The following is a 57,671-nucleotide window of genomic DNA, read 5'->3' as shown; positions in this document are numbered from 1 at the left end:
GCGCTGGGCGAGAACCCCCGGTTTGTGGTGAGCTCACTGAACGAGCCCACAGCCGAGTTGCTCTATCGCGAGCTGTACTGCGCTCGCGGCCAGGACGAGAACTACATCAAGGCCATCAAGAACGATCTGGCCAGCGATCGCACCTCTGACCACACCTTCCTTGCCAACCACATGCGGATGTTCTATGCCTGTGCAGCGTATGTGCTGATCCACAGCCTGCGTGAGAATACGCTGGCACACACGGAGCTGGCCAGAGCGCAGCCCGGGACCATCATCCTCAAGCTGTTCAAGCTCGCCGTGCAGGTCGTGCAGTACAAAGACCGGATTCGTCTGTCCTTGCCCACAGGGTGTCCGGTGAAAGGGATTCTGGAGCGGGTGACCGAACTGCTCTACCAGACACAGCGGCCACCCGCACCGGCCTGAGCGCAGACACGCGATCAGACAACCCTTTAAAAATTCAAAACCGAGACATCGGAGGTTGATGCACGCTTGTTGCTGACCCGTTCAGGCCGAAATCGGCGAAAGCAGGTACGAAGTTGGCAAAATCCACTCTCCAATCTGCATGGCACGCGCAACGGAAACGTCAAAGGGTGCAGAAATCAGGAAGAACCAGGGAAGTCGCAGCACTCAGGCCCGGTTTATGAAACGTTCGGGTTAAGAAAAAGAAATTAAATGACCGGACATGTATTGTGACGCAGGGGGCACCGGAAACTTCATAGAGCCTTGGTGTTTTGTGAGTCCTTGGTTTTTTTCAGAATATTCCTTAAAAAATTAATACACGCCTAAAAAATGAAACCTGCAATCATTATACCAGCATATCGCAGACATGTGGCACTCAGACGTTTATTGAAAAGCATTGACAATGCAATTTTCGATAGTTCTATTAATTTAATAATTTCACTAGACGGTGGATATAGCAAAGAATCGTTGGTTGTTGCAAAAAAATTTGCTTCACAATTTGCGAAAGGCTCAGTAGAAATTATTGCTCGAGAAGTGAATTTAGGCTTACGACAGCACATTTTATGGTGTGGGGATCAAACAGAAAGATTTGGTTCCGTTATTGTCTTAGAGGAGGATTTGTTGGTTGATCCTCAGTTCTATATTTACGCGAAACAAGCGGCACTGTTTTACCAAAATGACAGCAGAATAGGTGGAATTTCTCTATATGCGCAAGAATTTAATGAGTATTCTGGACTTCCTTTTATTCCATTAAAGAACGGAACTTCATGTTACTTCATGCAAGTTGCATCTTCGTGGGGGCAGCTTTGGACTCTTATGCAGTGGAATGACTTCAAGATATGGTATAAAAATAATGACGAAAATGAATTATTGAAAATAAAAAATCTGCCTAAAAACGTTAAATCTTGGCCAGAAAGCTCTTGGAAGAAGTATTACAGCGGATATTTATCAAAAAGAGATAAATTTATTGTATATCCTTATCAATCTTATTCTACAAACGTTAGCGATATAGGCGGAACACACATAAGTAATGGGACTTCTTTTTTGCAGACAAATTTTTTATATTCAGAAAGATCTTTAGATAAATTTAATTTTCCAGAACTCGAATCAATAAACTCAGTCTATTACGATTCATTTATGGAGCCCGCTTCAAAATTTATATATTCATTTTTCAATCTTAATGATGAAGAATTAACGATTGACGTGTATGGTACAAAGCCTTTGGATCTACTTAGATCATACAAGTACGCAGTTACATCGAAATCAACCAAATCATTTATCAAGAAAATTCCATTATCATTTAGACCTATTGAAAATTCAATTTTAAAATCAACCGAATCAGGAACTGGATTTTTATATTTTACAAAAACAATAAATATAATCGATCTTAAAATACACAATAAAATTGGTATTATAGAATATTTTTGCGGAATAAGTTTGCAAAGAAAATATTTATTGAAAATAATAATTATTTCACTAATTAGAAGAGTAGTAAAAAAAATAAAAAATAAATTTTCAAAATCAAACATCACAAACACTGAAACATAGTCAAGAAGTGGTAATCGTCCCCTTTTTAAGGGGATTTTGACGTAGAGCTATGCGGCCATGGTCAACCGCTGTTTCAGTGTCAATCCGTCTAATGCCATGTTTGGAGGTTCATGATTGTAAAATCAGGCCCACTGGGTGGCGAAGTCTCTGACCTCATCTAAATTAGATCAGTAGTACTGGCTGAGCCATTCGTACCGAACTGTTCGATTGAATCTTTGGTCGCGGTAGGGACACCGGTTACCCGGTGCCCCCGCACAGATCCGTACGTGCAGAATTACCGCATGGATGACCGAAAAGCACTGATTGCGAGTCGATGCGGTGTTGTTGCGGATAGTCTCAAACCAATTCAGAAACCCGACCACAGCCTGCGTATCGATTTGGTCAAAGATTAGCTTTTCCGACCAGATGCTTTTGCGGTCGCGCATGGTGGGAGGCGTTCATTCCTTTTCATAGAGATTATGAAATAAAAAATATCAGTGAAACTGAATTAGAATGAAAAAATCAAAAATATACATATCCGGACATCGCGGTATGGTTGGATCGGCTATTTTTCGGCACTTGGTAGAAGAAGATTGTTTTAATATCGTCACTCGAACACATGAAGAGCTCGATTTAAGCGATCAGGCATCTGTTCGAGATTTTTTTGTGTCAGAAAAGCCGGATCAAGTCTATCTCGCTGCCGCGAAAGTAGGTGGGATTCATGCTAATAACACCTACCCTGCTGCCTTCATTTATCAGAATCTGATGATTCAGGCAAACGTGATAGATGCGGCTTTTTGTTCTGGCGTTAAGAAGCTGCTCTTCTTGGGTTCAAGTTGCATCTATCCGAAGTTTGCATCCCAGCCAATGGGAGAAGATGCGCTGTTGACAGGCCCCCTTGAGTCGACCAACGAGCCTTATGCAGTTGCGAAGATTGCCGGCATCAAGCTATGCGAGAGCTACAACAGGCAGTATGGAGAGAGTCATGGGATTGACTATCGTAGCGTCATGCCTACGAATTTGTATGGTCCTGGAGACAACTACCATCCAGAGAACTCTCATGTCATTCCTGCGTTGATCAGACGATTCCATGAAGCAAAAGTTGCAAACGCGTCATCCGTTACGATCTGGGGTACAGGAACCCCAATGAGAGAGTTCTTGTATGTTGATGACATGGCCGCAGCATGTATTCATGTCATGAATCTGGACAACGAGACTTACAGGCGGCACACACAGCCAATGCTTAGTCACATCAATGTAGGATACGGTGAAGACATTAGTATCAGAGATCTTGCGAAGATCGTGTCCCGCACTGTTGGGTACAAGGGTGACATTGTGTTCGACTCGTCCAAGCCTGATGGCACCCCGAGAAAGCTGATGGATAGTTCCAGATTGAGTCGTTTGGGGTGGCAAGCGATGATTAGCCTCGAGGATGGACTAGCAATCGCCTACGATGACTTTAAGCGTAACCACGCCACAAAAACTTATTGATTTACTCCGAACAATCATAGGAAGCGACTCTTCACGCTTTTCTATCAATCTATACGTTTAACAAGGATCTGAGATATGACCCAGCCCGCCAAGATTGCCCTGATTACCGGAGTAACGGGGCAAGATGGGGCCTATTTGGCTGAATTTCTACTCAACAAAGGCTATGTAGTGCACGGTATCAAGCGACGCACCAGCCTGTTCAACACTGATCGGATAGATCATCTTTACAAAGATCGACACGAGAAGGATGTGCGATTCTTTCTGCATCATGGTGACCTGACGGATAGCTCCAGCCTGATCCGTATCATTCAGGAGACGCAGCCAGACGAGATCTACAACCTGGCTGCTCAAAGTCACGTCGCAGTCAGTTTTGAAGAGCCTGAGTACACGGCCAACTCTGATGCGCTTGGCCCCTTACGCATTCTTGAAGCAATCCGCATTCTTGGCCTCGAACAGAAAACTCGCTTCTATCAGGCATCAACTTCTGAACTTTACGGCCTGGTTCAAGAGACTCCCCAGAAAGAAACCACACCCTTCTACCCTCGTAGTCCCTATGCTGTAGCCAAACTCTACGCATACTGGATCACTGTGAACTACAGAGAGTCTTATGGTATCTACGCCTGCAACGGGATTCTCTTTAATCACGAGTCGCCCAACCGAGGTGAAACGTTCGTAACCAGAAAGATCACACGTGCATTAGCGCGTATCAAGCTTGGCTTGCAGGATTGTTTATACCTGGGTAATCTGGATGCAAAACGTGATTGGGGCCATGCTCGGGATTACGTTGAAATGCAATGGCTGATGCTACAGCAAGATCAGCCTGAGGATTTTGTGATTGCGACTGGTGTTCAGTACAGTGTCAGAGACTTTGTCAATGCAGCTGCAAAAGAGCTCAGCATGGACATCCGATGGGAAGGTTCCGGTCTTGAGGAGAATGGCTACTGGACAGCTTCTGAAGGACGTAAGCGTATTGTGACTGTTGATCCGCGCTATTTCAGGCCTGCTGAAGTTGAAACGCTACTAGGTGATGCATCGAAGGCTAAGGAGAAGCTAGGTTGGACGCCATCGATTACTTTTGAGGATCTTGTGGCCGAGATGGTGAGAGAAGACTACAAGGCGGCCGAGCGTGATGAGCTGGTGAAGCATCACGGGTTCAAGACTATGAGTTATCATGAGTAATTTATTATTTACGATAAAATGAAAATAGAAAATCAAATTAATAATTCTCTCATAAATAAACCATTGGTATCAATCGTAATGCCGTCTTTCAATCAAGTTGAATTTATCGAAAGAAGCATATTGTCGATTATAAATCAAAATTATTCAAACATAGAATTGATTATAATCGACGGAGGATCAAACGATGGAACAATTGATGTGATAAATAAGTACATGGATCACGTATCGTATTTTATTTCTGAGCCTGACGAAGGGCAAAGTGACGCTCTAAACAAAGGATTTTCAAGAGCTAAAGGCGAAATATATGGATGGTTAAACTCTGATGATCTTTATTTACCGGGCGCAATTCACCAAGTAGTTGAAGAGTTTATTAAGTGTAGTGAATTTAAAATTATTTTCGGGGACTGGCTGAGCATTGATGAATATGACGATATTATCGATTACAATCATGCATTTGATTTTAATTTGAATCATTTTAAGTACGAAGGTTTTCATTTGAACTCGCAAGCCATGTTCTGGAAAAGTGATGTTCACAAAGAATTTGGAGGCTTTAATAAAAATCTAAATAACACCATGGACTATCAAATGATAGTTGAGTTCGGTGTAAAAAATGGTCAAGAAAAATTTCATAGAATCCCTAAATCACTTGCCGCATTTAGGAGACATCCGAAACAGAAAACTACGGGAATGTCACCAAGAGTAATTGCTGAACATAGAGCCATAGCAAAAACCTACGGATTTGAAGATAAATTTCACCTATCGGGAAAACTAAAGCGATTTTACTTTCGTTTTCGTAGAGGCTACTGGTATGCAAAGCGAGGAGGGATGTCCAACTTGTTAAGGCGATTAAAGCGATTGCCATCTGTATCAGAATAAATACTTGAGTCCAGAGTAACCACTCGACCGGCAACTCACCGTTGCACCTGGACCGACCATTCTGATTCGCTGATTCAAAAGCGAATTTCCGGCATTACAAACTGAAAAGTCAATAATCTTGAACACCTTGAAAAATAGGGAAATCATAGTTTAAATTTTCAATGACCGATAAAAAAAAATCATTTTTAGCCATCTTTCTCTTGCTGGCGATCTCAATGCGAGTGGTCTCTGGTCCGACGGCAAATCTCAGCTATCTTTTGCTTGCTGCTTTCGCCCTACTTGGCCGCCCTCACGCCATCGTTGCTTTGGCACTGTCCTGGTTTTTCTCCATGCTAAGCCCTGGTATTGCTGCGCCAGCAACATTGGCATCGGTTGGTCGCTATGCAGTAATTTTCGGTGCTGCATTATCCGTTCTGGCAAGAAGCGGGATGCTCTCTGGACGGTTTTATGTGAGTACGCCGGTTGCTGCTATTCTAGGCATGGGGATATTGCTTATATTTCATTCCACTGTTGTCAGTCCAATGCCTGATGTATCCATCCTTAAGATCGTCTCCTGGACATTGGTTTTTGCAACGCTCGTGTCGGCATGGCAGCAATTATCGTGGGAGGAACGCGACAATCTTTCCAGGCAGATATTTAGTGGATTGATCGTCATCATGGTGGTTAGCTTGCCATTGTTGGTTCTACCACTAGGTTACCTTCGAAATGGAAGTGGTTTCCAAGGAATACTCAACCATCCTCAGGCGCTTGGTCCGACAATGGCTTTGCTTGGTACCTGGGCAGGAAGTCAGTTATTCGCCCAGAGAAAACCTTCGTGGTTCTCCATTGCTTTAGTGGCCATCTCACTGCTGCTTGTGCTGTTGTCCGAGGCTCGGACTGCAGGTCTGGCGATGGTGCTGGGTGTTTCAGTTGCCGTCCTCAGTGCACCTGTTCTCGCCGGCAAACCTTTGCGAGTATTGATGCCAGGATTGCGCAGCAAGCGGATCTGGACTGTCTTGACGGCGACTTTTATTGTTGCTGTTGCCTTCGCTCCACGCATCATCAATGCAGTCGAACACTACATCACCAAGTCAGGGCGTGCAGGTGAAGTGCAAAGTCTGTTAGAAGCCTACGACCGATCGCGCGGTGGTCTGATTGATGAAATGTGGGTAAACATCACCCAACACCCACTCACCGGGATCGGCTTTGGGATCGCATCCAACCCACAGGAGATGTTTGTTGAAAGAGATCCCGTCCTGGGGTTACCAGTCAGTGCTTCGATTGAGAAGGGTGTCCTTCCAGTCGCCATTCTGGAGGAACTTGGGGTTCCGCTAGCCATTCTGGTCGCTCTACTCTTTTGGGCTTTATTGCGCCGTGGTGCACGCAATGGCGTAACGCCTTTGGCGGTGACGACGACTGTCTTACTTTTGAATATGGGCGAAAGTACCTTTTTCTCCCCCGGTGGATTGGGACTATTGCCCCTTGTTTTGATTGGCTGGGCAGCGACACAGTCTCGTGTCACTGAGCCTAGGTCAGATACTTCTACGATACAAGTGACGTCGTTTCAAAGGGTAAGTTACTGATCATGGCTGATAATGAAATATGGTTCTGGCAACTGATTATCAGTCCACACATGGCAGGACTTGCTCGGGAACTCGCCAATAATGGCAAGAAAGTTGTGTACGTCGCTAAACAGCATATGTCTGCTCAAAGAGCCACTCAAGGATGGCAGCCACCTTCTCTGGGAGAGGCCACATTGCGTCTGGCACCAACGCTATCAGATGCGTTCTCACTTGCAGAACGTGCGCCTCCAGACGCGATTCATATTTTCCAGGGGATTCGTGGGAACGAGCATATCAGTCAGGTTCAGCAACACCTGGTCAAGCTTCGTCGGCGGCAGTGGGTGGTGATGGAAACTGTCGATGATGAGGGCTGGTTGGGCACTCTCAAACGTCTGACCTATCGGTACCTGTTTGCTCGACTTGGGACACAGATCGAAGGAGTACTTGCAACGGGTTATCGAACTAGGCAGTGGGTCATTGATCGTGGCATGCCTGCGAAAAAGGTATATCCATTTGCATACTTTCTGGATGCACCTGACAGTTCCTTCCAGAACCACGATCACGATTCAGTCGCGACTGATAACACGTTCAAGTTACTGTTTGTAGGGCAATTCATTGAACGCAAACGCCTTGACTTACTGATCACCGCAATGGCTTCAGTGAGTACTCAGAACGTTGAATTGCTTGTCGTAGGGTCTGGACCACTTGAGACTGTATTTAGATCCCAGGCAGAAGAAAAACTTGGAGGTCGTTTGCGCTGGGTCGGACGGCTCCCGATGTCTGATGTACACAAGATGATGGGTGAAGCAGACTGCCTAGTCTTACCTAGTCGATATGATGGTTGGGGTGCAGTCGTTGTAGAAGCACTGATGGCCGGTACTCCAGCAATATGCAGTGATAGATGCGGGTCCGCAGAAGCTGTCATAGCGAGCAAAGTGGGCGGTGTCTTCAGGTCTGGAGATGTACTGGAACTTACAACGCTCCTTGATAAGACGATTCAGATGGGTAAACAGACCGCATCCAAACGTAGATATCTAGCGGACTGGGCAAGATGTTTCAGTGCTAGCGCAGGGGCTGTTTATCTGTTGGAAATTTTGAATCGTACAGAAAATGCTTCAGCAGTTCCAACCTCTCCATGGGAGAAGATGCAACCTTCTCTACCTATCCAAGATTATTAACGAGAGTTAGATTGCTCTCTTTTACGAGATTGTGACGTAAAAAACCCTATTTCATGCAGCTAATTCATGTCGTTCCGCACATTGCAGCAGAGGCGTCAGGCCCTTCCTACTCGGTACCACGCCTATGTCGCGCGCTTGCGCTCAGAGACCATAAGATAACCTTATCCTGTCTTGCTGCTGGCCAACAGATTCCAGAGGTTGAACTATCCTTACATTCTTCCTGGCCAATCCTCAAGACTTTTGGTATTTCAACTGATCATACGAACTGGTTACGCCACCGGAGTAATCACGTAGACATCGTTCACAATCATAGCCTCTGGTCAATGGTCAACATCACCGCCGGTTGGGTGGTACCCGGCAGAAAAGCGAAGTTTGTAACATCTCCGCGGGGGACGCTCTCGGAGTGGGCGCTTTCCCATAGTCGTTATAAGAAGAGAGTCATATGGCCATTTCAGAAGCGGACGCTTGAGATGGCGGATTTACTGCATGCAACATGCGAAGAGGAATATGACGACATCCGTAGAATCGGACTCAAAGCACCGGTACTGATCGTTCCTAATGGTATTGACTTACCCGTACCACACAGTCGAGCACCCTCCAGATCGAATGATCGGACGTTACTGTTTGTTTCGCGTATTCATCCAGTTAAAGGGTTAGAGTCTTTATTGGAATCGTGGTCAAGACTGGAATCGCATTTCACGAATTGGCGACTTCGTATCGTAGGCCCTGGCGATCCGGACTACGTCGATTCACTGGTTTCACGGGCGGCGAGTTATAGCTTATCCAGAGTCGAGTTTGTTGGTCCGCTATATGGGAAAGAGAAAGATGCGGCTTACCGCGAAGCGGATCTCTTTGTGCTTCCAACACACTCAGAGAATTTCGGCATGGTTGTTGCCGAAGCATTGGCTCACGAATGCCCCGCCATTGTGAGTCACGGTGCACCTTGGTCTGGACTAGATCGCGAACGCTGCGGATGGTGGATTCCCAATTCGGTGGAATCTCTCACACAAACCCTTGAAACGGCAATGTCACAATCAGAAGATGAGCTTCAAGCGATGGGTGTGCGTGGGCGAAACTGGATGGAGCGAGAGTTTTCATGGGATGGCATCGGGCAATCAATGGAAGATGGATATCGCTGGTTGCTTGAAGGTGGGAGCCCACCTGATTGCGTGAGACTTGATTGAGTCGCGTACATTGAATCGCGTACTTTACGCAAGATAAGAAACTGGACTTTCCGTGATAAAAAGCACTAACACCACAGGCTCTAGCCTTGCAGTTGTACTAATCACTTTAAATGAGGGACATAATCTCAGGAGATGCCTCGACCAGATCATTGGTTGGGCATCCGAGATTTATGTTCTCGATAGCTACAGCAGTGATGATACTGTTGACATTGCCTTGGAATATGGTGCCACTGTGTATCAAAGACGCTTTAGAGGGTTTGGTGATCAATGGAATTTTGCACTGAGGACTTTTCCGATTACATCAGCTTGGATAATGAAGTTAGATCCTGATGAAATTGTTACAGACGAACTGAAAGCATCAATCTCTACCATAACAGACTCCAGTGATAGTCCTGATGCAATCAAGCTTAGATTGCAATTATATTTTATGGGAAAGTCACTCCCTGTTTTTCTAGAAATGACAAGGGTTTGGAGAACAGGCTCGTGCAACTTTTCAGGGGTTGATGTAAATGAGCACCTACTTGTGCAAGGAAAAATAGCCATTGCTGGTGGAATTATTGAACATCGTGACAGTCCGAACCTGGATCACTGGATTCGGAAGCAGAACAAGTACACAACAGCCGAAGCAAAGAGCCAGTACGAACAAAAGTCGCTGTCAGTTGAGCCTAAACTGTTCGGAAGCGCTCTGGAAAGAAGAATGTGGATCAAACGCAATTTCTGGAAAGTTCCAGGAAGATACAAGCTACTTTTTCTATATCATTATCTCTATCTTGGAACATGGCGCGCAGGACGAGTTGGCTGGATCTGGTCTCATTTAAGAACAGAAGTATATCGAACCTGGGAATATAAGAAATATGAAATGGATCTGCTTGGTGGCCCAGGCGTTGACATTCCTTCCGCGATCGGACAACCCGACCCTCGCGCTCAGCAATTCGACTAGTCTGGATATTTGATGACCTTCAAGAATAGAACACTTTTACTATCTGGTGGAACCGGTTCCTTCGGCAACGCGGTGCTTCGCCGTTTTCTCGATTCGGATATCGTAGAGATTCGCATCTTGAGTCGCGACGAAAAGAAGCAGGACGACATGCGCAAGAAGTATGACAGTCCGAAGCTGAAGTTCTACATCGGTGACGTGCGTGACTACCAGTCTGTCGTGAATGCCATGCGTGGTGTTGACTACGTATTCCACGCAGCAGCGCTTAAGCAAGTACCCTCTTGCGAGTTTCACCCGATGGAGGCAGTCAAAACCAATGTTCTAGGAACGGAGAATGTTCTAGAGGCAGCTATCAATTGCGGCGTCAAGCGAGTCGTCTGTCTGAGTACTGACAAGGCTGTCTACCCCATCAATGCAATGGGGATCAGCAAGGCCATGATGGAGAAAGTTGCCGTAGCAAAGTCCCGTGCTTCGTCATCCACCGTGATCTGTGCAACACGTTACGGCAATGTCATGGCATCGCGTGGTTCTGTCATTCCGCTCTTCACGAATCAGATTCGAGCCAAGCAAGCCCTGACGATCACTGATCCGAACATGACACGATTCATGATGACACTAGACGATGCAGTCGACCTGGTCATCTTCGCATTCACCCACGGAAATCCGGGTGAAATCTTTGTCCAGAAAGCACCAGCAGCGACGATCGAGGTCCTATCCCGTGCGCTCACGGGACTTTTAGGTGTACCTGAGCACCCCATCAATGTTATCGGCACACGTCATGGTGAGAAGCTATACGAAGTGCTCCTGAGCCGCGAAGAGATGGCATGTGCCGAAGATTTGGGAGACTACTTCCGGGTTCCACCAGACCTTCGCGATCTGAACTACGGCAAGTACGTCGAACAAGGTGAAGTCAAAATCTCTGAAGCGATCGACTACAACTCACATAACACCACGCGCCTTGATGTCGAAGGCATGAAACAATTGCTTTTGAAGCTAAGATTCATGCAAGCCATTGTTCGTGGCGAGAACGTCGAGCCAGAGGAATAATATACATATGACTTCCCCTCCCAGTTTCGGGATATCGTCTGAAAGTGAATACCCGCCGCCCTCTTCCCAGAAGACCATACTGGTCACAGGCGCAGATGGATTCATTGGCAAGAATCTTTGTCTGCGACTGCAGGAGATGGGATTTGATGTTCTCAAGTTCGTCCGCCAAAGTGATGTAGCGACCTTACCCGCTCTTGCTAACAGAGTCGGAGCTGTTGTCCATCTCGCAGGTGAAAATAGACCGAAGGATGATAGTGCATTTGACCTAGTGAATCGAGGACTGACAGAGGCTATTTGTGATGCGGTTGCAAAGAGCTCGACCAAGCCAACTGTCATACTGACCTCCTCCACACAAGCGGAACGCGATAATCCATACGGCAGAAGCAAGCTTGCCGCCGAGAAAGCAGTCACCAGACTGTCAGAAGCATTTCAGGTACCCGTCGTTATCTTCAGGCTACCAGGTGTATTTGGTAAATGGTGCAAACCACACTACAACTCGGTGGTGGCGACGTTCTGTCACAACATAGCGAGAGGACTACCCGTACAGATACACGATCCGAATGCTTTATTGCGTCTGGTGTACGTCGATGATGTCGTCACCTCTATCATCGCTTACCTCGGAAAGTATGGTGACTCGGATGAAGGCCACCCTGCTCCCGGTCAGCGTGACGCTTCGGTACAGGACTCATCTGGATCAATTCCTGAGGAACATTTCTTTCAGACAAGTCATAGAGAAGGTCTGAATCGGTCGCCAAGCCGTTCATCAACTGGAGCTGAGCATGTCGGCAAGTCACAGCATCCTGAGGTCGTCACACCACGGTCAGTTGGGAACGCTTCTTCAGAGGAGGTAACGACCACAAGCTGCTCTGAAAATGACCTTTTGAAACAGGAACAAGTAAGGGGGTCTGGCAACGCTTGGCTCGTGCAAGGATCTGTCTCTCCTGAATACAGCATCACTCTAGGTGACTTGGCTGATCAGATCAGAGCCTTCGAAAACTGTCGATCGTCTCTGGTCTCAGAGCGCGTAGGCTCCGGGCTCGTGCGAGCGTTGTACTCAACTTACATCAGTTACTTACCGAAAGAGCGTTTTGCTTACGAGGTCGTTCAGCACAGTGACCCGCGAGGGACGTTTGTCGAAATGCTGAAGACCCAGGATAGTGGGCAGTTCAGTTTCTTCACAGCACACCCCGGGGTGACCAGGGGAGGACACTACCACCACTCAAAGACGGAGAAGTTTCTGGTGATTAAAGGTCAGGCATTATTCCGGTTTCGTCACTTGCTGACAGATGAGCGATTTGAACTGCGCACATCTGGTGAGAAGCCTACTATCGTGGACACCATTCCCGGCTGGGTGCACGACATCACCAACACCGGTGACGACGAAATGGTCGTGATGCTGTGGGCAAATGAGAACTTTGATCGCGAACGTCCCGACACGATAAGCAGTCACCTTTGAATCATGAAGAAACTTAAAGTTCTGTCGGTCGTGGGTACACGCCCTGAAATCATTCGCTTGTCTCGGGTTCTGGCCGCACTTGATCAGTACTGCGATCATGTTCTTGTGCACACCGGTCAAAACTATGACTACGAATTGAACCAGGTGTTTTTTGATGATCTGGGTGTCAGAAAGCCAAACTACTTTCTGGATAGTGCTGTGGGTAGTACTAGTGCTGCACACACTATTGGTAATTTGATTACCGCAGTCGACGGCGTATTGGCGAATGAATGCCCTGAAGCAATGCTTGTTTTAGGTGATACAAATAGTTGTCTTTCCGTGATTCCGGCCAAGCGACGCAAGATACCTATCTTTCACATGGAGGCTGGTAACCGCTGTTTTGATCAACGTGTTCCGGAAGAAACCAACAGGCGGATTGTCGATCACACTGCCGACATCAACCTGACTTATAGCACGATTGCGAGGGAGTACCTTCTCAGAGAAGGATTGCCTCCAGACCAGGTGATCAAGACAGGCAGTCCGATGTACGAGGTATTACATCACTATCTTCCACAGATCGAGGCATCTGATGTGCTTTCCCGCCTCGGCTTGGAATCAGGACAGTTCTTTATTGTGAGCGCTCACAGGGAAGAGAACATCGAGTCTGACCAGAACTTCCATAAGTTGGTGGCGGTTTTGAATACGGTTGCGCAAACTTACAATCTTCCAGTCATCGTGTCTACTCACCCAAGAACACAGAGAAGGGTTGATGCGACCAGCACATCGTTTCATCCAAACATTCGTCTTCTTAAGCCACTGGGGTTTCATGACTACGTCAAACTCCAGAAAAGCGCGAAAGCAGTGTTGTCTGACAGTGGAACCATCAATGAAGAATCATCGATTCTCAACTTCCCTGCTCTGAACATTCGGGAAGCACATGAGCGACCAGAAGGGATGGAAGAAGCAGCAGTGATGATGATGGGGCTTGAGGCCGATAGAGTTATGCAGGGATTGCGTATTCTGGAAAGTCAGGCACGTGACGAAATGAGAGACCTGAGGCTTGTCAGCGACTACAGCATGCCGAATGTCAGTGAGAAAGTCGTTCGAATCATTCACAGCTACACTGACTATGTCAATCGCGTGGTCTGGAAGAAGTATTGACTAGGGTCTTCTGCTAGATTCCAGCTTGAGGTCATTCGAGTAGAGGTTCCGATAGCGCCTGTTGTGTCTGAGCAAAAGGCTTATTTGCAATCAGAATCCCTTCGTTACCGGTTTCAACGTTTGTTCGCCTTCGTTTCCTTTTCAATCCCACAGTTCACTGATTGCTCCTCGTATGCGTTTTGTTCTGATTGCTGACACGTTCCCTCCACTTCGCACATCAGGTGCGGTTCAGTTGAGAGATCTGTCGCGAGAGTTTGTCAGGCGAGGACACGAACTGACCGTTCTTCTACCGTCAGCATCGATCAAACAGCCTTGGGTAGAAGAAGACTTTGAGGGCGTACAGGTCGTAAGATTGAAGGCACCCAGGACTAAAGACATCAACTACGTTCAGCGAACATTGAACGAGTTCATGATGCCGTACTCCATGCTGCGCAACCTACGAAAGAGTCCTGTATACGCGACCAGGTGGGACGGCGTCATCTGGTATTCGCCATCGATCTTTCACGGACCTTTAGTCAAGGCGCTTAAACGTCAAAGCCGATGCAAAGCCTACCTCATCATTCGGGATATTTTTCCGGAGTGGGCTGTTGATATGGGTCTGATGAGTCGAGGCCTTCCGTATCACTTCTTCAATGCAGTTGCACAGTATCAATACTCAATTGCTGACGTGATTGGCGTTCAGACCCGAGGAAACCTAACGTACTTCGATGAATGGAGCAAGAAACCGGGGAGAAAACTCGAAGTCCTGCAAAACTGGTTAGGTCCTGCCGCGTCGAAACGTTGCTCAATCCGGATTGACCAGACAACACTTGCTGGCAGAAAGATCTTTGTTTATGCCGGAAACATGGGTGTTGCACAGGGAATGGACATCATCATTGATCTGGCGGAAAAGCTTCAAGATCGAACAGATATTGGTTTTTTGTTTGTCGGGCGTGGGAGTGCCGTTGAATTGCTGAAAAGCAGGTCAGCCCATCTGTCCAACGTCCTGTTCCACGATGAGATCGATCCGGATGAGATTCCTGACTTGTACGCACAATGTCATGTCGGGATTGTTGCACTAGATTCCAGACACAAATCTCACAACATTCCTGGCAAGTTTTTGACTTACATGCAAAGTGGTTTGCCGGTAATCGCCAACGTTAATCGAGGTAATGACCTGGCCGGCATCATCAGAAGTCACTCTGTCGGAGTAGTCTGCGAATCAAACTCGATACAGGAGTTGGTATCGCTAGCCATCGAACTCGACAAGAATGTGTCGAATAGTCAGACGATCCATTCAAACTGTGAAAGAGTATTCGCCGACTCGTTCGCCGCCAAATTGGCAGTTGAAAAAATCACTCAAGCAATTAAGTGAAAGGAATGGGCCGAGATGCGGCATTCGAAGATCCCCTATCCCCTTCCATGCTGAACCGTACGATTTTGTGAGTCGGCCTCTGCTTGTCTGGTGGCGGTAGTTGCTGATAGTCACCATACAGGTTTGTCAGCACCTCATCGAAATTGTTCGGAATCGGAAATGAATGTCCGCAGAAGTTCGACCGGGTTGTGGTGCCGCCCTGTCCTGGCGTGAATGCACCTAAGGTCAGAGTAGTACTGATGAAATCCTTATAACGCCGCATTCTACGAAAACGTCCTTGTTTATTGTCCAATGGCCCCGACACAAGACAGGTGACGTAGCGAGTTTCTGGTGTGGAACGTTCAGACCCCCGGCTAAAGAACATAACGATCGAGTTGGTGACTCGATCAATGCGTTGCTCACCCACCATGTTTAAGAATCGATGTATGCGCTCCATTATGACGGGGCTGTTCGTTATTTTCCGAGCATGCGATTCTCTCGTTGTCTTGCAACTGGAGATTCCAACATGTCAGAGACTGAACAATTCTGGCGAAAGCACCTGGATGCCATCGACGCTTCAGGATTGACCACCAAAGTCTATGCCGAGCAGAACCAGCTCAAAGCGATCGAGCTTTACAAGTGGCGCAATCATTTCCGGCGACAGGCTGAGCGTTCGCGCAAGCAGCAGTCAGGCTTCATGCGCGTGAATCTGGAGTCTGTCCAGTCGCGACCAGCACCGCTAGCTACCTCACGACCCGGCACCGCCTGCACGATCACCCTGGACGATATGCGCATTGAGCTGGCGACGTTGCCACCCGCCAATTGGCTCCGTAGTCTGTGTCTGACCGCTCGGGGAGATCAGTGATGCATCCTGGATACGCGATTGATCAGGTCTATCTGAGTTGCCACCCCGTGGACTTTCGCAAGTCCATTGCGGGCTTGAGCGCTCTGGTCGAGCAAGAGCTCGGGTTGAGTCCGTTTGGCACCGCGTTGTTTGTGTTCATTAACCGTCACCGTAACCGGATAAAAATTTTGTATTGGGATCGAAACGGATTTTGTCTTTGGTATAAACGTCTTGAGACCGATCGTTTCGCTTGGCCCAAGGGTGAGGCAGGGTCAACAGTTAATCTCTCGCCACAGGCCCTGCAGTGGCTTCTGGAGGGGTTTGATATCTGGGCGCACGGTCCACATAAAGCGCTTAATTATCAATGTGTTACATAGATTTTTGGGGCAGACTATGCTACAATGACGCATGTCTGCACCATCAAGTAAACCTCCCATCGAGATGCCTGAGATCGATCCCGAACAGTTCGGGATCAGCGCCTCGGCGCTCGAGCAATTAACGCAGACCTTGCACGAACAGCTCAGTGCGCAGTACGCCGCCCACTATGAAGCGCATTACTCGGCACACTACGCTGCGCACTACGATGCTCATTATGATGCCCACTACTCGGCACACTACGAGCGTGAGTTTCAGCAGCGCATGCAAAAGCTCTACGAAGACCTCATCCTGGCCCGACGCCGAATGTTTGGCCGCAGCAGCGAAGCGCATCCGGCCCAGGGTCGTCTGTTTGATGAAGCTGATGCCATTGCGCCCGAGACCACCGAGGCCGATGACCAGGCGGTGATTGCGCCGGCCAGCTCCGAGTCTTCCAAAACGCCCAGAACACCCAAAGCGCGCGGTAAACGTGGGCCACTGCCCAGTGATCTGCCTCGCGTGGATATCGTGCACGACGTGCCCGAGAGCGAGCGGCTCTGTGCTTGCGGCACACCGATGGTGGAGATCGGCGAGGAAGTCTCCGAGCAACTTGACATCGTGCCCATGCAGATCCGGGTGCTGCGCCATATCCGCAAGCGCTACGGCTGCCCGGACAAGAGCCAGAATCCGGTGATTGCCCCTGTGCCCAAGCAGGTGCTGCCACGCAGCAACGCCAGCCCCGATTTGCTGGCGATGTTGCTCACGGTCAAGTATGTCGATGGTCTGCCGCTGGCTCGTTTCAGTCACGTGCTCGAACGCTCGGGTGCGCGTGTCACCCGCCAGACGCTGGCCCGATGGGTGATCGGCACCTCGCAGGCGCTGCAACCCCTGCACAACCTGTTGCGAGATTCGCTGCTCGACAGCCCAGTGCTTGTGATGGACGAGACGATTGTGCAGGTGCTCAAGGAGCCTGACCGAGATCCGACGGCCCAAAGCTACATGTGGGTGCAGGTAGCAGGCCCGCCTGGCAAGAAGATGGTGCTCTATGACTACGATCCAAGTCGCTCCGGCACGGTCCCCGTGCGACTGCTCGAGGGGTGGACGGGATACCTCATGACCGATGGATACAGCGGCTACTCGGCCGTGGCCCGAACACCTGGTGTGGAACATCTCTCGTGCTGGGCGCATGCGCGTCGCCCCTTTGTCGAAGCCCAGGCCGTGCACAAAGGCAAAGTCGGCAAGGCCGACCAGGCGCTGGCCATGATCGCTCGACTCTACAAAATAGAGAAAGACGTGCGTCAGGCCAGCGATGCAGACCGATACCTGGCTCGCCAGCGGCGCAGCCTGCCCATTCTGAACGAGATTCGACAGTGGGTCGATCAAAATCTGCCACTGGTGCCGCCGAGCACCAAACTGGGTGCAGCGCTGGCTTATCTGGACAAGTTCTGGGGCCGGTTGGTGCGATACACCGAACGCGGCGATCTGCCCATTGACGGCAACCCAGTCGAGAATGCCATTCGCCCGTTCGTGGTGGGCCGCAAGGGCTGGTTGTTCAGTGACACACCGGCTGGCGCACATGCCAGTGCAGTCATCTACTCCCTGGTCGAGACGGCCAAGGGCTTCGGGTTCGAACCCTACCTGTGGTTGCGCCACGTCCTGCGTCGTCTGCCATTGGCGCAGACTGTCGAGGACTATGAGGCCTTGATGCCGTGGAATCTTCATCCACAGGATTTAATCACTCAGCGCGAAATCTGAACATCCTGTTATTGCTGGATCGCGTACGAATCGATACGCGAGATTCACTATCAGGCGCACTGGATAAGCTCTGCGTGTGGCGAGCTTTCTTTGTCGGCCTGTCTGATAGATCGCTCGTGCGATACGAACCCAGCGGGTGAGCTCAAGATGGGCCTTCCCTGTCGCACTGTGAGGCCTGACATCATCGAACGGAAAGATGTCGAGGTAGATACCTTGGTGAATATCCCTCGCTTGTGTTTCAGGGCAGACAAACTCGGTACCGTCGAGCCTTAACTTGGCGAAGAGCCACGGATGAGCAGGTTCCGATCCCGCGTGCTGCAAGAAGAACCCAGGTGACAGCTCAGATGAACCCAGGGCCAGCAAACGTTCGTAGTCCGATCGAAGCAGACAGACATCCGCGTCGTCGTCCCACGGCACAAACCCTTGATGTCTTACTGCACCCAGAAGCGTGCCCGCACCGAGTTGATACGGAATACCCAGTTTCTGGCAAACACGATCAAACTCAACAAGCAGACGCAAGAGTCCATCCTGCAAAGAAGTCAGATCCGCCTGTGTCAGCGTATAGGAGTCGTCTGGATTGAGCGGCAGAGTCATCGCACCTCTGGTTCAGACGTGACAACAAGCACCTTGTCCAGATGGGGAAACAGGCGGGCCGCGCTCAATGCACGAACAGACAGATCAAGGCAACTGGCCATTTCGCCCTCCTTCAGGTCGACACTTCTCACTTCAACGCCAGATTGTCCAGATCCTCTGGACAATCTGGTGAGTTGTGATAAGCCGTTGCTACCCAGAATTCTGGGTACCCATTCATACGCTATAACTCCAGGTGCGGGCGCAGGGGCAGCATCAAGTACGACAGAGCGGGTCAGACCATGAATCGTCGGTGTGTTCTTGCTCTTTTGCTCAAACACCGCCTGGCCGACCCAGGGTTGCACCACTGAACTGCGGCAGGATCCGATATGCACTGCCTGCGAGGCCCCGCGAACGTGGGTCAGTTGGATGTGTTCACCATACTTGTTGAACTGCCGACGTGCAGGAAGCATCTCCATCGCCTCACAGCGTAAAGCAGCAAGCCGTGCATTATCGTCCCTGTTTGAATCGCTTAAATGGCTTAAAGCGGTTGCGCTCTGCGAGTTCCCTGATGTTTGAGGACTTCTCCAGTTTCTGGCGGCAGAAGCAATCTTCTCAGGGGAGACTTCTCGCCGGGTGCTTCGCAGATTTGCGTAATTGGTCTCGATTTGGGATAGAACCTGCTTCCGCCCACCTGCCCTTTCTGTCAGATCCACCAGTTTGAAACGCACTCCGTCACCACTCATTGCATCAGCCAACTGCGTCAGTTGATCCAGATAGTGAACCTGCTCTGCGTCGCTGGTGTGATTGATAAATGACAAGACACCACTGAGGTAGGTGAACGCGAACTCGATTTCAGTATCGACCCATCGTGTCATGGGTTCTGCATAAGCGCGTAGATAGTCTAGCCAGGCCACTTCGGCCCAGTTCAGAGACGGACTGTCTGGCAGTCCGAGGCCTTTATACCCACCAAAGGGAACACTGAATCGCACACCATAACGCGTGACCTTCTTCTGGATATCCAGTGCTGTTTCGGCAACGATTGCGGAGCGGCGATATGGACGCCTGGTAATCAGATTGACCAGACTCACCAGATTGGCCGAGTTTGTCGAGACCATGGCCGGATCAGACATGTTCAGTCTGCCATTCCAGAGGGCTTTCTTGCCAGTACCACGACTGGATGGAGGATTCGCTCAGAGTTGGGTCACAACGGCTCAGATACGCGAGATAGTGGTCCTTCGCACAATCTGAAAAAGCCTCGCCCCGATACCGTTCTGCATGATCCCGCAGCCGCAACAAAAGCCCGAAAATGGCTGGATACCGGTCTCGAAATTCCGTGCTCAGTACTCGTGGCAACTGTTCAAAGTAAAAGCATGGTTCGTCGTAACGAAATCGCACGGCGAAGCCGATCGGATTGAGGAGTTTGTACAGCAGTTTGCGTCCGCCAAAGCGCAGGTACCGAACAAACCAGGCCAGATCAGTGCGTTCGACCGAGTGCTCAAGGCCAGGCAAGAGAGGCAGCCGTTCATACTCGCCTTGCAGAAAGCGGACCGTGCTGTGATGGCCTAGCAAACTGATGACATCGTCCTCGGGCACTGTCAGATCACGGGTACTTGTAAAGTCAATATCGACAATTGGCACGCTCTCCCAGAAGGAGTCTTCACGGTCCATCAATTCCGTTAAAGCCTGCTCGCGTTGCGTCATCGATGTCAGGTGTGCAATGGGTACCAGTGCCGGAATTGCGATGATGATGTTCTTGGGTGTTGCATCCCGAAATGGAATCGTTGATACGCGATTCCAGGCAGTCTGCATCACTTCAAGCTCGGCCTTGACTGCCCCTGAGAGTGAATATGCACGTGAAACCGAACCTGAAGTGGAACCCGAAGCCAAACTCGAAGGCGAACTCGACACCGACAGCAGCTCGCTGAGTGTGGTCAGGAGATCAATGATTTTGTAAGAGAACGGGTACGGTTGTGAAGCGATTGAATGTGATTCTTTCAACAACACCGCCTGCATTCTGTGCAGGCGGTGCAGACAACGTCTGAGCAAGATACGTTCGACGGCACGACCTCTCGGGTGACGGGCGGTACGAACCAGCAGATCGTACAGACGGATACCCGATGCAAAGTTCAGTTCCAGACATTGACCGTGAACACCGACCGGGTTTGTAAAAACATCCGGGCGTATTGTGTGCAGGTGCCGTAACACCTTGAATTCATGTCGAGCAGACTCGGGGATTCGCAGTACTTGCGATACACCTGATCAAGCAGTGCATCGGGTTCACTACCCAGTGTGCGCTCCTTTGAAACATGGCTGTCAAAGTACTCGAGATGCTCCTGATGGACGCGATGATCGTGTTGCAAAGCGGTCAGGTCATCGATGGTATCGACATCGAATGTGGACCATGCAGGCAATCTGACCGCCCTCACCGCTGATGTTGCCGGTTTGGACGCCGTCTCGATGATCTGTTGCAAAACCTGCCATTGCCGACTCACGTTTGTTTGCTGTGCAACGTCGACCGCTTCAACGAGACGAGTCATCATGTGTCTGGGCCAAACGACCGCGTGGGCCATCTGCCATTCGGAATCAGGGTCATCGAACCGCAGCACCTTGTTATCGTCGGTCACGTGCACACGAGTTTGTTCCGGCCACGCTCCTTCCGTGTAGTGACTGTCTGTCGAAGCACTCGCTTGGCGACTGTCCACTGAATCGCCTCGTGCATCCTCGGCTCTGACGCTGCGCACAGCAGTGGACATGACCTGCAATCTCGCATGTTTAGCCGGTGCCGGAGAAATCGCAACCAGCGCGCACGGCTGACTTCGGATCTGAGGAGGGTTTTGCGAGTGATGACTTGTTGATACTCGGGTTTCTTGCCCAGTTGAAAGGCATTCCAGGCCAGGATCGCTCTTTGCTTCCCGCATACAAGCCTGCACAAGTGTCTGTAGTGCCTTGAGGGAATACAGCGTGTCGGCAAACAGGACCAGAACGCGATCCGCCTGGCATACACAGATCCCACACCTCACACAGCCCACACAACTTGCACCGCTGACACGATTTGTGCATCTGTGCTTGATGGCATACACAAGACTTTGCAGCAAGGTGGCGTTGGCATGGTCGGGATTATGCACCACGTTTGCGTTGTAACGCTGGGCAACGGCCTGAATCGAGTCAGCCCATCTGCCCGTGACAACGGTCACGGGCAGATGTCGAGGTTCACCAAACTGACCTTCATGCTGATTACCACACTTCCTGAGTCGGGAAAGGAGCAATTCCAGGGTTCCGCGTTGATCCCAGATTGGAGCCAGCGCCTTGTGTCCCTGACCACCACTGGCTTCGAACCGTTGCCCCTGGCCAGCAGCAAGAATGACGACCTCGACCTGAGGTGGAGTGCGATTACGATCTGTGTTTGCTGGCCAATGTTCCGTTTTGGTCATATTCTGAAACTCAGTGGTGATTGTTGGCGTTTCTGTCCCTTTGTACTTCTGTACTTCTGTTCTTTCGTACTGCTGCACTTTAATGTTTTTACTATACTGCCTGCCTACTGTACGGATTCGGCGCATCACCGTCTACGAGTCATTACCAGGATCAGAACGGGATCAGCGGTGAAACCTCGCCCTGGGTGTTCGTGAGCGCCAATCTCTGATTGAACGCCGCATGGATCGCAAACGTTCCCAGTGAGCAGGTTTGAGCCAGGGTTTCACATGCAAGACGGCGAACATTGTCATGTGTCCCTTGATAGCGCTCCACAGAAAATCCATACAGTACTGAGCAATCCGGGTAACCGACTGATTCTGACAATATCGCCAGACTTGATGGGCGTTCGTCAGAATCTCCCATGGAGTCAACCGGTACACGAATGGAATCCGCACCTGTTCCGGGAACGCAGGATTGTGCGAAACGGGGCTGACAAGGGTTGCGCCCGTATCAAAATATCGGCGAATCGCGACCGCATGATCATCACCCAGGTATTTGCCGTAATCCACCCAGACTGAGGCGCGCATGTCCGCCTCGAAAACGTAAAGCTTGCCCGTGGCCGATTCCCGCATGCAGGTCAAATTGACAAACCCGTGGGCACTGAGCGCCCGCCCAAGATCGCGTAGCAACTCGAATACGTTTTCATTGACGGTGCTGAGTTGCGAATACTGTCTGACCGATGATGGCCCATACGAACATCTCACCACAGCTTCAAACACGGAATACGAGGTACAGATCAACTCGCCGTGCTGGTAAAAACTCGACAGATCCAGCACGTCACCCTGGATGCGCTGCTGAGCCAGCAACGGGTAGACCAGTTGTCTGCCTTTGAGCATCTCGATCACTTCAAGCGGGCCGGGTTGATCGGCATCTGATTGTCCAGAACCAGATCGCCCAGTATCCAGCAGAAACACCCCTGATCCACCGCCAGACTGATCGATCTTTAACATGACAGGTTCCGTCAGGTTTTTCACCAATGCGTCAAGTTCGCCTTCATCTCGCACGACCGTGAAACGAGGGGTGGGAATGCCCGCATCTTGCAATACTTCGGACAATCCAATCTTGCTGCCGATATGTCGAAAGCCGTGCTCAGAGTAAACAGGGAGCAGTCGTAGCTTCATGGCCGCCGATACATCCGCGGCCATGATCTCCCGCAGTGTCTTGTCGTCACCGATGACCACCAGATCGTACTGATTCAGGTCCAGATGCAAACTGGCGGTAACCAGATCCTCCGGCAAGGAAACCTGTATCACCTGTCGGACCTTGCCGTGATTGTTTCGACTGCGGCTGTTATTTCGATAACTTCTGTAGTTTTGCTCAAAGCGGCTGGCAGATGTGAGCACATCGACCACGAATCCTGCCCGATCCAGTAAGGTCGGAAATGCCCTGAGCAGTTCTTCGCTGTGACCGATCAGGAGTGCATGATAAGGCTTATGCGACGCATCATCAGAATGAAGTTGCATAGACTCAGGCACGCAATCCCGGACTGACGCCTGGGCTGGCGACTGTGCACTGGCAGGACGTGCTATTCGAGTCAGGGCAGGACTGTATTTGTTCATGTTGTCGTCGCTTTCTGAGCCGGACCTGCATTGTCAGTATCGCTCGAACGAAGAGTCCTGAATAAATGGCCCCCTTCTGCGCCTTCAACGGGGCTCTGCGTTATAGATGGCATGCATGGCTTGACTTTGCCCTGCTCGACCCAGCAGACCTGATCGAATCGGCTTAGCAGCGACTGGCGGTGAGTCACGATGACCACGGTCATATCTCGATCGAGCGCCATGATGGAGTCCATGATTTCAGCCTCGGTCCGGACGTCGAGTGCGCTGGTGGGTTCATCCAGTATTAATACTGGCTTGCGCGAATACAGGACCCGGGCAATACCAATGCGCTGGCGCTGTCCACCCGAGAGGCGAATGCCGTTCTCTCCGCAGAGGGTCCGGTATTCCAGGGGCAACGAAGTGATCCAGTCTTCCAGACCTGCCGCCTTGCCCGCAAACCGCACACGCTCCATGTCGATCGCATCAATGGGGAGGCCAATGGCAATGTTCTCGGCGATTGTCTGGTCCGACAGGAACACTTGCTGAGGTACGTAACCGATACACCGTTGCCAGGATTGGATGCGGGTTCGGTCCATGACGTGTCCATCGACCAGCAAGTCACCCGACACAGGTCTGTGAAGCCCCGCCAACAAGTCAATCAAGGTGGTTTTGCCGGCACCACTAGGGCCCATGATCCCGATTCGCTGACCCTTAAAAATCTCGATCGACAGACGCTCGAACAGCCTCCTCTTCGCACCGGACACACCGGGCGCACCGGGATGCTGGAAGTCGACATCACGTAGTACAACACTTTGTCGAAAGGCAACCCTTGGCACCTCGGCGAGCTTGTCGCCATCAGTCGACAGACGAAGTACGTCCATCACATCAGCCAGGGGGCTGCGACCATTTTCCAGGCTGGCCCAGGCGGTGTAGATCTGGTTCACGATCGGCAGTAAACGTTGTGCCGCCAGCGCAAAGATACCGAGAATGACCAGTACGTCTTCTTTCGGGGTGCTGCTTTGCAGCAAGAAGTAAATGAGCGAGGCCATCAACAGAAACACGATGACTTCAACCAGATGGCGTTTACTGGCAGTGATTGCAGTGCTCTGCGCCTGCGCGTGGCGATAACGGTGGGCGTGGCCACGAAACCGTTCCAGAAAGAATGACTGCAAGCCTGTCAGCAGAATTTCTCGAACATGTCCGATGCTTTCCTGGACGGCCGCGATTGCCTGCGTCTGCTGCTCGGCGTTCTCCTGGCCAAATTCGCGTAACTTGCGCCTGGAAAGCGAGCCAACAATGAGGTAGGTCGCGAGCAGAACCAGTAAAACAATCAGAGAGACCGCCAGATTCACAAAACACAGAAATGTCAGGACGCAGGCGGCAATGACGATCGAGGTGATCAACTGAATCAGCGAGATCATCACCTGATTGACCACCATCGTCACTTTGTGCGTCACCAGTGAAATCGTCCGGGTGCTGGTCGTGTCCACGTGAAAGGCATAGGGTTGATGCAAGACACAGTCCAGCGCCTTGACTGACATTTCCGCACCAGCGTGCTGGGCAAACAATGCCGTTTGCCGGATCAGAGACATTCTGACAAGGCCTGCCACAATCACCACCCCGGAAAACACCACCAGCACGGGTACAGGGCGTGCGAACCACGACACCCACTGCGGATCAATCAACTGTCCAGTCCCGGCAATTCGTGACAACCACGATACCAGCCGATCCGGATCGGTCAGACTCAAGATGATGGGAAAGACCGAGCCGATTGTCAGGACTTCGAACAGACCCGTCAGAACCGATAGCGCAAGTAACCCCCATGCGCGCCGGCGAGACGAGCGGGGCAAGACCTGAAAAATCTGGTTGATCTCGTCGCGCAAAGTGAATGAATGCCTGTTATCCAAAGTCGATCCTGTTAAACAACCTTAAAAATTCCGAACACAAAAGCAACTCCCATTAGCGTCTGAAACACGTCTCCAGTCGGGCAGGTCAAAAATAAAAAGTCTACAAAGACAAGATGTCTACAACATCGCTCACCCGCCATGGGCGTCTGACAGACTGAAGTCGTCGTGATCTGAGCCAGCACACTTTTTTGCTGTGCGTTTATATCTGCCCGCCTTATCTCTGCCCTGCTGATCACTGCCTGCTTCATTCCTGCTATCCCGGTGACCATCGACTTGTCGCCTGACTCCTCTGTCCGACAAGGTGGACGGGGCACTGCACCACAGCAGTTCACTTCACCGCACTTCCCTGCCTTTCACCTCACTTGCCTCACTCACCTCACTCACCTCAGCGTTCCTTCTGCGCACTTCACCACGCCGTCCCGGCTCTCACACCTGACCATCGCCACGCTTCCCGTGGTCCCCGCCGGTCAACTTTCCCTCCCCTGTTCGTCCTCGCCTCACATCCAGACCAGTTCAACGCCTTACACCGGGAATTCGCTACGAACCAGTCAACCAATCGCGTTCAATTCTCATTCCAAAGCAATCGTTAGCCAGAATTCGACAGATGTTTCTTGACGTCATGGCTCTGCGGCGTATTTCGATTGCTCCGATTGCACTGAACATCCTGAGAGCCCTGGATGTTCTGACTACCCTGAGCACCCCGAATCTGGCCAGGCCCACACCCTCGCATCGATCTGGCACCCCTGTCTCCTCCCTGAAAGAACGGACTGCACTCACGCGCTTCAATAACGGACTGAAGGCGAATCAATTCGTCCACGCATTGATCGTCCCGCACCTGCAAACGAGTGACGGTTCGTGGCACGAATGCACTCAATCGGACCCAGGGATTCCCCTGCCCTGCAGAATCCAGCCAATATACGCTTGTCTTCATGACTCGACATGCTCGAACCCAGGTCCGCGATGAGGACAGATCGCCCTGGGTGATAACCATCTTGCTGAATGCAGTGTCAGTGATATGAAACACGACACCTGACGGATATCGAGTAGCCATGGACTGCCACAGCAGTCTGCTGAACATATGCCGTAACTGAGTATCTTCCAACGTACTGATCAGTCCGACAATCGGATCCAGAATCAGCTGTCGATAACCACGATTGCGACACAATCGACCAATCAGAATATCCTGGGCCGCACTTTGAGGGCCGACGACTACGAACGATCGCGGGATCGCTTTCCCGGCGAGTTGCGTTTCCTGCAAACCTCTTTTGGGTTGATCGTAACCCACTCTGTAACGACCGATCGTCTCCGTCGGAGACGAGTGAGCTGGGTGAGCTGGGTGAGTTGAGTTCACTGAATCTGCAGGTCCTGCAGACTCAGTGAACTGTGTTGGCTGAAACAGCTTTGTTGTTTCTTTTGACGGCGTTGGCTGTTTCGGCTTTGTTGACTGTGCAAACAATGACGATAGCTGTAACAAAGCTAGCGGGTTGCGCGTCAAACCAAGATGACCCACGGATTGATTGAGCCTTGGTTGAAGTCTTTGCATGCTTTCGTGAATCAGATATTCATCCCGAGGCGAAATCCGAAACAGATCCTTATTCGTGCGTACAAACTCGATGCAATGCGTGAGCTCGCGCAGTAAGTCAGCCTGACCATACATGCCAGATATGGGGAGAACCTCTTTCGTGGGTTGATATGGACGTTTTGAGTCGACGTGGCGTAGACGCAGTCCGTTTGTGTCATTGAGGTAGGCGTAGCCGATTGACTGGAACTGATGCATTGGATCGAGTCGCTCGTACTTTCGGACACGGCGAGCACGTTGTGCGTCTGTCAGCATACCCAGGTGATAGATCGGGAGCGGACAGGCAATCGACTGTCGACCTCGGACGAGCGGTGAGCGTCCTTTTTTTTGTTGCTCCGTTGATCGTGCCTGTTGTCCCTCTAGTAGTTCTTCTGGGTGTACTTCTGGCTGTACTTCTGACGGTACTTCCGGTCGTCTTTCTTGTGCCCCTTCAGCACTTTGTCGAACTGAAGTCCATGTGCCGTGAAATGCAGACGGGTCGACCTGATGGTCCTCCGTCCAGCGAAACAGGCGATCGCGTCGCTTTCTGCCCCAGATGCCGTCACAGCGGTAGGTGTATGGGGAGTCCCACATTTCGCGCAGAGGTTGAGAGATGCTGTGGCAGTTCAATCGTTCAGCAGCAATCAGATAAGGTCGTACCCTGACCCGAAAGTCTCGCTCAAGCCGCTCGTCGACGTCTAGCGCAAGTATCCATTGCGAACGATAGTGATTCGCTGCCTGCATCAATGCCAGCCGGTTACCCGGCTCATCCCAACGATGAGGGGTTCGGACTGGCCTGTGAATGACCTTCAACACTTTAGGCTGAGCTTGAAAGTAGTCACCTGAGCCATCCTCAGAGCCGTCATTCAAACCGATGATGCCGTCAACGTGCGGCAGCACATTGGAAAAGAATGCGGGCAACCCGTCTCTCTCGTTACGAAACTGAACAAGTAACAAGAGACCGGGTGCTGGTCGTCTGGTGGGAACGACTAGAGACTCCACGGCTGTCGTAGCAACCACAGTCTGATGAAGCAAATGCCTCAACCTCACCACGATCGTTGACACCATGTCGAACAACGGACGAACAGATGGGTTATCTCGTGTCGGACTTTCATGACGCAGCACTGCACGCCATGCTGCATCGCAACACTCTGGCGGCCCGTTTTGCCCAGAACACGTTGCGACGTCTGCCTGCCAGATCCCGGCATCAAGCTGGGCAGGTCGTAGAACGTACTCATTTAACCGGTGGAACAGCTGAAGAAACGGTAGTAACAGTAGCAACTGAGGTACTTGGGGCAATTGGGGAAATCGGCGCGACCTGTGAAACCTGAGAATCCGCGTCAGGAACCCGGTTTGCAACCGACTCGGCGGAAAGCGCAGATATGCTGGCCGATGTTGGGGGTCGATATGCTGCTACGCCACGCCGACGCAGTTGCCAGCGAGTTCGATACGTGCCAGCGATGGCAGAGAGCGTCATGGTTAAAGTCAACGGTGCCACTCTCAATGCCTGCAGAAAGCTGTCAGTGCACAGAAATGTATTGATGACGGGATTCACGACCAGACCGGCCAGCCGTACCGGCAATGGCCTTCGACGCGCGGGGCGTAGCGCCTGGACGCCATAAAATTGCTGTCTGATCAAGACACCATTGACCGCGTACTGGTGCATTCGACGGCAGGCATCCAGAAAGGCTGTGCGATTCTTGATTTGAAACAGAACCTCGTTATAGACATGTATGCGGATTCCTGAGCGATCCAGGCGCGTCGCGTACTCGCTGTCCTCTCCTGTGGCAAACGTTTCCAGAAAAGGTCCGTGTTGTTCAAAAAGGCATCGTCGGGTCATCGCCGCCCCACCCCACGCGTGGACAGATAGTGGAGCGTGGAGCAGTTGTTTTGATGCCATATGTTGCCGCTTCATCCCGCTCATCAACAGTGTAAACACCGCCATCTCGACAGCCGTCCGACCCAGCGAATCAAACAGTGGTCTTACACCTTGTACTTCGGGATTGTCGAACTGGGCAGAGAGCTTTTCCAGGTAAGCGGGTGCAAGCACATAGTCGTCTGCCAGAAAGCTGATCAGCTCTCCCCTGGCATACTTCAAACCCGTGTTACGTGCTCCGCCAATGCCTTTGTTCTCTTGCCGAACATACAGAAAATGGGTGAACTGGTCTTTGAATGCCTGCGCGACCGTAGGTGTCTCATCCGTAGAGCCATCATCAACAATGATCACTTCGTAGTCTTGAGGGCTTACGGTCTGGGCCAGAATACTGGGAAGCAACCGTGCCAGATGCGTGGCTTTGTTGTAGGTCGGGACGATGATCGATATGCGCAGTTCGGTGCTGTCCTGACTATCCTGAAAGTCTTCCGGGTCGCGCCGTAATCCGCTTGTCGGGTCCGGGCATTGATCTAAACCCTGCAAATCAGCTGGATGGCCAGACCGGACTCTCTGTTGCGACGAAGCATCTGGGTGGAGGTTCATCTGGATTGACCTGAATCAATAATCATGATCGGACCACCATCACTCTCAGCGCACAGTGACTTTGAGAATCTGCTCATCTGTCGAAAAACGGGTGCGGCTCGGTCTTGTAAGAGTGGTGTCTGACGTTTCGCTGATCGAAGGACATGCTCAGCAAAAGGATCACACATGCCCGGTTATCGTTTGGGCGTTGCGCATTCCTGTTACGTTGTGACGGTGGCGTCGGCTGCACAGCAATTTGGTGTTCTGCTTTATCGCTGCACTTGTGTTGAGTATATCGACCAGACGTACATTACGGAACAAAAAAACGCCAATCATCAAACGACAGCGCAGGCGCTTCACTTGAGAGTTGAAGATCCGCAACAGTCAATAAGGTGTGTGCACAACGAATGGTCGCTCTTGGGCATCTCGATTAACAGTCGATTTTCGCCAATCCGACCGCGTCAGCACGATTCCTGACCGTCATCGACAGCATTTTCCTGATTCCGTGAGCCCTGCTACAACCTGAAACGTCTGGTGTACTTCCAGAAGCACGACATTAAGGCCTTCTGACGCCCAAAATGGGCCGAATCGCCGAAATCCGGGGCGATTCGAAGCAAAATCCGATCAAAAAGTGAGCAAACCGCTCACGGAATCAGGAAATTGCTGCCGATGACAGCCAGGTGTCGTGCTGACTTCGTCAGGTTCGCCAAAATCAGTCGTTAATCGAGGTGCCCAACTGGTATTCCATGGCTTCGTCTGACAGATTGTGCAGGCGCCTCAACACCAGAATCCTGACCATAGTTTCAGTTGGATAGGCAGGCCCGCCCACCCTTGGATGAAACCTCCCGGGACGACGCTGCATCGACTTTGGGGCACCTCGAATAACCCATAGTTTATATGAAATGCTCTACGTAACCCAATGAAATATAGTGCACTGACTTTCATTGAAAGATGTTTTTCGAGGTGCCCTGCTGTACCGAGGCTGTTTCACCAGCGTGAAACATTTACGGGAAACCATCAAGACACTCATTGAGACACTCAACAAACTTAGCGCCAAACCATTTCGCTGGACCAAATCCGCTGATGCGATTCTGGCCAGCGTGGATCGTGCGAGGCACTCAATGATGTTAAATAATTGAACTAATCAATCAAACACTACTCTCATTAATTTGCGGTGATACCAGCCTCCTTGACTACACGTGACCACATAGTGAACTCAGTGTCTACAAAATTCTGAAACTGCTCTGGTGTCATATTATTCGGTTCAGTACCAAGGGCATCAAGCTTGGCGTTCACCTCTGGATCACTCATTGCGGAAACTACACCTGTATTTATTTTTTCAATAATTTCTTTTGATGTCCCTCGAGGCGCCATCAGACCAAACCAGGTACTTGCTTCAAAACCCTCAACACCTGCCTGAGCAGCCGTGGGGATATCTGGTGCAGTGGCCAATTGAGTCGGTGAGGCGACCGCAAGCGCTCGAACCTTCCCGCCTTGAACGTGAGGAAGCGCGAGAACTGCACTGGATATCATCATATCGACATGTCCACCAATTAAATCATTTGTGGCTGGACCACCACCTTTATAAGGCACGTGCACGATATCTACCCCAGCTGCCAACTTAAACAATTCTGATGAAAAATGTTGTGGGCTACCAATGCCAGCAGATGCGTAATTCAGTTTCCCTGGATTGGCTTTGGCATAGGCCACAAACTCAGCTAAATTATTTGCAGGAACTGAAGGATGAATCAGCAAAACATTTGGAACATTTCCTAGTAAAGCAACTGCCTCAAAGTCGCTCTTAAAATCATACGGCATCTCCTTGTACAAAGCTGGATTAAATACATTTGCTGGTGTTCCGACCAATAAAGTGTAACCATCTGCCGCTGCCTGGGCTGCTTGGGTTGATCCGATATTAGTATTTGCTCCAGGCAGATTCTCGACAATTACAGGTGAGTTCCACTGCTGACCGAGTTTCTGGGCAAAAAGTCGAGCCAAGGTGTCCGTTCCACCTCCCGGTGAATATGGAACAATGATTCGAACCGGTTGCGTCGGGTAGTTCTCTGCAACCACGCTTGCAGACGAAAAAAGCGCACAAGAAAATAAAATTCCCTTTATTAGCGTCGAAGAAATAGTTGATTTCATATTATATTACTTGGGCACGTCCAGACACAATGCTAATCTGTAAAAAATATTTTATATGCCAACTTAATAAATTACATTTAACTAGCACTAAGAAACGTTACTTTTTAAACGACAATTAAGATAGCATTTGGCACATTTTAATTTCACAAAATCACACATTATTTCTTTACCGCCCCTCTCCTTTATATAAAATTATTACATCTTTAAATATATATCGATCGACAAATAGCTTACAAAACAAAGAAGCAACTAGTGATCTCATTATTTTAAGTCGAAACTTGCCACAAGAAAAACATTATCAAAACTAATATCCCAAAATAACTCTTACAACCCTATTACAAAAATATTTCTTACCTGACCTGGTGAGAAGAGCGTTTCGATAAAATTATCCATAAAAAACACCGAACACTAATCTGATCTTATAAAATCTAAATCTAGTTTTGCGATAAGGGCCGATCCTGATTACTGCACCTTACTCCATTATTAGACCCTCTGAAAAGAGGCTATCTGTTAAAAGTGATAAATTAACTCATATAGCAAAGGAGACTTAACATGGACTTGAAAGGTAGGCGTGTTCTGATAACTGGTGCGAGCAAAGGGCTGGGCTTTGAAGCTGCTCGCGAACTATCTAACAGAGGCGCTTCGATCGCGATGATTGCTAGAAACACAGAAGCGCTTGAGAGCGCATCGAAAGCTATACAGCAGGCTAGATCTGGTGAGGTACTTCATTATTCTTGTGATGTTTCAAAGCCCAATGAAATTGACAAAGTCTGCCGAGCGATAGACGCTGAGTGGGGCGGGATTGACATTCTAGTAAACAATGCCGGAGGCTCCTCGAGAGGTCGTTTCGAAACACTGTCTGATGAACAATGGCAAGCAGACTTTGATGTCAAACTTTTCTCAACAATTCGATTTTCAAGGTGGGCCATATCCGGCATGAAAGAACGACGATGGGGAAGAATCATGAATGTGGTCAACACATTAGCAAAATCCCCCGAGGCAGGCTCGGCACCTACATCAGTCACTCGCGCCGCCGGGGTCGCGCTGACCAAAGTGATGGCGAATGAATTTGCGGCGCACAACATACTCGTGAATGCTCTATGCATCGGGCGAATCGAAAGTGAGCAATGGAAGACCTTTCATGTGCGAGATGCACCGCATATGCCATACGATGAGTACCTCAAGGAACAGGGATCTAAGATTCCGATGGGGCGGCTTGGCTATCCGACTGAGTTTTCTGGGTTAGTGGCTTTACTCGCGTCAGACTCGGGAGGCTACATCACTGGAACCGCCATCAACATAGACGGCGGATTATGCCCAACTGTCTGAGGCATGAATCAGACACTGAAGCAGTGATACACAGACTCCCTCTATTGAGCCGTTCGGGATGACTCTAATTCTCCCAAGGCTCCTCGGTCTCCCTCCAACCAGACAAGAAATCGATTCTGTCGACTATGCGAACCGTCTAACCGATACTAATAAGTGCTTGATGTGAAATTGAATTCTTGCATGATGACCAGCTATCCTGATATGCTTGTTTTGGCAGTTTGTCCGGACAAATACGAAAGGAGACATCGATGAACTTCAAAAAGCCTACACGCGATTCCTCAAGCCGAAGTACTGAGTCGTCAGCTATCGGCAAACGCAGATCAATTCTGACCCGACTCAGCGCACTCATGGTGGCACCATTGTTTGCAATGTCGCTGACCGCCACCGACGCCCATGCACAAGACGCTTTTCCAGATCGCCCCATCAAACTGATTGTTCCCTTCGGAGCGGGTGGATCAGCCGACATGCTAGGTCGGCTGATTGGTGATCGGTTGCGCATTGCATTCGACACACCTGTCGTGGTCGAGAACAGACCTGGAGCGACTGGTGTGATCGGAGCCACCGCAGTTGCACGGGCCGACCCGGACGGCTACACACTACTTTTGGTGTTTGACGGCACTGTGAGCATCGCGCCAGTCCTGCAGGAAAACTTTCCGTTCGATCCGATCAAGGACCTCGCACCCATAGCCAAACTTGCAGATGTAGACCTGGTCATCGCGGCCAATCCCGCTGTTCCAGCCAGCAACATCAAAGAGCTTCTGGAGTACTCGCAGGCCAATCCCGGCAAACTCTCTTACGCATCTCCCGGAATGGGAAGCACCGCGCAAATGGGTGGCGAACTCATGCGTCTGAAGGGCGGCATGAACTGGGTGCACATTCCGTACGGCGCATCTGGAAGCGGGAAGTTCGTGATGGACGTAATTGGTGGCAGCGTTCCTGTGGCGTTCATCTCTGTAGCGGTCGCCGCACCGTTCATCAAAGACAAGAAACTGGTCGGGTTAGGCGTACCTTCTGCACAGCGTAATTCGGCCATTCCCGATACACCAACCTTTCAGGAGGTCGGATTTAGCGGGTTTGATGTCGCATCCTGGTTTGGACTGGCTGCGCCCGCCAAAACCCCGCAGACCATCATTGATCGACTAAACCAGGAGCTTAAGACAATCCTCGCGCAACCCGATGTGGTTGAACGACTCAACGGTGCAGGCATGGTGCCAGCCTGGTCAACACCGCAAGCGATGGGGCAGCTCATTGAAGGTGATCTGGCCAGATGGGGTGAAGTGGCCAAAAACACCAAAGGTCAGATGTAATCCCAGGGCAATCCTGGTTGCTATCCAGGCACAACCTGCCTGGATAGCCGAGATACTCTCCGGCCTTAGCAAGAAGGTGAGCAAAAAGACAGAGTGAAATTGTAAAGCGGACCGGCCAGGCGAACCGGCAATGCTGACGTGCAAAACGAGTGGAAATTGTTGCGCTGGATTGACGTCATCTTGATGTCACTTTTGACGACCCACAGGCTTGCCGTTCGCTAGTATGGCAGCGTGAAGGTTCGAGACATCAGACACGGATCAACACTCAGACACCACCATCAGTGACAAATTCAGTGTTCCGTCATAACAAGCAGAGTGAGGAGACAAAGAGATGAGTTCAGCGGAAGTGACAAAAACGGTCAAAGGGTACGAGAGAATCGCAGGTGCCCTGGTTGAGGCAGGTGTGGAATGCATTTTTGGTGTTCTGGGCGACGATACCGGCCCTCTGATCATGGCCACTTCCGAACGGGGCATCCGCTACATCTATGTCCGCCATGAAAACCAGGCAGTTGCGATGGCCGATGGCTATTCTCGCTCGACAGGACGCATTGGCGTGGCGACAGTGACGGGTGGACCTGGGTTTTCGAATTCGATCACAGCCATCAACAGTGCACACCGTGGAAAGTCTCGTGTTTGTGTTCTGGTTGGCACGGGCAACGTGGCCGAAGATGATCTGGCTCCTGGCATGGTTCGTTCGACTCCGCCGGCAAGCTGGCTGAAGTTCTTTCCACAATCTGCGGTCCTCGACACGCTCGGGATTGTGTCGGTCAAACCAGAAACCGTCGCGACTGCCTGGCAACAGACCCGATACGTCATGCAGGCTGCCAGTGCGGGTACTGTGGTGCTCATCTTGCCCAGAGATGTGCTCGAAGGCAATCTGGACCCCGAATCGGAAGAGACGGACCTGGGATTTCAGTCACCCAGCCAGGCGCCTGTCGACCAGCCTTCACGATCCGGTGAGCGAAGCCGGATCGCGACCGAGCCATCCGATGAGAGCATCTGCGCGATTGCTGATCTGTTGCAGGAAACCTGGGCAATCAACCGACCCCTCATCCTGGCAGGACGCGGTGCTTTGGACGCTGGCGCAGCACCCGCACTCAGGCGTCTGGGTGAATTGACGGGTGCATTGATGGCGACCACCTTGCCTGCCAATGCACTGTTTCACGATGATCCGTTCAACATCGGCATCTGCGGCACGTACGCAACACCCGTCGCTTCCGAACTGATTCCGCAAGCGGATTGTGTTCTGGTCTTTGGCGCGGGCCTGAATGCATTGACGACCTACAAGAACACACTCTTTCCCAAAGCAATGGTTATCCAGGTCGATACTGACCCCTCGGCATTCGGACGGTTTCTGGATGTCGAGGTGGCCGTTGCGGCGGATACGCGACTCACAGCCGAGCGTCTTGTTGCTGAACTCGAAAAACGCGCACATCAAGCGCAAGGCTTTCGGGACACGCAGACCCGGCAAGCCATTGCCGGGTTCAAGGCGGGCACGGATGTGCACGACAAGAGTGGCAATGGTCTGATTGACCCGCGGGTATTGATGATTGAACTCGATCGCCTCCTGCCGTCCGGGCGCATCCTTTGTGCTGACGGCGGACAGCAGGCCAGGTTTGCCATCCGGTACGTGTCCGTTTCTCGTGAGCGCAACTTCATGCAGGCAAGCGATGCCGGTTCGATTGGTCTGGGAATGGGCATCGGGATCGGTGCAGCCATTGCCAGACCGAACGAGATCGTGATGGTCGCCATCGGGGACGCCAGCATGATGATGGCTCTGGGGGATCTGGAGACCGCGATTCGTCTGCGGCTCCCTATGCTGGTTGTCATCAGCAACGACGAAGCACTGGGCTCCGAAGTGAACTTTCTGAGTGAACAAGGTTTACCGACTGACGTGGCGCTAACACCCAACCCCTCCTTTGCTGCGATTGCGCAATCAATGGGAGCACAGGCCGCCACGATTCGTTCGCCTGCCGAACTGGAAGTTGCTGAACGATGGCTACAAGACGGAGCAGCCACCGTGCTGGTCCTGGATTGCCGTATCAATCCTGACATCAGGGCGCACTTCGTGTCGTAATGACTGTCGAAATACATCATCGACTCATCACGGAGAAACGCGATGATGACTTTACCGAACCGTCCTTTTCTGACGAGCGTGATCTGATGGCCATCGCAAGTGACGGCAGGAAAGTCCCAGGGTAATGCCCCTGGCGATATGGGTCAAGCGCCGGATTATTAGGTATCACACACCTTAATACCGGACCTGATTCATATAAAACCGGTAGGAGAACCGATCGCTCGGGTGGGTGTTGACCGATGCCTGGATCAATTGTCCGCCCGGACCTATGAAGCGCCTGGTGACCAGCAATGCAGGATCTCCTGCAGGTGAATTCAGCAACTCAGCCACTTCCTGAGACATCGCAATCGCCAGGATTTCCTGCTCAATGCCCACCACGGGAATCCGGTATCGTTCCACGATACGACGGTGGTAAGGGAGATTGCTGATCATGTCCTGTTCAGCGACCTGAGCGAAGCGCTCAGGCAGATAGACCTCCAGAAATGCAATGGGATGGGCTTCATCCTCGATCGGTGAACGCACCCCGCGGATTCGGTACCAGGTCTCGCCCGTATCGCACCCAAACAACTGACGATGATAAGGCTGCGTGACCAGTTTCGCGCGATCGACCATTTTCAGGTGGGTTTCCATCCCGTACTGCATCAGATCAGCCGAGTTGACTGACACCACGAAGTTACGTCGTGGCTCACGGGTTTTGACGACTGTCCCGATGCCATGAAGCTTCTCGACCACGCCCTGCTCACTGATGATGCGCAATGCCTCTCGAACGGTGGTGCGGCTCACCTGAAAGCTTTCGCACAGCTCGGCTTCCTTGGGCAACAGCTCACCAACCGGGAACTCCCCCTGGGAGATCCGTTCCAGTAGTGTCTTGGCGAGCTGCACATATCGTGGCTCGTGTGAGTTGGGTGGTAGTCCGTTCATTCTTCTTCTCGCGAAAAACCGCAGTGTTCCATGGCGTCAGGTCCGGATTGAGACCGGATCAAAACTGGATTGAGATACCAGTTTGAATCCCTGCTTTCCATGTCGTCCGACACCGGGTCTGGAATCTGGTCTGGACCCTGCGTACTGACCTGAGTACTGTTATCTGGGAAGCCGCAAAGCCTGAAACCGCAAAAAAATACCCATGCGCCAAGACCCTGAAGTATCAACCCACCACCGCTCCATGACCCGTTAGCACTCGCGCCTTGCGACCCGATCCAGACCCGCTGGACCAGCGTGCTGGCTGGCGCCCTTTACCGGCTTGTCTTTTGATCTCTTTACCGGTTGATCTGGTCAGCAGTCCCCTGGGTGATCGCAACTTATGCAAGCTGTGCAGGGTGACGTTGCCGACAACCACTTCACCTGATCGTAACATTTTCAAAAGAAATGCTTGGGAAGCCAGGATGCGATGAAAGAGCAGACCAACAAACAGAACAAAAAACCGTCCTTATCTGTGTTCTGATCCACAGATCTCGCTGCACATCTCGCTACATCTCTCATCGCACATCTCGCTGCATCTCTCACGGGACCCGTCGCAGCATGTCTTCTCCTCTGCTCCCGCCACGCCACCTGCCCTGCCTGCCACTCCTTACTCGCACGGTGATCAGTCACAACGCAAACAGCCCCGTAAGCCTGAACACCAGCATCACACGTGCCATCTTTCAGTGCATCGCGCTGAACCCACTTGTTGCCTGAACGCAGGCATGCGTGGGTTACCGAAGCCGTTCTTCGGTCTGGATCCACTTCTCATACTCAAAGAGCGACCAGAGTTCACGGTGATTGAACATCTGCGCCTTGCAGGCATCGGTGGTACCGTCCTGAGCCAGCTGGGCGAGCATCTGCAGGCCCGCCTTGGCAAAGAGACGGGTCAGCGCATTGGGGTAGATCGCCATTGAAAACCCGAGACGACTCAGTTCGTCAGCGGGCAGGATTGGCGTGCGCCCGCCTTCGACCATGTTGGCCAGAAGCGGCACCTTGAACGACTGCCCGACCGTGGCCAGTTCTTCCCGGCTTTGCGGGGACTCGACGAAGATCACGTCAGCGCCCGCTTCTGCGTACTGCTGTCCACGCTCGATCGCGGCCTGCAGTCCGTGATCACTGCGCGCATCGGTGCGCGCAATGATCACAAGATCCGGATCGAGTCTGCCATCGGCGGCTGCCTTGATGCGTCCGACCATTTCCTGGGTCGAGACCAGTTGACGTCCTGCCTCATGCCCGCATTTCTTGGGCCATGCCTGATCTTCAAGCTGAATCGCGCTCACCCCTGCTTTTTCGAACTCGCGCACGGTGCGCACGACATTCAATGGTCCGCCATACCCGGTGTCTGCATCGACCACGATCGGAATACCGACCAGATCTGCGATCCGTTTGGCGCGGTCCAGGACCTCGGTAAACGTCATCAACCCCACATCGGGTGCACCGAGTGCCGACATGGACATCCCGGAGCCCGTCAGATAGACCGCGCCGAATCCGGCTTTTTCGACCAGCCGGGCGCTCAGGCAGTCAAAGGCACCGGGTGCAATCAGGAACTGATCCGATGCCAGCGCCGCTCTCAATGCCTGATTGCGACCGGTCTTGATGGTCAGTCCTGCCGGATAGGTCTGGGCGTGCGGGTCGGTGAGGGATGGACTCATGCTGTTCGGTCTCCTGTCTCGGTCTTTGGGTGCATGGCTGGCAAAGGTGTCAGCGCTGGTTCTCTGATGATCCCACGGCGGCCTACTCGTCGGGTGTGTCGGCAGGTTTGTAGGCATGTGGGCAGTTTTGTTCTTGCGCCATTTCTGGAATTTTTTCAGAAAACTGTTGCGACGATTAAATCATGATGTCATGATAGCACTAGATCACCATATGAAATAGATGGTCTGAATGCTGATGTGCGTGTTCGGGAATCGCTTGAGAAATGCCTGCACCACCTGGGGCAGCAACCCCACCCCGATTGTCGGCGTGCATCCGACACGCAGTGATTGCGTGCCAGATTCCCGAACGACCGCCAGCAGTGTCTCGATCTTCTGAAGTCCAGCATAGTGTTGCTGAACCGATCGGTACAGATGACGCCCCTCCGCCGTTTGAGGCGCTCTGCTCCCCCGAAGAATGGGGCATGTACGAAACCCGGCTCATCAACGCCTTGCCCAAAGCGTGGGACACGGAGCAGATGCGTATCCGGTCACACCGAAAAGAACACCTTCAGGCCATGAAAGCCATGCAGGCAAGCTGCTATGGCGATGAGTATGCCTCTGAACACGAAGTGCGCGCGGCTGAGACTCTGGAGCCAGTCTATCCAGAAGAGATGCTTGACTACTACATTCGCTGTGTACATCGGGTCAGCCGGACACGCTCAGCCAAACGCAGTGCATACGCCCAGCAAGCCCGGATCATGGCCCGAATCCATCGTCTTCTGACGGTCGTCGTACCCGACGAGCAGCGCTGGATCAGACTGGCAACTGCTTTGAAATATGAGAACAAAACTCGGCCAGCATTTCAGGACGAGTTTCAACGTAGGGTACCTGGATGGCGTGAACTGTGACAATCCATGCCGCCCGATCGCCCTGTTGCGACTAAAACAGGGAGAAATGGATTGCGCGAGGTATCCAGGGGACGGCCAGGCATGAGGAATCGATTCAGTGTCATTTTCAGGAATGGACCTTCAAACGCCTTTCTTATACGAACGTCAGGGGATTGCGCTTACAGTTGGTCAATGGGTTTCGATGATAGAAGGATGCCGATGCGACCGTCCGTTGTGCTCGACATGAAGCGAGACGGGGTGCGCGAAGTGGTCGGTCACTTCCGAACAGCGAATCCGCGCATTCTCGGACCGGTGCTGCATGGCACGGACCGGATTGGCAGCGACCTTGATCTGCTGGTCGATGTGCTGCCCGGTGCCGCGCACCGTCGGACTTAGGCAATCTGGAAGAAGAGCGGAGATTGCTGCTCCGCGTTGACGTCGATTTGCTGACACCTGGCGATCTGCCGCCGAGGTTGCGGGCCAAGGTCCTCGCGAAAGCACAACCGGTGTGAATGAGAACCCCCTGCCCGATTATTTCGACCACATCCAGTCGGCTGTGCCATCTTGTACCTGATCGTTATCGGTAAGGGCACCACGAAGGTGATGGATAGCACCTCCTATCGAAATCAGCAAAACGTTCTCGATGCACTTCGCAAGAGCAAACTTCGCGCTACACACCCAAAGCGACCTCCGTTGCGAGCCCTTCAGGCGTAAAGCTGGAAGTCGTTGCTGTCTCGGCCAAGCAGTTGCATCAGCTTGGGATGGATGAAGAGCTTTTCCTTGCCAAACGGCATTTCGCGTAGCACCCCCAGGCTGACCAGATCATGCAGGTAGCGCGAAGCGGCCTGACGTTGGGCAATCCCTTTGTCCACCAGATTTCCGATGCGGCAATACGGTTGCTCAAAGATGACATCCACCAGTTCGCGGGTATAGATCTTGGGCAAGCGCGTACGCACGTGCTCGGTGGTGTGTTCAGCCAGCCCGCGAATGGCTGCGATCTTGCCCGTGGTCCATCTGGACGTATCTGCGACGGCCTGCAACATGAAAAGCAGCCAGGGTTCCCATGCGCCGTCACGCGTGACACTGAGCAACAAGCGATAGTAGTCGGTCTTGTTGGCGATCACATGGCGACTCAGGTACAGGATTGGCAGGTTCAACAGCTCTTGCTGAATAAGATAGAGGATATTGAGCACACGACCGGTACGACCGTTGCCGTCAGTAAACGGGTGTATCGCCTCAAACTGGTAGTGGCCCACGGCCATGCGGATCAACGGGTCCAGATCGGTCTGATTGTGTAGAAATCGCTCCCAGTTGGCCAGCATGTCACGCAAACGCGCCTCGCCTTCGGGCGGGGTATAGACCACCTCACCCGTGCGGTCGTTGGCAAGCTGGGTGCCCGGGGTGCGGCGGATATCCATGTCCACCCCTTTGAGGGTGCGACAAACATCCACGGCGGTCGCTGTACATAACGGCCTTGTCTTGAGTGACTGAAAGCCTTGATGCAACGCGGTGCGGTAACGTAGCGCCTCTTTGGTGGCAGGATCGGCGTTCTGGTGACCGTGCGCATACTGGAACAGTTGGTCAGTGGTGGTGACGATGTTCTCAATTTCCGAGCTGTCTTTAGAGACTGTAAATATTTAACTTGGTTATTTATTGGGAATCGGCTATGCTTATCGAATGCCGAATATCTCACCAATCGCTTTGCGCTGGGAGGCGCTGAACGAGACACTCAATGAGCGTCAGAGAAGATTGTTGCTCGGCGCAGAAGCCAAAGCACTCGGTCGAGGTGGCATAGCCGAGGTGGCATCGGCCACTGGTGCATCCCGCACAACGGTAGCCGCCGGTATCAAGGAGCTCGGCTCGTTGAAAAGTATCGACGCGGCGGATGACTCTCGGTCCACGACGGCAACAGGATCGCGTCGACCGGGAGGTGGCCGCAAGCGACTCGAGACAACCGATGAGACCTTGGTTGCAGACCTTTTGGCTCTGGTCGAGCCGACCACGCGAGGTGACCCGGAGTCACCGTTGCGCTGGACATGCAAGAGTCTGCGCAATCTGGCCGATGAGCTCAAGACCAGACATCATCAGGTCAGCCATGTGGTGGTGGGCAATATATTGCGTAGCCAGAATTTTAGTCTGCAAGCAAACGCCAAGGTGCTCGAAGGCAACCAGAGTCCTGATCGAAACGCACAGTTTGAGCACATCAATGCAGCCGTGAAGATCGCACTGGATGCAAACGAACCGGTCATTTCGGTCGATACCAAAAAGAAGGAGCTGGTTGGGGCCTTCAAGAACGCGGGCCAGCGATGGCTGCCTAGAGGTCAACCCGATCAGGTCCAGGTTCATGACTTTGTCGACAAGGATCTGGGGCGCGCCAATCCGTACGGCGTTTATGACATAGGTGCTGATGAGGGTTGGGTCAGCGTGGGAACGGATCACGACACGTCGACATTTGCCGTGCAAACTATCCGGCGCTGGTGGTTCTCGATGGGCCGAGCGCGCTATCCTGAAGCCAGCCGATTGACGATCACAGCAGATGGTGGTGGCAGCAATGGCCATCGGGTTCGGCTATGGAAGTATGAGTTGAGCCAGTTAGCCAGGGAACTGGGGCTCGAGATTCACGTGCATCACTTTCCTCCCGGGACCAGCAAATGGAACAAGATTGAACACCGCTTGTTCTCGTTCATCACCATGAACTGGCGCGCGCGCCCACTGATCAGTCACGAAGTCATTGTCAATCTGATCGCCAACACACGAACCCGTAGCGGCCTGTCGGTTAAGGCCGAGCTCGATACTGCCGCGTATCCGAAGGGAATTTCTGTCACTGACGCCCAAATGGCGACGATCAAGATCGATCGAAGCGATTTCCATGGCGAATGGAATTACTGCATACGACCCTAGTCATTCGACTATATTATTTGTTAACAGTCCCTTAGCCTCCAGCAAGGGAATGGTGTTGATCAGCATCGTCTGGTTCGGAATTAACTCGGCCGCCTGCTTGAGTTCAGCCAACGCGGCACGAGCCTCGATGCAGGCCTTGAGTACGGGCCGGGTCTCCAGCTCTTGCGCTGGCGGCAGCGCTGGCAACTGGTTATGGGGTTGCTCGGGATGCCAGGCAAGCGCAATATCACTCATGATGCAAAAATATCATTTTGACGACACGTTTCCAGCTTACGTCGTTACTCGCGACACGTCAACAAGTCATGTTCTAGTTTTTCAGAAATAGCGACACGTATGAAACTCATGTCGTTCAGAGCGACATGAGTTTCATACGTGTCGCCAAATCATGATTTCAGAAACATGACAAGCACTGTCGTGGAACTGTTTACCCCCTGCAAGGATTCTTAGGAGGGCTTCTCGAACGAGTCCTTTGGAGTGACCGTTGCGCGGGCATTGATCAGCCAGCGTTCTTGATTCCACCAAGCGTAGTCTGAATACGAAAGCGGCCAGTTTTCCAGACTCTCATCCCCGCGTTGATTTGTAGATTTTTCTTCATTTATCCAGATCCGGACAAGCTGAAGATCACGACTTGCAAGTCGAACACATTGATCTTCACGAGTCATACGATCTGATGATGCCTTCAGCTTGCAGTTCATCCGCTACTGCGGTGTGATAGCAGACGCGATCGGATTGGGTTATTCGAGCCGTAGATGCCAACCCAAATGGTGAACATCCTGCTCAATGACGACGAGAGAGACTCGATTCCTGTCTTGCACAAGCCCTTCACATTACTTTTGTTGAAGGGCTCCGTTTCAGCCGTGTCAGCACAAAACCAGATGGGACGGCTCAGTCCTTCGGTTAAACCTGTGACCTGATCCAGAATAACCTGGGCCAACGCAAGAAATGAGTACAAACCTGTCGTTATGGCCTCATTTCTGGCATGATCCGGTTCATGAATTCATCAAACATGGGAACGGTGAAAGCCGTGTCTACATGATTAGGGCTCCAGATCATGCCTTTGGTGATCAAGGCGCTACGAGTTGGTGCAAGTGATGAAACGCGCGTCGACAGCATTGCGGCAATGTCACCCGACCGATGAGGGCCAACCCCAAGCTCGGCCATCGCCCGAAGGTACAATTTTTCTTTCGGGGTCAACCTGTCAAAACGCACCCGAAAAAAACTTTCATCCAGTGCTGCAATCGCAGTCAAGCTTGCTGCTTTAACATCGTCGATCACGATCGGAGACTGTTGCGCGATGCTCCAAGTGTGACTGCCCCATTGTTGCAGGAAGTATGCATACCCTTTGGTCAATGAAAGAATTTCGTCGAGCGCCTCCTCGGTAATCTGAACACCCTCGTCCTGCAGCGGCTTTTTGATCGCTAGTCTGGCCGCTTCGCTGCTCAAAGGACCGATGAACGGAAAGTCAAACAGACGTTCGGCATAGGATTTTGCATTTCCCATGCGAGCGCGCAACTGAGGCAAACCAGCGCCTATGAGTACAATCGGCAGTTGCCTCTGCTCAGAGCGATGCATTGCCGTGATCAGCGCTGCAAGCTGTTCCTCTGGAACATACTGAAGCTCATCAATAAAGATCGCTAACGCGGTCTTTCCTGCCTTCGCAGAAAGCCCCACCTGCTCAAAAAGCGCTTGCAAGTCATGCTCGAGGTCGCCGTTGTCAGCGAGCCCTGGCTCGGGGTCGTAGTCGAGTCCCACTTCGATATCCCCGAAGGTGATCTTTAATCTCCCGACAAATCCGGCCAATCCTCTAAGACCTCTGATCGCATACGCTTTGGCAGCTTCTATCTGTCTCAGCCGCAATAACGCCAGTCTCACCTGTGGGGCGAGTAGCGCAGGAAGGGACTTTCCTTCGGGTGCTTCGATACGGATGGTATGAATCCCGGCTTGCTCGGCATCGTCGCGAACGCGATCGAGCAGGACCGTCTTCCCTACGCCGCGTAATCCTGCGAGCATCGCACTCTTTGCTGAGCGACCGATGCGAGCGCGCTCTAAAGCGATTCGCAACTCTTCTCTTAGCTCATCGCGACCTGCAAGCTCAGGGGCATCCCATTACACACAACTTTAGGAATGGCGCGTAACATGCTGACTTTGTATTGAGTCGTGGATGAGTGGCGTGAGTTGGGCTGCAGAAGAGTTCAAGAACATTGACCTGGGCGACAAACGCCTGAACAAACGTACGGCTTTGCTTGCCGAGCAAATGGCAGCCAATCCGATGGCGAGCATCCCGCAAGCGTGTGGTGGCTGGGCTGAAACCCCAGGCGGCCTATCGGTTTCTGGCGCAGGATGAGATCGGATGGGAAGATATCCTTGCACCGCACTGGCAATGCGCCGAGACGCGTATGCGAGCGCATCAGGTGGTGCTATGTCTGCAAGACACCACGGAGCTAGACTTCAACGGTCAGAGCATTGGCGGGCTGGGTCCGTTGTCTTACGAGGCACAGCGAGGGATGTATCTGCATCCCACTTATGCCATCACGCCTGAGCGTGAACCACTGGGCGTGCTTGATGCCTGGATGTGGGCACGGGAGCCACGCGACGAGAGCGGCCAACGAGCAGGCGTCACCGAGAGCACGCGCTGGAGCGAAGGCTACAGTCGTGTTGCTGAGCTGGCACCCACTCTGCCCGAGACCCGGCTGGTGTATGTGGCTGATCGCGAGGCTGACATTGCTGCACTGATGGCTCAGGCGCGAGATTTGGGCCATCCGGCTGACTGGCTGATCCGCTCACAACACAACCGGGCATTACCGGAAGGTGGCAAGCTCTGGTCGACGGTGACCGGGGGCGACCCCGTAGGAGGCATCTGCTTTACGATGCCCTCGCGCCAGGGCCAGAAGGCTCGTGAAGTCCGGCAACGCATCTGGGTGCGACGCCTGATGATTGCCGATGGCAAGGGTGGTGAGATTGAGGTCAGTTGCCTGGTGGCACGCGAAGACGAGGCGCCCAAGGGTGTCAAGCCAGTCGAATGGCGATTACTCACCAACCGCGAAGTGCAAACGCTCGAGTCAGCCATTGAGTTGATTGACTGGTATCGGGCGCGATGGGAGATCGAACTGTTCTTTCATGTGTTGAAAAATGGCTGCAAGGTCGAAGCTTTGCAGCTGAGTACCGTGGATCGACTGGAGCGCGCACTGGCCTTGTTCATGGTGGTGGCCTGGCGCATTGCGAGGTTGATGCGCTTGGGCAGAACCTGCCCGGATCTGGATGCAGCCCTGCTGTTTGAAAAAGACGAATGGCAGGCCGCATACATCCTCAACAGTAAGAAAGTGCCCAAGTCACCCCCTAAGCTCAATGAGGTGATCCGCCTGATTGCCACGCTCGGCGGATTCCTGGGTCGCAAAGGTGATGGCGAACCGGGTGTTAAAACGATCTGGCTCGGATTACAGCGGGTGGTCGACTTCGCGGCCGGATTGAAATTTGCCCGGGAACTGCAGGACGAATGACTTGTGTGTAATGACATGCCCTAAGGGCGCCGCAACGCACTGGCGAGCATCGACAACACATCTGCCATCTGACGGGACACCTCTGGCGACGGTAATGGCAAACGCAAGCTCTGCCGACCGCTCTGATCACGCTCGACCCAGGGATGGCTTTTCCGGGGGTCACTAGCTGCAGTCAGTGCGGACACCAGCTCTGAACCCACCTGGGCAAACGCCTGCCAGGGGTCAGCAATCATTGTCTGACCATCCTGAAGTACTTCAGTGTCCGGGACGGCAGACTCGGGTTGTGTACTGCCGGGAATGCGCTGGCCGTCATTGCTGGCGTCATCGCCAACATCCGCGCTGGCTTTCCTGACGGTGTCGACCTCGTCTCCTGCCCTGATCGCCACATCATCCTGCACGCGCTGGCGTGCGCCATCCTCACCCGAATGGTCAGTTTCGCTTGCTGCAGCCATGACGCCCGACGCTTCTTCTTGCGGCGTCATCAGATCGGCCTGACCTGCATGACCTGCCTGAGCGGCCTGATATTTGCCCTCGGTGACTGCTTCAATATCCTTCATGAAACGATTGAGTCGGGATCCGCCAAGCGAGATCTCACCCGACGCACCATCCAGGATGCCGGCCGCCAGGGATCGTTTGAACGCCAGGCGTGAGAGCATGCCTTCTTCAATCGTGCCTTTGGAGATCAGATTGATCACCTGAATCGGTCGTTGCTGGCCCATGCGATGAATTCTTGCGATGCGTTGCTCCATCAAGGCCGGATTCCAGGGTAGATCCATGTTGACCACCGTGGTGGCGAACTGCAGGTTCATCCCTGTGGCCGCTGCATCGCTGGCCAGAAACACCCTGCATTGAGGGTCGTTCTTGAAGCGGTTGATCAAATCACCACGCTGGTCAGACGGCACCTGCCCATGGAACCGGACATAGCCGATACCCGATGCATCCAGTCGGCGTGCCAGAATCTCCTGCGTGCCCAGCCACTGGCTGAACACAACCGCTTTGGTATCGTCCGATTCAAACAGGCGCTCAAAGATCTGGGTGAGTTCGTCAGCCTTGACGCCGTGATCGCTCGCATCGTCAAGCAGATAGGTGCTCACACAGGCCATGCGCATGTTCTGCAAAGCCGACATCAAGCGGCGCTGATCCGTGTCGGTGAGAAACCGCAGCTTGCGCCAGCGATGCACGATGCGATTGACGACGTTCTCGTTCTCCTGGTGACAGGCCATCTGCGCCTCGGTCATCGGTACAAGCAGATTGGTGTCTGTGCGTTCGGGCAACTGGGTCAGTACCTCTGCTTTAAGACGGCGAATCATGATCGGCGCCAGGGTCTGACCAATCCGCTCGAGGCCTGTGTAACCAGTCACACGCCCCGCTTCGTCCCTGACCTGGTGCTCGTTGAGCAACTTCCATGTCGGACCCAGTCGATGCTGATCCACGAACTGGACGATCGAGATCAGTTCTTCGAGTTTGTTCTCCAGCGGTGTGCCGGTGAGCACCACAGCATATGGGCTGTCGATGCGTTTAAGGGATCGGGCTGCGAGCGTGTTCCAGTTCTTGATCCGCTGCGCCTCGTCAACGATCACCAGATCAGGCGACCACTGGGTGATCAGGTCCTGATCGAGCTTGAGTTTTTCGTAGTTGGTGATCTTGTACAGATCCTCGATCGGGTACTCCTGTTCCCGGCGGGTCCGCGCACCAGACATGACCCGTATGCCACCGGCAGACAGTCCAGGATCCCGGCCAGTGAGGCGGGCAATCTCGCTTTGCCACTGATAGGCAAGCGAGGTGGGACAGATCACCAGAACCTTCAGTGCACCAAAGTGCCTGATCAGGATCTCCGCCGCGGCGATGGCCTGGATGGTTTTGCCAAGACCCATTTCATCACCGATCAGTGCCCTTCCTGCCCGCACCGCAAAAAGTGCCCCTTCAGCCTGATACGGATACAGCGGGACCTTGAGCAATTTGCGCAGGCGAGCGTCGTTCGGGCCATCTGGAAACAGCTTTTGCAGTTGCTCCTGACGACGTCTGGCGTCACGCTGCCCCGCCAGAAAATCCAGTGCATCGTCATAAACCCGTAAGTCATGTTCGGCCTGGGTCGCAAGCGCCATGAAACGTTCAAGATCCCTGATCTCGATGTCACGCATCCGTCCATCGGCCTGCTCATCAAATAGGACTGCAGCGAGCTTGCGAATGACATCGGGACAATCGGTTCCCGCCCGAAAATGCACCGCCCGCTGACTGCTTAGAGCGGTCGCGTGGCGAAGATAGATCTCTGAGAATGGCGGATGGTATCCACGGGCAAACGCCGTCTTTGCGCCGCGCTTTTTCTGGAGAGAAAAGAGGGTGAACTCGATGTGCTTGCAGGTCCCGAGTTCGTTGGTGGCGTAGTCCGGACAGGCGCAATAGTTATCACCAGGGTTCAAGCCTCGAATGACCACCCGATACGCACTGCCAGAATCCGGATTGCTGACTTTGAACTCGGAGAAAAACGGTTCATGCCCGACATTCTGTAACCCGAAATCCTGCTCCCGGCCAAACTGACGACGCAATCCGCGCTGCCATTCCTCCCTGGAAAGGTTCTCCGGGGCGTGACTGCGCAACAGGCGAGGTTCCTTGGCAGCCTCCTTTCTGACCGCGGCTTTCTTTGCAGCTGATTTCTTTGCAGCTGATTTCTTTGCTGTTGCCTTCTTCGCTGGCTTTTTGCCACGAACCGGGTTTCCAGGCAAGGACGAATCCGCCGACTTCATGGAACCAGCGGTCCTGTCTGCGTTGGCTGTGGCCTTGTCTGCAGGCCTCGCTGCAGGATTCATTGCCGTCTTCACAACACTCTTCAAAGTCGCGCGACCAACCTTGGTTGAGCTCTTGCTGGCTGTTCTGGATGATTTGACAGATGCCTTTGCGGTCGATTCTTTTGTCACGTTCGATTCTTTCTCCACAATCATTTCCTGGCGGTATGTCTGGGCAGTATGCATCAGTATGGCAAACTGCCTGGTGTTACTGGGCACAAACGTCAGGGGCCATCTTCGGGCGAGACTCACCTTCGTAGACCGACCGTGGATCCATTCTACTTGCATGAATCGCCGCACCGTCAGTGTCTCTCAGTTAGTGTCTCTCAGTTGGTGTCTCTCAGTTAGTGCCCCTGGTTAGTGACCCCCAGAACGAATGATCTGCTGTGGCGGTCGTCGACTACTTTCTGATAGCAGTCAGTGATCTGACTTTACCACTCGGTCATGTTGTTGCACATGCGAGTTATGTTCGCAAACCCTAATTCCAGAGATTGGTTTTACCGATTAATCTTAGTTTGCATTGCTGGCATCGCAACGGACTGAGATCTGGAGAATGCACAGCGCCCGTCGTTTGCAAGGCACCCCATTTGACGGTATACACATGAGGAGACAACGTGCCACTCGATCTGCTTCCACTCGCACTGGTGGATGGCGTCGCCTACGCCAGCCTGCTGTTTCTGGTATCCATGGGTCTGACGCTGGTCTTCGGGGTGATGGGCATCCTGAATGTTGCACACGGCGCATTCTATGCGTTTGGTGGCTACACAGCCGCCACGCTGGTGGCCTACTTTGCCACCCGGACCGAGTCGCCTGTGCTCCTGCTCGGGGTCTTGTTTCTCGCTGCAATCATCGTCGGACTGGTGCTCGGCTCCTTGATGGAGTTCATCCTGATCCGGCGTGCTCACGCCTATGACCCGATCCTGAAGCTCCTGATCACGTTTGGCGGATTTCTGGTGCTCGAAGATGTACTGCGCATGATCTGGGGGGTGCAACCCTACAGCGCCAGCGAGGTGGTCGGCCGTCTGGGCAACATCGAACTCGGCGGAATTTACTACACCACTTACCAGATCGTGGTCGTCCCGGTGACCGCTCTGGTCGCATATCTCGCACTGGAATACTTTCTGCGTTACACACGACTAGGCAAGCAGACCGTGGCCACCACACATAACCGTGAGGTGGCCACGGCACTGGGCATTAATACCAAAAAAATCGGTCTGGTCACCTTTGTGATTGCCACGTTTCTCGGGGCTCTGGGGGGTGCACTGGCCTCACCCACCACGTCGTTGGTACCGGGTGCCGGCACCGACATGATCGTGCTGTCGTTTGCTGTGGTGGCCACAGCAGGTCTTGGACAGATCTCAGGTGCCCTGCTGGCTGCCCTGCTGATCGGCATCATGCGATCGATCTCGGTCTATATGGCACCAGAGATCGAGGTCGCGGTGCCTTACATCATCATGGTGCTGGTGCTCATCATCCGTCCGCATGGTCTGTTCACGGTTGCCCAGGCGAGGACCATCTGATGAGACTCTATCTCCTGAGCACTGTCTGTGCCCTGGTCGCACTCTGGGCCGGCACTGCCTTCACCTGGTTGACCACACCCATCATCTTCGGGTTGACGTACGCAATAGCCGCGCTGGGCGTGTCAGTGATGGTTCGGGCCGGACAGGTCTCGTTCGGTCACGCCATGTACGCCTGTATTTCAGCTTATGTGGTGGCCTTCATTGCCCGTGCCTATCCCGGTACTGATGCACTGGTCCTTATCCTGGCGGGCGTGGTCGCAGCCACGTTGACATCGGCCCTCATCGGCCTGTTCATGGTGCGCTACCGCGGCATTTTTTTCGGGATGCTGAACCTGGCCTTCAGCATGGTGCTGTTCGCCCTTCTGAGCAAGCTCTACCACATCACGGGCGGCACGGACGGGATCAACATCACCCGGCCACCGCTGGCAGGCGTCGCAATGAACCGCGACACCTACGAGCAGTGGCTACTCATCATGAGCCTCGCACTGTCGCTGTTTCTGGCGGTCTGGGTACAGCGTTACTTCCGTTCCGGTAGCGGTCAGGCACTCTCGGCCATCAAGACCAACGAGACGCGCCTGGAGTATCTGGGGTTTTCTGCTTACTTCATCATGTGGAAGGGTTACGTCTTCTCCGGATTGATTGTGGGATTTTCGGGTGCGATGCTGGCCCTTCTGCAAGGCCTGGTCACCCCCGAGATCGGACTCTGGCTGCGCTCTGGCGAGTACGTATTTATCGTGATTCTGGGTGGGGCTGCCCATGCCGCCGGAGCGTTTCTGGGCGCTGCTGTGTTCGAGACAGTCAAGCTCATGTCCTCAGCCTACTTTCCGGATCTGTGGCAACTGTTCCTGGGCCTGTCCCTCATCATTGTCATCTTTCTGGTGCCCAACGGGATTGTAGGCAAGTTCATTGAATACAACCGCGAGAAGTCACGGAGGAAGATCTGATGCAGCCCCTGGTCAAGACCACCGACCTTTATCTCGCGTTTGGCGGCGTCGTTGCTGCAGACCACATCGACTTCGAACTACACCAGGGCGAACGACTGGCGGTCATCGGCCAGAATGGTGCGGGTAAAACCACCTTTATCAACATCTGCACCGGTTACCTCAAACCCCAGACGGGCAAGGTGTATTTCGATGGGCGCGACATCACTCAGATGAAACCGCGCCAGATCGTGCGACTCGGTCTGGGTCGTTCGTTTCAGTTACCACAGCTCTTTACCGAGCACACGGTGCGCGAATGCATCGAGCTGGCCGCAGCCAGACGCAATGCCGAACTGAGCTGGTTTCGCAGTCTGGAGAGCACGGTTGACCGCAAGGACGTCGACGACACGCTCGAACTGGTCGGGCTTTCAGACGTCAGCCGGGAACGCTCATCGGACCTGCCTGAGGGCAAACGCAAGTTGCTGGACGTCGGCATGGCACTTGCCCTGCGTCCGAAGTTGCTCATCATGGATGAGCCCACCAGTGGCGTAGCCTCCGAAGAAAAGCACCCGCTCATGAAGACCGTCATGCACGCCCTGGAGGAAAGAAAGGTCACCAGCTGGTTCGTCGAACACGATGTCGATATTGTGGCTGAGTACGCATCCAGAGTGGCTGCGTGGATTGACGGGCGGATCGCAGCGGACGGCCCACCAGACGAAGTGCTGGAGAACCCGCAAATCAAAAGCGACGTGCTGGGGGTGTAAGCGATGCTGACCATTGAAAAACTCAACGTGGACCTCGCCTCCAACCGGATTCTCAGAGACGTCTCGGCACAGTTTGATGACGCGCGCACGATTGGCATTGTCGGGCGCAATGGCGCCGGAAAAACCACCCTCTTGCGCTCGATCATGGGACTGGTCAAAGCCCGCTCGGGCAGTATCCGGTTTGATGACAGGGAGCTCATCGACCTGCCTGGTCATGTGCGAGCCGAACTGAATTTCGGCTACGCACCCGAAGACCGCGTGATCTTCCCGACCATGAGTGTCGAGCAGAACCTGCGACTGCCATGCGAAGTACAAGGACAGTCCGCTCAAGAGATCACCGAACGTCTGCAAACCGTGCTCAAGGTGGTTCCGCAGATCGAACCCATGCTCGCCAGATCAGGTTCTGCGCTCTCAGGTGGTCAGGGCAAGATGGTGGCACTGGGCCGGGCCATCATGGTTGGTACCCGCGTGTTGATGCTGGACGAACCGTTTCAGGGCCTGGCACCCAAGCTCAGTCAGGAGTATGCCCTGGCACTCGGACGCCTGAAGGAACTACAGCCCGATCTCTGCGTGGTCATCACTGAATCGAACGTCAAGCTTCTCGGGAGTATTCCGGACCAGATCTGGACCATCGAAAGAGGATCACTGACATTGAACACCTGAAATGTCTGGCAGGGTCAGCAATGCAGGGCCAGCGATGCGGGGCCAGCAGTGCAGGACACCGGATTAAATCAGAATAAGGAGATCAGCAATGCGTATTCAGGCGGCGATTGTTCGGGAGATGGGACTGCCCATGCCCTACGCCCAATCCCGGCCGGTCGAGATCACTGAAGTCGAGCTCGACAGTCCCGGATTCGGAGAAGTACTGGTGCAGATGAAAGCCGCCGGACTGTGTCATTCCGACCTGTCCGTCATCAATGGCGATCGCCCCAGAGCCCTGCCGATGGTACTCGGACACGAATCGTCGGGTGAGGTGGTTGAGGTCGGACCCGGTGTGCATGACTTAAAGCCTGGCGACCACGTGGTGATGGTGTTTGTACCTAGTTGCGGTCAGTGCGAGCCTTGCATGCAGGCCCGCCCTGCCCTGTGTGAACCCGGTGCCTACGCCAATAGCCAGGGCACCTTGCTCGGTGGCGATCGGCGATTGCACATCGGCAACACCTACTTGAATCACCACACCGGGGTCTCCTGCTTTGCAGACCATGCTGTGGTGTCACGTCGCTCGTGCGTCAAGATCAATGTTGAACTTACGCATCGCGAAGCGGCGCTTTTTGGATGTGCCGTCCTGACCGGTGCGGGTGCTGTCATCAACCGAGCCCGTATCCGTCTGGGTGATACAGCGGCGATCATCGGACTCGGTGGTGTCGGACTGAGTGCGCTCATAGCAGCCGTCGGCGCAGGTGCCAGACGGGTCGTCGCCGTCGACTTGTCCGATGAGAAACTGGCACTCGCCCGGCAACTGGGTGCCACCCACACCGTCAACCCAAAGAACGTGCAGACCGATCAGGATCTGATTGATCAGGCCGGGGGTCAGGTGGACTACGGGTTTGACATGGCAGGCGCCGTCCCGGCGTTCGAGACCGCGTATCGCCTCACGCGCAGAGGCGGGGCCACCATTACCTCAGGTTTGCCCAATCCGCAATCCCGGTTCTCGCTCTCGCTCTCCCAGCTTGTGGGTGAAGAGCGAGAAATCCGCGGCAGTTATCTGGGTTCAGGGGTCCCTGCTATCGATATCAACCGCTACATCGAGCTTTACAAGGAAGGTCGACTGCCCGTAGACAGAATGATGGGACAGAGTTTCACGCTGGATCAAATCAACGAAGGATTCGATCACCTGGCTTCCGGTAGCAGTCTTCGGGATGCGATTGTGTTTTAGGGTTCGGCCCGAGTGAAGTCAGTCAGTAGCACACCAATAAAGTCACTCAGTCACTCAGTCACTCAGTCAAGCCATTGCAGTATTTTTAACCGCTGGTTCTTTACGCACAATAACGAGGAGACACTTATGATGAAACAGAAACTGGCCAGACTGCTCGGAGCAGCCGTTCTGGCTGCCTCGGGCGCATCGGTTGCATCGGTGGCGCTTGCGGCCGACAAGCCTGACGAACTCAAGGTCGGCATTACCACTTACCTGTCCGGGCCTGCATCGGTCTTTGGCGTTCCGGCTCGCGACGGAGCTGACATCCTGATCGAAGAGATCAATGCCCAGGGCGGAATTGGCGGAGTCAAAGTGGTCCCGACCTATATCGATGAAGGGGGTGGTGGCGAAAAGCTGCTCTCGGAATACCGTCGTCTGGTCGACAATGGCACCGATGTGATGCTGGCATCCATCTCCAGTGGTCACTGCAACATCGTGGCACCAGTGGCAGAAGACCTCAAAGTCCTCAACATCCTGTGGGACTGCGGCACCCAGAATGCGCTTGAAGGCAAGGACTATCAGTACGTGGTTCGGACCGAGGCCAATGCCACCATCGAGATGCTGGCTCAGGTGCTTTACCTGCTCAAGGTCAATCCGGATTTCAAGACGATCGCGATCGTGAACCAGGATTACGCCTGGGGACGTGATTCGCGCGACCTCTTTCTGGCTGGTCTGAAGCGCTTTCGGCCGGACGTCAAAGTCGTGGCGGAAATGTTCCCGAAGTTCGGGGCAGCCGACTTTTCGACAGAAATCAGCCGTCTGCAGGCACTGCGTCCGGATGTGATTCTGACCACCTCATGGGGCGGTGATCTGGACAACTTCGTGCGTCAGGCTAATCAGCGCAGACTCTTTGACAACTCGCAGTTCGTGCTGTCACTGGGCGAGAGCTCCCTGGAGCGGCTGGGTGACTCCTTGCCTGAAGGTGTGATCATCGGCGCACGGGGGGATCACTACTTCCAGCATCCGGAAACCAAGGATGATCCAGCCCACCAGGCCTTTGTGAAGAAGTTCAGAGAAAAGACCGGTTCTTATCCGATCTACTCGGTCTACCACATGGCCCAGGCGCTGAATGGTCTCAAGGCTGGTTACGAGAAAGCCATGGCCGACAATGGTGGTAACTGGCCAACCAAAGAACAGGTGGCCAAAGCCATGCACGACATCAAGTTCAAGGGTTTCGGGCGCGAAGTCGTGATTGATCGCTCTGACGGCCAGGCAGTCGAAGCCCAGCTTTTTGGGGTGACAAAGGCCAGTGATCAGTACCCCTTCAAAGTGCTGGACAACATGATGATCATCCCGGGCAACCTGGTTCTGCCGCCGGTGGGCAAAAACTCGCTGGAGTGGATCGAGAAGGAGTTCAACCCCGACGTCATCAATGATCCAGGCATCGTGAGCTTCAAGTGACACACTTGCCAAGCTGAGTAGCACTTACAAACACGGACAACCGCGGCACTCAGGCAATATCCGGGGGTCACCCGGCACGCAGTCACCTGAAGCGCCGCGGCAATACAAACCTCCCCACGGCGAAAGCCGGGGGTTCCATAAGCGTTGATTTGTTCTCATTGCGCGAGGCCGCAAAAGGTTTTCCGGTCCTTGCCGTCTTTAGACGGGTTCGTCGTGACTCACAACGACCGGTTCGATGTTTTCACCGAACGTCATCTCATTCGAACGCCAGTCTCACGATCGAACCACTCCGAGTCGCAGCAGTGCCTGAGTACGGCAACACCTTCGAAGAGGTGTCGCTGTTCGCCGCCTGGCGCTGCACATACAACCCCGAAATCGCTACGGACTCACCAGGGATTCACCGCGGAGTCGTCGCTCATTCGGTCCCGCAAGGAGATTGATCGAAGCCTGTTTATCATGGCGACTGACCCTCAACCGACTTATCGTCCATGACTGAACGAATGACTTGAACCACTGAACTGGCTAGTTCAGAATCCGACAATGTCCGACAATGCGGGGTAGGCTTTCCTGAGTTTCCCGGATACCGACCAGTTGTTCTGAAAGACAGAACGAATGATTCGGGCAGCGTCCAGCATCCGGTCACCTGCAGCCGACTGATACGAACCACAGCCGCCCTGAGTGTGCACTGACCCGGTTCCCTCACCCCAGAGCGAAATCAAAAGCCACCATCACCAGGACACCCAGACCCATCGCGATCCACACCGCCAGGCCACCCCGGGCAGCCAGTGTTGCCGGAATCACCTGACAGGTCACGACATACAACATGGCCGCCCCCGCAAAGGCGAGTGCAGCCGGATAGATCCACATCGCCCACGTTGCATTGCCGACGATCGCCACAGCCAGCACAGCGCCTACAGGCTCAAGCAAGGCGCCCACACACGCAATCACGACCGCCATGATCATGGAGGAGCCCGCCGAGACCAGCGCCAGCGCGACCGCAACACCCTCTGGCAGATTCTGTATCGCAATCGCTGCCACGACTGGCAAGCCAATCGCAAGGTCTCCTTGAGCCAGCGATGCACCAACCGCCATCCCTTCAGGAATGTTATGCAAGGCAATCACGGTGACAAACAACTTCACCCGATCGCGAACGCTCAGGGAATTACGCTCACTACCTGACCCGGAAGTCGCGGGCGATGCCAGTTCGCGGTGTTGTCCGATCGTGGCTGACACGATCTTTGAAAGCGCCCAGATCAGAAACAGTCCTACACAGAATCCACCCCAGACGATTCCGACACCTGACCGGACCCCATACAGTTTGATCGCTGTTTCCACACCCGGCATCAGGAGCGACAGCATCGCCGCGCACAGCATCATGCCAGCCGCAAAGCTCAGAACGATGTTCTCATGGGTCAGAACGGCTCCACGCAACCTGGATCCGTACGAATCAACCTGGGAAACATTCTGCTCCCACCTGTCTGGCTCGTCTAATGCCTGAGCAGACGCGCGCACCCTCACCCACTGCAGGACGAGCACTGCAAACAGGGCACCGAGTGCAGTAAAGACAACACCAACTGTGCCACCAGCGAGTGCCCATCTTGCAAACTGCTGATCAGGCGATGTGACCCAGACAAACAGCTCAGACACCACAACCATCAGCCCACCAAAGACAATGGCAAGACCTGTCAGCAGCTTTAGCCATGGAAATCTGGCGTGGCGCATCGGCGCTGCAGCAGCTGTGTGATGCGTACCGGCTTGGTGCTCAATACCGGTAGAAGCGGGCTGACAGGAGCGGGTTTGACCAGAAGGGATGAATACGTCAGGCATGTCG

44 protein-coding genes and 4 pseudogenes (1 of these 48 only partly in view) are annotated in these 57,671 nt (G+C 52.9%); 29 read left to right on the top strand and 19 right to left on the bottom strand.

The genetic code is table 11. From position 1 onward, the window contains the following. Both DBV39_RS04100 and DBV39_RS19405 read left to right on the top strand, forming a co-directional pair. Window positions 1-423, top strand: the final stretch of a protein-coding gene (locus DBV39_RS04100) for an IS1380 family transposase (RefSeq protein ID WP_108620466.1). The gene continues 942 nt to the left of window position 1, outside the view; the window shows 423 of its 1,365 coding nt (coding positions 943-1,365); its start codon lies off the left edge, out of view; the stop codon is at window positions 421-423. Between the two features lie 423 nt (window positions 424-846). Next, window positions 847-2,007 carry a glycosyltransferase family protein gene (locus DBV39_RS19405; protein ID WP_159078789.1) on the top strand — a complete coding sequence of 387 codons (1,161 nt, stop codon included), beginning with the start codon at window positions 847-849 and terminating at the stop codon, window positions 2,005-2,007. Between the two features lie 47 nt (window positions 2,008-2,054). Here DBV39_RS19405 and DBV39_RS19840 read toward each other — a convergent pair. Next, a pseudogene (locus DBV39_RS19840) lies at window positions 2,055-2,225 on the bottom strand (integrase core domain-containing protein); the annotation flags it as partial. Window positions 2,226-2,499: 274 nt separating this feature from the next. On the opposite strand from DBV39_RS19840, the gene fcl reads away from it, so the two are divergent. The 14 genes from fcl (at window position 2,500) to tnpC (ending at window position 18,301) form a co-directional block, all read left to right on the top strand. Then, complete coding sequence (gene fcl / locus DBV39_RS04090; protein WP_108620464.1) at window positions 2,500-3,477, top strand: GDP-L-fucose synthase; 978 nt, start codon at window positions 2,500-2,502, stop codon at window positions 3,475-3,477. Window positions 3,478-3,552: 75 nt separating this feature from the next. Beyond that, on the top strand, window positions 3,553-4,656 hold the full coding sequence (gmd, locus tag DBV39_RS04085) for a GDP-mannose 4,6-dehydratase (RefSeq protein ID WP_108620463.1): 1,104 nt from the start codon (window positions 3,553-3,555) through the stop codon (window positions 4,654-4,656). A gap of 18 nt (window positions 4,657-4,674) precedes the next feature. Continuing rightward, on the top strand, window positions 4,675-5,532 hold the full coding sequence (locus tag DBV39_RS04080) for a glycosyltransferase family 2 protein (protein WP_108620462.1): 858 nt from the start codon (window positions 4,675-4,677) through the stop codon (window positions 5,530-5,532). A gap of 161 nt (window positions 5,533-5,693) precedes the next feature. After that, complete coding sequence (locus DBV39_RS04075; RefSeq protein WP_108620461.1) at window positions 5,694-7,094, top strand: hypothetical protein; 1,401 nt, start codon at window positions 5,694-5,696, stop codon at window positions 7,092-7,094. Between the two features lie 2 nt (window positions 7,095-7,096). Continuing rightward, on the top strand, window positions 7,097-8,251 hold the full coding sequence (locus DBV39_RS04070) for a glycosyltransferase (protein ID WP_108620460.1): 1,155 nt from the start codon (window positions 7,097-7,099) through the stop codon (window positions 8,249-8,251). A 53-nt stretch (window positions 8,252-8,304) separates the two neighbouring features. Further along, entirely contained in the window at window positions 8,305-9,435 is a 1,131-nt protein-coding gene (locus DBV39_RS04065; RefSeq protein ID WP_108620459.1) for a glycosyltransferase, read from the top strand. Between the two features lie 52 nt (window positions 9,436-9,487). Continuing rightward, window positions 9,488-10,375, top strand: a complete 888-nt coding sequence (locus tag DBV39_RS04060) for a glycosyltransferase family 2 protein (protein ID WP_108620458.1) — start codon at window positions 9,488-9,490, stop codon at window positions 10,373-10,375. Between the two features lie 12 nt (window positions 10,376-10,387). Next, a complete protein-coding gene (locus DBV39_RS04055) occupies window positions 10,388-11,419 on the top strand; it encodes a polysaccharide biosynthesis protein (RefSeq protein ID WP_108620457.1) in 1,032 nt (343 codons plus the stop codon). Between the two features lie 7 nt (window positions 11,420-11,426). Further along, complete coding sequence (locus DBV39_RS19835) at window positions 11,427-12,875, top strand: polysaccharide biosynthesis C-terminal domain-containing protein (RefSeq protein ID WP_227870803.1); 1,449 nt, start codon at window positions 11,427-11,429, stop codon at window positions 12,873-12,875. Window positions 12,876-12,878: 3 nt separating this feature from the next. Next, on the top strand, window positions 12,879-14,015 hold the full coding sequence (gene wecB, locus DBV39_RS04040; RefSeq protein WP_108620456.1) for a non-hydrolyzing UDP-N-acetylglucosamine 2-epimerase: 1,137 nt from the start codon (window positions 12,879-12,881) through the stop codon (window positions 14,013-14,015). 172 nt (window positions 14,016-14,187) lie between these two features. Continuing rightward, a complete protein-coding gene (locus tag DBV39_RS04035) occupies window positions 14,188-15,369 on the top strand; it encodes a glycosyltransferase family 4 protein (RefSeq protein ID WP_108620455.1) in 1,182 nt (393 codons plus the stop codon). Between the two features lie 505 nt (window positions 15,370-15,874). Beyond that, window positions 15,875-16,213: an IS66 family insertion sequence element accessory protein TnpA gene (gene tnpA, locus DBV39_RS04025; RefSeq protein ID WP_108620453.1), complete on the top strand. Its 339-nt coding sequence runs from the start codon at window positions 15,875-15,877 to the stop codon at window positions 16,211-16,213. Then, window positions 16,213-16,569 carry an IS66 family insertion sequence element accessory protein TnpB gene (tnpB, locus tag DBV39_RS04020; protein WP_108620452.1) on the top strand — a complete coding sequence of 119 codons (357 nt, stop codon included), beginning with the start codon at window positions 16,213-16,215 and terminating at the stop codon, window positions 16,567-16,569. The genes tnpA and tnpB overlap by 1 nt, the downstream gene beginning before the upstream one ends. A 31-nt stretch (window positions 16,570-16,600) precedes the next feature. Beyond that, window positions 16,601-18,301 (top strand): IS66 family transposase, encoded by a 1,701-nt coding sequence (gene tnpC / locus DBV39_RS04015; protein ID WP_108620451.1) that lies wholly within the window; start codon window positions 16,601-16,603, stop codon window positions 18,299-18,301. Here the strand turns inward: tnpC and DBV39_RS04010 are convergent. From DBV39_RS04010 to DBV39_RS03950, 10 genes and pseudogenes are all read right to left on the bottom strand, one after another. Then, window positions 18,278-18,895 (bottom strand): LicD family protein, encoded by a 618-nt coding sequence (locus DBV39_RS04010; RefSeq protein WP_108620450.1) that lies wholly within the window; start codon window positions 18,893-18,895, stop codon window positions 18,278-18,280. The genes tnpC and DBV39_RS04010 overlap by 24 nt on opposite strands. After that, a complete protein-coding gene (locus tag DBV39_RS04005; protein WP_108620449.1) occupies window positions 18,892-20,004 on the bottom strand; it encodes a hypothetical protein in 1,113 nt (370 codons plus the stop codon). The genes DBV39_RS04010 and DBV39_RS04005 overlap by 4 nt, the downstream gene beginning before the upstream one ends. Then, entirely contained in the window at window positions 19,997-21,079 is a 1,083-nt protein-coding gene (locus DBV39_RS04000) for a hypothetical protein (protein WP_159078788.1), read from the bottom strand. The genes DBV39_RS04005 and DBV39_RS04000 overlap by 8 nt, the downstream gene beginning before the upstream one ends. Further along, entirely contained in the window at window positions 21,001-22,305 is a 1,305-nt protein-coding gene (locus DBV39_RS03995; protein WP_159078787.1) for an NTP transferase domain-containing protein, read from the bottom strand. The genes DBV39_RS04000 and DBV39_RS03995 overlap by 79 nt, the downstream gene beginning before the upstream one ends. A 162-nt stretch (window positions 22,306-22,467) precedes the next feature. After that, window positions 22,468-23,904, bottom strand: coding sequence for a hypothetical protein (locus DBV39_RS03990; RefSeq protein WP_159078786.1), 1,437 nt, complete (start codon window positions 23,902-23,904; stop codon window positions 22,468-22,470). After that, entirely contained in the window at window positions 23,901-25,790 is a 1,890-nt protein-coding gene (locus DBV39_RS03985; protein ID WP_108620445.1) for an ABC transporter ATP-binding protein, read from the bottom strand. Before DBV39_RS03985 ends, DBV39_RS03990 begins: the two co-directional genes overlap by 4 nt. 586 nt (window positions 25,791-26,376) lie before the next feature. Next, on the bottom strand, window positions 26,377-28,473 hold the full coding sequence (locus DBV39_RS03975) for a glycosyltransferase family protein (protein ID WP_159078785.1): 2,097 nt from the start codon (window positions 28,471-28,473) through the stop codon (window positions 26,377-26,379). Between the two features lie 109 nt (window positions 28,474-28,582). After that, complete coding sequence (locus DBV39_RS03970; RefSeq protein ID WP_159078784.1) at window positions 28,583-29,764, bottom strand: glycosyltransferase; 1,182 nt, start codon at window positions 29,762-29,764, stop codon at window positions 28,583-28,585. A 772-nt stretch (window positions 29,765-30,536) separates the two neighbouring features. Beyond that, a pseudogene (locus DBV39_RS03960) lies at window positions 30,537-30,651 on the bottom strand (transposase); the annotation flags it as partial. A 316-nt stretch (window positions 30,652-30,967) separates the two neighbouring features. Then, window positions 30,968-31,948 carry a Bug family tripartite tricarboxylate transporter substrate binding protein gene (locus DBV39_RS03950; RefSeq protein WP_108620439.1) on the bottom strand — a complete coding sequence of 327 codons (981 nt, stop codon included), beginning with the start codon at window positions 31,946-31,948 and terminating at the stop codon, window positions 30,968-30,970. Between the two features lie 552 nt (window positions 31,949-32,500). Between DBV39_RS03950 and DBV39_RS03945 the strand changes: the two genes are divergently transcribed. The 3 genes from DBV39_RS03945 (at window position 32,501) to DBV39_RS03935 (ending at window position 36,661) form a co-directional block, all read left to right on the top strand. Then, window positions 32,501-33,277, top strand: a complete 777-nt coding sequence (locus tag DBV39_RS03945) for an SDR family oxidoreductase (RefSeq protein WP_108620438.1) — start codon at window positions 32,501-32,503, stop codon at window positions 33,275-33,277. 248 nt (window positions 33,278-33,525) lie between these two features. Beyond that, the gene (locus DBV39_RS03940) at window positions 33,526-34,584 is read left to right on the top strand and encodes a Bug family tripartite tricarboxylate transporter substrate binding protein (RefSeq protein WP_108620437.1); all 1,059 of its coding nucleotides are present in this window, start codon (window positions 33,526-33,528) and stop codon (window positions 34,582-34,584) included. 331 nt (window positions 34,585-34,915) lie between these two features. After that, window positions 34,916-36,661: a thiamine pyrophosphate-binding protein gene (locus DBV39_RS03935; protein ID WP_108620436.1), complete on the top strand. Its 1,746-nt coding sequence runs from the start codon at window positions 34,916-34,918 to the stop codon at window positions 36,659-36,661. 174 nt (window positions 36,662-36,835) lie between these two features. On the opposite strand, the gene DBV39_RS03930 is transcribed toward DBV39_RS03935, so the two are convergent. The 3 genes from DBV39_RS03930 to DBV39_RS19825 form a co-directional block, all read right to left on the bottom strand. Next, window positions 36,836-37,582 (bottom strand): GntR family transcriptional regulator, encoded by a 747-nt coding sequence (locus tag DBV39_RS03930; RefSeq protein ID WP_108620435.1) that lies wholly within the window; start codon window positions 37,580-37,582, stop codon window positions 36,836-36,838. 770 nt (window positions 37,583-38,352) lie between these two features. Further along, complete coding sequence (locus DBV39_RS03915) at window positions 38,353-39,273, bottom strand: isocitrate lyase/PEP mutase family protein (protein ID WP_108620432.1); 921 nt, start codon at window positions 39,271-39,273, stop codon at window positions 38,353-38,355. Window positions 39,274-39,477: 204 nt separating this feature from the next. Then, window positions 39,478-39,567 carry a hypothetical protein gene (locus DBV39_RS19825; protein ID WP_265416032.1) on the bottom strand — a complete coding sequence of 30 codons (90 nt, stop codon included), beginning with the start codon at window positions 39,565-39,567 and terminating at the stop codon, window positions 39,478-39,480. A 65-nt stretch (window positions 39,568-39,632) separates the two neighbouring features. On the opposite strand from DBV39_RS19825, the gene DBV39_RS19400 reads away from it, so the two are divergent. Next, the gene (locus DBV39_RS19400; protein ID WP_159078783.1) at window positions 39,633-40,160 is read left to right on the top strand and encodes a hypothetical protein; all 528 of its coding nucleotides are present in this window, start codon (window positions 39,633-39,635) and stop codon (window positions 40,158-40,160) included. A gap of 198 nt (window positions 40,161-40,358) precedes the next feature. Continuing rightward, window positions 40,359-40,651: pseudogene (locus DBV39_RS03905) on the top strand (nucleotidyltransferase family protein). A gap of 192 nt (window positions 40,652-40,843) precedes the next feature. Here the strand turns inward: DBV39_RS03905 and DBV39_RS03900 are convergent. Continuing rightward, window positions 40,844-41,557 (bottom strand): Fic family protein, encoded by a 714-nt coding sequence (locus DBV39_RS03900; protein ID WP_322348738.1) that lies wholly within the window; start codon window positions 41,555-41,557, stop codon window positions 40,844-40,846. 259 nt (window positions 41,558-41,816) lie between these two features. On the opposite strand from DBV39_RS03900, the gene DBV39_RS03895 reads away from it, so the two are divergent. Beyond that, window positions 41,817-43,040: an ISAzo13 family transposase gene (locus DBV39_RS03895; protein WP_108619906.1), complete on the top strand. Its 1,224-nt coding sequence runs from the start codon at window positions 41,817-41,819 to the stop codon at window positions 43,038-43,040. Here DBV39_RS03895 and DBV39_RS03890 read toward each other — a convergent pair whose 3' ends face one another. Next, entirely contained in the window at window positions 43,041-43,274 is a 234-nt protein-coding gene (locus DBV39_RS03890; protein WP_407669226.1) for a Fic/DOC family N-terminal domain-containing protein, read from the bottom strand. It lies immediately after the preceding gene. Window positions 43,275-44,000: 726 nt separating this feature from the next. Further along, window positions 44,001-45,101, bottom strand: coding sequence for an ATP-binding protein (locus tag DBV39_RS03875; RefSeq protein ID WP_108620428.1), 1,101 nt, complete (start codon window positions 45,099-45,101; stop codon window positions 44,001-44,003). Between the two features lie 100 nt (window positions 45,102-45,201). Here DBV39_RS03875 and DBV39_RS03870 point away from each other — a divergent pair. Further along, a pseudogene (locus tag DBV39_RS03870) lies at window positions 45,202-46,537 on the top strand (IS4 family transposase). A gap of 20 nt (window positions 46,538-46,557) precedes the next feature. On the opposite strand, the gene DBV39_RS03865 reads toward DBV39_RS03870, so the two are convergent. Further along, window positions 46,558-49,608, bottom strand: coding sequence for a DEAD/DEAH box helicase (locus tag DBV39_RS03865; RefSeq protein WP_227870802.1), 3,051 nt, complete (start codon window positions 49,606-49,608; stop codon window positions 46,558-46,560). 326 nt (window positions 49,609-49,934) lie between these two features. Here DBV39_RS03865 and DBV39_RS03860 point away from each other — a divergent pair, with 326 nt between their 5' ends. The 6 genes from DBV39_RS03860 (at window position 49,935) to DBV39_RS03835 (ending at window position 55,840) form a co-directional block, all read left to right on the top strand. Continuing rightward, the gene (locus tag DBV39_RS03860; protein WP_108620427.1) at window positions 49,935-50,840 is read left to right on the top strand and encodes a branched-chain amino acid ABC transporter permease; all 906 of its coding nucleotides are present in this window, start codon (window positions 49,935-49,937) and stop codon (window positions 50,838-50,840) included. Further along, on the top strand, window positions 50,840-51,784 hold the full coding sequence (locus DBV39_RS03855) for a branched-chain amino acid ABC transporter permease (protein WP_108620426.1): 945 nt from the start codon (window positions 50,840-50,842) through the stop codon (window positions 51,782-51,784). Before DBV39_RS03860 ends, DBV39_RS03855 begins: the two co-directional genes overlap by 1 nt. After that, complete coding sequence (locus tag DBV39_RS03850) at window positions 51,784-52,524, top strand: ABC transporter ATP-binding protein (protein ID WP_108620425.1); 741 nt, start codon at window positions 51,784-51,786, stop codon at window positions 52,522-52,524. Before DBV39_RS03855 ends, DBV39_RS03850 begins: the two co-directional genes overlap by 1 nt. Before the next feature lie 3 nt (window positions 52,525-52,527). After that, window positions 52,528-53,187 (top strand): ABC transporter ATP-binding protein, encoded by a 660-nt coding sequence (locus DBV39_RS03845; protein WP_108620424.1) that lies wholly within the window; start codon window positions 52,528-52,530, stop codon window positions 53,185-53,187. Window positions 53,188-53,275: 88 nt separating this feature from the next. Then, a complete protein-coding gene (locus DBV39_RS03840; RefSeq protein WP_108620423.1) occupies window positions 53,276-54,400 on the top strand; it encodes a zinc-dependent alcohol dehydrogenase family protein in 1,125 nt (374 codons plus the stop codon). 126 nt (window positions 54,401-54,526) lie between these two features. Further along, window positions 54,527-55,840, top strand: coding sequence for an ABC transporter substrate-binding protein (locus DBV39_RS03835; RefSeq protein ID WP_108620422.1), 1,314 nt, complete (start codon window positions 54,527-54,529; stop codon window positions 55,838-55,840). Between the two features lie 699 nt (window positions 55,841-56,539). Here the strand turns inward: DBV39_RS03835 and DBV39_RS03830 are convergent. Beyond that, the gene (locus DBV39_RS03830; RefSeq protein WP_108620421.1) at window positions 56,540-57,667 is read right to left on the bottom strand and encodes a ZIP family metal transporter; all 1,128 of its coding nucleotides are present in this window, start codon (window positions 57,665-57,667) and stop codon (window positions 56,540-56,542) included. Between the last annotated feature and the right edge of the window lie 4 nt (window positions 57,668-57,671).

Origin of the sequence: Orrella marina (assembly GCF_003058465.1) — a bacterium.
GTDB classification, from domain to species: domain Bacteria; phylum Pseudomonadota; class Gammaproteobacteria; order Burkholderiales; family Burkholderiaceae_B; genus Algicoccus; species Algicoccus marinus.
This window is presented reverse-complemented; position numbering and strand designations above follow the sequence as displayed.

Coding starts and splice junctions, on each gene's coding strand:
- DBV39_RS03890 (WP_407669226.1), bottom strand. CDS start 43,274: ATGAGTGATATTGCGCTTGCCTGGCATCCCGAGCAACCCCATAACCAG.
- DBV39_RS04065 (WP_108620459.1), top strand. CDS start 8,305: ATGCAGCTAATTCATGTCGTTCCGCACATTGCAGCAGAGGCGTCAGGC.
- wecB (WP_108620456.1), top strand. CDS start 12,879: ATGAAGAAACTTAAAGTTCTGTCGGTCGTGGGTACACGCCCTGAAATC.
- DBV39_RS03845 (WP_108620424.1), top strand. CDS start 52,528: ATGCTGACCATTGAAAAACTCAACGTGGACCTCGCCTCCAACCGGATT.
- DBV39_RS03935 (WP_108620436.1), top strand. CDS start 34,916: ATGAGTTCAGCGGAAGTGACAAAAACGGTCAAAGGGTACGAGAGAATC.
- tnpC (WP_108620451.1), top strand. CDS start 16,601: ATGTCTGCACCATCAAGTAAACCTCCCATCGAGATGCCTGAGATCGAT.
- DBV39_RS03855 (WP_108620426.1), top strand. CDS start 50,840: ATGAGACTCTATCTCCTGAGCACTGTCTGTGCCCTGGTCGCACTCTGG.
- fcl (WP_108620464.1), top strand. CDS start 2,500: ATGAAAAAATCAAAAATATACATATCCGGACATCGCGGTATGGTTGGA.
- DBV39_RS03865 (WP_227870802.1), bottom strand. CDS start 49,608: ATGCAAGTAGAATGGATCCACGGTCGGTCTACGAAGGTGAGTCTCGCC.
- DBV39_RS03915 (WP_108620432.1), bottom strand. CDS start 39,273: ATGAGTCCATCCCTCACCGACCCGCACGCCCAGACCTATCCGGCAGGA.
- DBV39_RS03895 (WP_108619906.1), top strand. CDS start 41,817: ATGCCGAATATCTCACCAATCGCTTTGCGCTGGGAGGCGCTGAACGAG.
- DBV39_RS03950 (WP_108620439.1), bottom strand. CDS start 31,948: ATGAAATCAACTATTTCTTCGACGCTAATAAAGGGAATTTTATTTTCT.
- tnpA (WP_108620453.1), top strand. CDS start 15,875: ATGTCAGAGACTGAACAATTCTGGCGAAAGCACCTGGATGCCATCGAC.
- DBV39_RS03850 (WP_108620425.1), top strand. CDS start 51,784: ATGCAGCCCCTGGTCAAGACCACCGACCTTTATCTCGCGTTTGGCGGC.
- gmd (WP_108620463.1), top strand. CDS start 3,553: ATGACCCAGCCCGCCAAGATTGCCCTGATTACCGGAGTAACGGGGCAA.
- DBV39_RS04080 (WP_108620462.1), top strand. CDS start 4,675: ATGAAAATAGAAAATCAAATTAATAATTCTCTCATAAATAAACCATTG.
- DBV39_RS03835 (WP_108620422.1), top strand. CDS start 54,527: ATGATGAAACAGAAACTGGCCAGACTGCTCGGAGCAGCCGTTCTGGCT.
- DBV39_RS03995 (WP_159078787.1), bottom strand. CDS start 22,305: ATGACCAAAACGGAACATTGGCCAGCAAACACAGATCGTAATCGCACT.
- DBV39_RS04005 (WP_108620449.1), bottom strand. CDS start 20,004: ATGTCTGATCCGGCCATGGTCTCGACAAACTCGGCCAATCTGGTGAGT.
- tnpB (WP_108620452.1), top strand. CDS start 16,213: ATGCATCCTGGATACGCGATTGATCAGGTCTATCTGAGTTGCCACCCC.
- DBV39_RS03940 (WP_108620437.1), top strand. CDS start 33,526: ATGAACTTCAAAAAGCCTACACGCGATTCCTCAAGCCGAAGTACTGAG.
- DBV39_RS03840 (WP_108620423.1), top strand. CDS start 53,276: ATGCGTATTCAGGCGGCGATTGTTCGGGAGATGGGACTGCCCATGCCC.
- DBV39_RS04010 (WP_108620450.1), bottom strand. CDS start 18,895: ATGACTCTGCCGCTCAATCCAGACGACTCCTATACGCTGACACAGGCG.
- DBV39_RS04055 (WP_108620457.1), top strand. CDS start 10,388: ATGACCTTCAAGAATAGAACACTTTTACTATCTGGTGGAACCGGTTCC.
- DBV39_RS03990 (WP_159078786.1), bottom strand. CDS start 23,904: ATGAACAAATACAGTCCTGCCCTGACTCGAATAGCACGTCCTGCCAGT.
- DBV39_RS03900 (WP_322348738.1), bottom strand. CDS start 41,557: ATGGATATCCGCCGCACCCCGGGCACCCAGCTTGCCAACGACCGCACG.
- DBV39_RS04075 (WP_108620461.1), top strand. CDS start 5,694: ATGACCGATAAAAAAAAATCATTTTTAGCCATCTTTCTCTTGCTGGCG.
- DBV39_RS04035 (WP_108620455.1), top strand. CDS start 14,188: ATGCGTTTTGTTCTGATTGCTGACACGTTCCCTCCACTTCGCACATCA.
- DBV39_RS03830 (WP_108620421.1), bottom strand. CDS start 57,667: ATGCCTGACGTATTCATCCCTTCTGGTCAAACCCGCTCCTGTCAGCCC.
- DBV39_RS04070 (WP_108620460.1), top strand. CDS start 7,097: ATGGCTGATAATGAAATATGGTTCTGGCAACTGATTATCAGTCCACAC.
- DBV39_RS03945 (WP_108620438.1), top strand. CDS start 32,501: ATGGACTTGAAAGGTAGGCGTGTTCTGATAACTGGTGCGAGCAAAGGG.
- DBV39_RS03930 (WP_108620435.1), bottom strand. CDS start 37,582: ATGAACGGACTACCACCCAACTCACACGAGCCACGATATGTGCAGCTC.
- DBV39_RS19835 (WP_227870803.1), top strand. CDS start 11,427: ATGACTTCCCCTCCCAGTTTCGGGATATCGTCTGAAAGTGAATACCCG.